General features: G+C 62.3%; 40 protein-coding genes and 1 pseudogene. 26 read left to right on the top strand and 15 right to left on the bottom strand.

The genetic code is table 11. The features are described from left to right. Positions 1–136: 136 nt before the first annotated feature. Positions 137–1,810, bottom strand: a complete 1,674-nt coding sequence (locus tag C6382_RS22435) for an AMP-binding protein (RefSeq protein WP_107026506.1) — start codon at positions 1,808–1,810, stop codon at positions 137–139. A gap of 225 nt (positions 1,811–2,035) precedes the next feature. Between C6382_RS22435 and C6382_RS22430 the strand changes: the two genes are divergently transcribed. From C6382_RS22430 to C6382_RS22415, 4 genes are read left to right on the top strand one after another with little or no spacing between them, the layout of a single operon-like run. Beyond that, positions 2,036–3,199 (top strand): isovaleryl-CoA dehydrogenase, encoded by a 1,164-nt coding sequence (locus tag C6382_RS22430; RefSeq protein WP_107026505.1) that lies wholly within the window; start codon positions 2,036–2,038, stop codon positions 3,197–3,199. 19 nt (positions 3,200–3,218) lie between these two features. Next, the gene (locus C6382_RS22425) at positions 3,219–4,826 is read left to right on the top strand and encodes a carboxyl transferase domain-containing protein (RefSeq protein WP_107026504.1); all 1,608 of its coding nucleotides are present in this window, start codon (positions 3,219–3,221) and stop codon (positions 4,824–4,826) included. 2 nt (positions 4,827–4,828) lie between these two features. After that, positions 4,829–5,644, top strand: coding sequence for a gamma-carboxygeranoyl-CoA hydratase (locus tag C6382_RS22420; protein ID WP_107026503.1), 816 nt, complete (start codon positions 4,829–4,831; stop codon positions 5,642–5,644). After that, the gene (locus C6382_RS22415; protein ID WP_107026502.1) at positions 5,641–7,596 is read left to right on the top strand and encodes an acetyl/propionyl/methylcrotonyl-CoA carboxylase subunit alpha; all 1,956 of its coding nucleotides are present in this window, start codon (positions 5,641–5,643) and stop codon (positions 7,594–7,596) included. Before C6382_RS22420 ends, C6382_RS22415 begins: the two co-directional genes overlap by 4 nt. A gap of 111 nt (positions 7,597–7,707) precedes the next feature. On the opposite strand, the gene C6382_RS22410 is transcribed toward C6382_RS22415, so the two are convergent. Then, positions 7,708–8,367, bottom strand: a complete 660-nt coding sequence (locus tag C6382_RS22410; protein WP_107026501.1) for a LexA family transcriptional regulator — start codon at positions 8,365–8,367, stop codon at positions 7,708–7,710. Between the two features lie 131 nt (positions 8,368–8,498). Between C6382_RS22410 and C6382_RS22405 the strand changes: the two genes are divergently transcribed. From C6382_RS22405 to C6382_RS22395, 3 genes are all read left to right on the top strand, one after another. Continuing rightward, positions 8,499–8,828: a DUF6124 family protein gene (locus tag C6382_RS22405; RefSeq protein ID WP_107026500.1), complete on the top strand. Its 330-nt coding sequence runs from the start codon at positions 8,499–8,501 to the stop codon at positions 8,826–8,828. 450 nt (positions 8,829–9,278) lie between these two features. Then, complete coding sequence (locus C6382_RS22400) at positions 9,279–9,791, top strand: DUF4880 domain-containing protein (RefSeq protein ID WP_107026499.1); 513 nt, start codon at positions 9,279–9,281, stop codon at positions 9,789–9,791. 49 nt (positions 9,792–9,840) lie between these two features. Beyond that, entirely contained in the window at positions 9,841–10,989 is a 1,149-nt protein-coding gene (locus C6382_RS22395) for a M14-type cytosolic carboxypeptidase (protein WP_107026498.1), read from the top strand. Between the two features lie 18 nt (positions 10,990–11,007). Here C6382_RS22395 and C6382_RS22390 read toward each other — a convergent pair. After that, positions 11,008–11,489 (bottom strand): annotated as a pseudogene (locus C6382_RS22390) (PaaI family thioesterase). Positions 11,490–11,690: 201 nt separating this feature from the next. Between C6382_RS22390 and C6382_RS22385 the strand changes: the two are divergent. Beyond that, the gene (locus C6382_RS22385; RefSeq protein ID WP_107026497.1) at positions 11,691–12,941 is read left to right on the top strand and encodes an aspartate aminotransferase family protein; all 1,251 of its coding nucleotides are present in this window, start codon (positions 11,691–11,693) and stop codon (positions 12,939–12,941) included. Positions 12,942–13,001: 60 nt separating this feature from the next. On the opposite strand, the gene C6382_RS22380 is transcribed toward C6382_RS22385, so the two are convergent. Then, positions 13,002–13,289, bottom strand: a complete 288-nt coding sequence (locus tag C6382_RS22380) for a hypothetical protein (protein WP_038609908.1) — start codon at positions 13,287–13,289, stop codon at positions 13,002–13,004. A gap of 155 nt (positions 13,290–13,444) precedes the next feature. Between C6382_RS22380 and C6382_RS22375 the strand changes: the two genes are divergently transcribed. Beyond that, entirely contained in the window at positions 13,445–13,876 is a 432-nt protein-coding gene (locus C6382_RS22375; RefSeq protein WP_107026496.1) for a hypothetical protein, read from the top strand. 55 nt (positions 13,877–13,931) lie between these two features. Here C6382_RS22375 and C6382_RS22370 read toward each other — a convergent pair whose 3' ends face one another. Further along, positions 13,932–14,843 (bottom strand): c-type cytochrome, encoded by a 912-nt coding sequence (locus C6382_RS22370; protein ID WP_107026495.1) that lies wholly within the window; start codon positions 14,841–14,843, stop codon positions 13,932–13,934. Then, on the bottom strand, positions 14,840–15,490 hold the full coding sequence (locus C6382_RS22365; RefSeq protein ID WP_107026494.1) for a cytochrome c: 651 nt from the start codon (positions 15,488–15,490) through the stop codon (positions 14,840–14,842). Before C6382_RS22365 ends, C6382_RS22370 begins: the two co-directional genes overlap by 4 nt. A gap of 240 nt (positions 15,491–15,730) precedes the next feature. Here C6382_RS22365 and C6382_RS22360 point away from each other — a divergent pair, with 240 nt between their 5' ends. Continuing rightward, positions 15,731–16,459 (top strand): thioredoxin family protein, encoded by a 729-nt coding sequence (locus C6382_RS22360; protein ID WP_107026493.1) that lies wholly within the window; start codon positions 15,731–15,733, stop codon positions 16,457–16,459. A gap of 7 nt (positions 16,460–16,466) precedes the next feature. On the opposite strand, the gene C6382_RS22355 is transcribed toward C6382_RS22360, so the two are convergent. Beyond that, positions 16,467–17,609: a DUF1624 domain-containing protein gene (locus C6382_RS22355; RefSeq protein WP_256589178.1), complete on the bottom strand. Its 1,143-nt coding sequence runs from the start codon at positions 17,607–17,609 to the stop codon at positions 16,467–16,469. Positions 17,610–17,910: 301 nt separating this feature from the next. Here C6382_RS22355 and C6382_RS22345 point away from each other — a divergent pair, with 301 nt between their 5' ends. From C6382_RS22345 to C6382_RS22335, 3 genes are all read left to right on the top strand, one after another. Then, positions 17,911–18,330, top strand: coding sequence for a hypothetical protein (locus C6382_RS22345; RefSeq protein WP_107026490.1), 420 nt, complete (start codon positions 17,911–17,913; stop codon positions 18,328–18,330). Positions 18,331–18,603: 273 nt separating this feature from the next. Then, positions 18,604–19,002, top strand: a complete 399-nt coding sequence (locus C6382_RS22340; protein WP_107026489.1) for a hypothetical protein — start codon at positions 18,604–18,606, stop codon at positions 19,000–19,002. 3 nt (positions 19,003–19,005) lie between these two features. Further along, entirely contained in the window at positions 19,006–21,618 is a 2,613-nt protein-coding gene (locus tag C6382_RS22335; RefSeq protein ID WP_107026488.1) for a DUF4132 domain-containing protein, read from the top strand. Positions 21,619–21,643: 25 nt separating this feature from the next. Here C6382_RS22335 and C6382_RS22330 read toward each other — a convergent pair whose 3' ends face one another. Continuing rightward, a complete protein-coding gene (locus C6382_RS22330; protein WP_107026487.1) occupies positions 21,644–22,567 on the bottom strand; it encodes a LysR family transcriptional regulator in 924 nt (307 codons plus the stop codon). Between the two features lie 130 nt (positions 22,568–22,697). Here C6382_RS22330 and ampC point away from each other — a divergent pair, with 130 nt between their 5' ends. Continuing rightward, positions 22,698–23,867 (top strand): class C beta-lactamase, encoded by a 1,170-nt coding sequence (gene ampC, locus C6382_RS22325; protein ID WP_107026486.1) that lies wholly within the window; start codon positions 22,698–22,700, stop codon positions 23,865–23,867. 5 nt (positions 23,868–23,872) lie between these two features. Here ampC and C6382_RS22320 read toward each other — a convergent pair whose 3' ends face one another. Then, positions 23,873–24,496 carry a glutathione S-transferase family protein gene (locus C6382_RS22320; RefSeq protein ID WP_107026507.1) on the bottom strand — a complete coding sequence of 208 codons (624 nt, stop codon included), beginning with the start codon at positions 24,494–24,496 and terminating at the stop codon, positions 23,873–23,875. 3 nt (positions 24,497–24,499) lie between these two features. Further along, complete coding sequence (locus C6382_RS22315) at positions 24,500–25,294, bottom strand: helix-turn-helix transcriptional regulator (protein WP_256589177.1); 795 nt, start codon at positions 25,292–25,294, stop codon at positions 24,500–24,502. A 178-nt stretch (positions 25,295–25,472) separates the two neighbouring features. Here C6382_RS22315 and C6382_RS22310 point away from each other — a divergent pair, with 178 nt between their 5' ends. The 3 genes from C6382_RS22310 (at position 25,473) to C6382_RS22300 (ending at position 28,919) form a co-directional block, all read left to right on the top strand. After that, positions 25,473–26,594, top strand: a complete 1,122-nt coding sequence (locus C6382_RS22310) for a P1 family peptidase (RefSeq protein ID WP_107026484.1) — start codon at positions 25,473–25,475, stop codon at positions 26,592–26,594. A gap of 85 nt (positions 26,595–26,679) precedes the next feature. Then, the gene (gene ppnN / locus C6382_RS22305) at positions 26,680–28,053 is read left to right on the top strand and encodes a nucleotide 5'-monophosphate nucleosidase PpnN (RefSeq protein ID WP_107026483.1); all 1,374 of its coding nucleotides are present in this window, start codon (positions 26,680–26,682) and stop codon (positions 28,051–28,053) included. A gap of 179 nt (positions 28,054–28,232) precedes the next feature. After that, entirely contained in the window at positions 28,233–28,919 is a 687-nt protein-coding gene (locus tag C6382_RS22300; protein ID WP_107026482.1) for a TIGR04211 family SH3 domain-containing protein, read from the top strand. Positions 28,920–28,971: 52 nt separating this feature from the next. Here C6382_RS22300 and dsdC read toward each other — a convergent pair whose 3' ends face one another. Next, positions 28,972–29,931 carry a DNA-binding transcriptional regulator DsdC gene (dsdC, locus tag C6382_RS22295; protein WP_107026481.1) on the bottom strand — a complete coding sequence of 320 codons (960 nt, stop codon included), beginning with the start codon at positions 29,929–29,931 and terminating at the stop codon, positions 28,972–28,974. A gap of 2 nt (positions 29,932–29,933) precedes the next feature. Then, entirely contained in the window at positions 29,934–31,286 is a 1,353-nt protein-coding gene (gene dsdA / locus C6382_RS22290; protein WP_107026480.1) for a D-serine ammonia-lyase, read from the bottom strand. A gap of 185 nt (positions 31,287–31,471) precedes the next feature. On the opposite strand from dsdA, the gene fusA reads away from it, so the two are divergent. Continuing rightward, positions 31,472–33,577 (top strand): elongation factor G, encoded by a 2,106-nt coding sequence (gene fusA / locus C6382_RS22285; RefSeq protein WP_107026479.1) that lies wholly within the window; start codon positions 31,472–31,474, stop codon positions 33,575–33,577. A gap of 127 nt (positions 33,578–33,704) precedes the next feature. Beyond that, entirely contained in the window at positions 33,705–34,427 is a 723-nt protein-coding gene (locus tag C6382_RS22280) for an N-acetyltransferase (protein ID WP_107026478.1), read from the top strand. Here C6382_RS22280 and C6382_RS22275 read toward each other — a convergent pair. Continuing rightward, positions 34,424–35,317: a LysR family transcriptional regulator gene (locus C6382_RS22275; RefSeq protein ID WP_107026477.1), complete on the bottom strand. Its 894-nt coding sequence runs from the start codon at positions 35,315–35,317 to the stop codon at positions 34,424–34,426. The genes C6382_RS22280 and C6382_RS22275 overlap by 4 nt on opposite strands. A 111-nt stretch (positions 35,318–35,428) precedes the next feature. On the opposite strand from C6382_RS22275, the gene argC reads away from it, so the two are divergent. Next, positions 35,429–36,361, top strand: coding sequence for an N-acetyl-gamma-glutamyl-phosphate reductase (gene argC / locus C6382_RS22270; protein WP_107026476.1), 933 nt, complete (start codon positions 35,429–35,431; stop codon positions 36,359–36,361). 188 nt (positions 36,362–36,549) lie between these two features. Beyond that, the gene (locus C6382_RS22265; protein WP_107026475.1) at positions 36,550–37,995 is read left to right on the top strand and encodes a SulP family inorganic anion transporter; all 1,446 of its coding nucleotides are present in this window, start codon (positions 36,550–36,552) and stop codon (positions 37,993–37,995) included. 9 nt (positions 37,996–38,004) lie between these two features. Here the strand turns inward: C6382_RS22265 and C6382_RS22260 are convergent, their stop codons facing one another. Next, positions 38,005–38,856, bottom strand: a complete 852-nt coding sequence (locus C6382_RS22260) for a CAP domain-containing protein (RefSeq protein ID WP_107026474.1) — start codon at positions 38,854–38,856, stop codon at positions 38,005–38,007. Between the two features lie 134 nt (positions 38,857–38,990). On the opposite strand from C6382_RS22260, the gene C6382_RS22255 reads away from it, so the two are divergent. Continuing rightward, complete coding sequence (locus C6382_RS22255) at positions 38,991–39,605, top strand: cell wall hydrolase (protein ID WP_107026473.1); 615 nt, start codon at positions 38,991–38,993, stop codon at positions 39,603–39,605. 159 nt (positions 39,606–39,764) lie between these two features. On the opposite strand, the gene C6382_RS22250 is transcribed toward C6382_RS22255, so the two are convergent. Next, positions 39,765–40,310, bottom strand: coding sequence for an Rrf2 family transcriptional regulator (locus C6382_RS22250; protein WP_107026472.1), 546 nt, complete (start codon positions 40,308–40,310; stop codon positions 39,765–39,767). 299 nt (positions 40,311–40,609) lie between these two features. On the opposite strand from C6382_RS22250, the gene C6382_RS22245 reads away from it, so the two are divergent. The 4 genes from C6382_RS22245 to C6382_RS22230 all read left to right on the top strand — a co-directional run bounded on the left by C6382_RS22245 (position 40,610) and on the right by C6382_RS22230 (position 45,935). After that, the gene (locus tag C6382_RS22245; protein ID WP_107026471.1) at positions 40,610–41,812 is read left to right on the top strand and encodes an NAD(P)/FAD-dependent oxidoreductase; all 1,203 of its coding nucleotides are present in this window, start codon (positions 40,610–40,612) and stop codon (positions 41,810–41,812) included. 122 nt (positions 41,813–41,934) lie between these two features. Beyond that, positions 41,935–42,441, top strand: coding sequence for a sigma-70 family RNA polymerase sigma factor (locus C6382_RS22240; protein WP_107026470.1), 507 nt, complete (start codon positions 41,935–41,937; stop codon positions 42,439–42,441). Further along, entirely contained in the window at positions 42,438–43,415 is a 978-nt protein-coding gene (locus C6382_RS22235; protein ID WP_107026469.1) for a FecR domain-containing protein, read from the top strand. Before C6382_RS22240 ends, C6382_RS22235 begins: the two co-directional genes overlap by 4 nt. Positions 43,416–43,508: 93 nt before the next feature. Beyond that, on the top strand, positions 43,509–45,935 hold the full coding sequence (locus C6382_RS22230) for a TonB-dependent receptor (protein WP_107026468.1): 2,427 nt from the start codon (positions 43,509–43,511) through the stop codon (positions 45,933–45,935). Positions 45,936–46,090 lie beyond the last annotated feature (155 nt).

The raw sequence follows: 46,090 nt of genomic DNA, 5'->3' as shown, positions 1-46,090 counted from the left end.
GGCCAGAGTGGAAAGGTGGATGGCAGCTTTGCTCCCACTCGTGCTTTAAGCACCGCGGACTCACAGCTTGCCATCCACCTCTCTCACCCTAGAGTTTACTTCCGGCCATAGACACAAGCGGGCTTGCTCCGCGATTTCAGCGGCTGCAGAGTTCTTCGATACTGATTTCGCGCATGCGGAACTTCTGCACCTTGCCGGTCACCGTCATCGGGAACTCATCGACAAAGCGGAAGTGTCGCGGGGTCTTGAAGTGAGCAATGCGGCTCTTGCACCACTGCTGCAGTTCGATCTCAGTGGCGCTGTGGCCGGGGTGAAACTTGATCCAGGCCACAATCTCCTCGCCATAGCGCTCATCGGGGATGCCGATCACCTGCACATCCGCCACTGCCGGGTGGGTGAAGAAAAATTCCTCCAGCTCACGCGGATAGATGTTCTCGCCGCCGCGAATGATCATGTCCTTGTTGCGCCCGGCGATGCAGACATAACCCGCCTCATCCATGGTCGCCAGATCACCGGTGTGCATCCAGCCGGCCGGATCGATGGACTCATGGGTGGCCTGCGGGTTGCCCCAATAGCCAAGCATCACGCTGTAACCGCGCGTGCACAGTTCACCTATCTGCCCACGCGGGACGATGCTGCCCTGCTCGTCGACAATCTTGCTCTCCAGCTGCGGCTGGGTGCGCCCTACCGTGGTTACCCGCAGTTCCAGTTCGTCATCGGCCCCGGTTTGCAGGGACACCGGGCTGGTTTCAGTCATGCCGTAGGCAATCTGCACCTCACTCATGTGCATCTGCTCGATGACCCGGCGCATCACCTCGATCGGGCAGGTGGCACCGGCCATGATTCCGGTGCGCAAGCTCGACAGGTCGAAATCGCCACGTTGAGGGTGATCGAGCATGGCGATGAACATGGTCGGCACGCCATACAAGGCGGTGGCCCGTTCTTCAGCAACCGTGCCGAGGGTCAGCAAGGGGTCGAAGGCATCATTGGGATAGATCATGGTGCTGCCATGGGTGACGCAGCCCAGGTTACCCATGACCATGCCGAAGCAGTGGTACAACGGCACCGGGATCACCATGCGGTCCTGCTCGCTCAGGCCCAGGCTTTCACCGACCATGTAGCCATTGTTGAGGATGTTGTAATGGCTGAGGGTCGCCCCCTTGGGGAAGCCGGTGGTACCGGAGGTGTACTGGATGTTCACCGGTTGATCGAACTGCAGGCTGTGCTGACGGGCCTGGTAGTCGGCCGCAGTGGTCTGCCCGGCCAGTGTCGCCAACCCGTCCCAGGGCAGGAAGCCCACAGGCGGCGTGGCATCCAGGCTGATCAACCCGCGCAGCTCCGGCAGGCGTTCGCAGCTCAGTTGCCCGGGTTGTTGCCCGGCAAGGTCGGGCAGCAGTTCAGCGAGCATGGCGTGGTAATCGGAGGTTTTGAATGCCCCGGCGCAGATCAGCCACTGGCAACCTGACTGTTTGAGCACATACTCAAGTTCGCTGGTGCGATAGGCCGGGTTGATGTTGACCAGGATCACGCCGATCTTCGCTGTGGCGAACTGGGCAATGCACCACTGCGCGCAGTTCGGCGCCCAGATGCCCAAGCGATCGCCACTCTTCAGGCCCAGGGCCATCAACGCCCGGGCGTGACAGTCAACGCTGTCAGCCAATTGTTGCCAGCTGTAGCGCAGTTGCTGGTGGCGCACCACCAGGGCTTCGCGATCCGCGAAACGTGACACGGTATTGTCAAACGCCTGGCCGATAGTCATGGCCAGCAAGGGCTTGTCCTGACGCCCCTGGGTATAGCTTGGTTGATTCATGGCGATCCCTTGTTGTGGTTGTTCTGGGAGCTGATTCAAGCGGTTCTTACTCTGGCGCATATTTACGTTAACGTAAAGGTCATGACGAGATTGACAGTCGTACAGCTCAGGTTTACGTTAACGTAAAGGTGGTTGCTGATCGCGGGGCAAGCCCGCTCCCACGGACCTGTGGGAGCGGGCTTGCCCCGCGATAAATTCCAAGAACAAACAATAGAAGGTGCCCGCATGCATTATCCGACCCTGAACTTCGCCCTGGGCGAAACCATCGACATGCTGCGCGACCAGGTGCAGTCCTTCGTTGCTGCCGAGCTGGCGCCACGCGCCGCGCAGATCGACCAGGACAACCTGTTCCCCGCCGATATGTGGCGCAAGTTCGGCGACATGGGCCTGCTCGGCATCACCGTCAGCGAAGAATACGGCGGCGCCGGCCTGGGCTATCTGGCCCACGTGGTGGCGATGGAAGAAATCAGCCGTGGCTCGGCCTCGGTCGCCCTCTCCTACGGCGCCCACTCCAACCTCTGCGTCAACCAGATCAACCGCAATGGCAACGCTGAACAGAAGGCCAAGTACCTGCCCAAACTGATCAGCGGCGAGCACATCGGTGCCCTGGCCATGAGCGAGCCCAACGCCGGTTCCGACGTGGTATCGATGAAGCTGCGCGCCGAAGCACGCGGCGACCATTTCGTCCTCAACGGCAGCAAAACCTGGATCACCAACGGCCCCGACGCCAACACCTATGTGATCTACGCCAAAACCGACCTGGACAAAGGCCCTCACGGCATCACCGCGTTTATCGTCGAGCGTGACTGGAAAGGCTTCAGCCGCAGCAACAAGTTCGACAAGCTGGGCATGCGCGGTTCCAATACTTGCGAGCTGTTCTTCGACAACGTCGAAGTGCCAAAGGAGAACATCCTTGGCGTGCTCAACGGCGGCGTGAAAGTGCTGATGAGCGGCCTGGACTACGAGCGCGTGGTGCTCTCCGGTGGCCCGACCGGGATCATGCAGGCCTGTATGGACCTGGTGGTGCCTTACATCCACGACCGCAAGCAGTTCGGGCAAAGCATCGGTGAGTTCCAGCTGATCCAGGGCAAGATCGCCGACATGTACACCCAGCTCAATGCCAGCCGCGCCTACCTGTATGCGGTGGCCCAGGCCTGCGATCGCGCCGAAACCACGCGCAAGGACGCTGCCGGGGTGATTCTCTACACCGCCGAACGCGCCACCCAGATGGCCCTCGAAGCGATCCAGATCCTCGGTGGCAATGGCTATATCAATGAGTTCCCGGCCGGTCGCCTGCTGCGCGACGCCAAGCTCTACGAGATCGGCGCCGGCACCAGCGAAATCCGCCGGATGCTGATCGGGCGCGAACTGTTCAACGAAACCCGCTGAGCACAAGGACAACGCGCCCATGGCTACCCTGCACACTCAGATCAACCCGCGCTCGGCCGAATTCGCCGACAACAGCGCGGCCATGCTCGAACAGGTCCAGGCTCTACGTACCTTGCTGGCCAAGGTCCATCAGGGCGGCGGCCACAAGGCTCAGGAGCGCCACACCTCGCGAGGCAAACTGTTGCCGCGCGAACGCATCGACCGCCTGCTCGACCCCGGTTCGCCGTTCCTCGAGATCGGCCAGCTGGCGGCGCATGAGGTCTATGGCGAAGACGTTCCGGCTGCGGGCGTGATCGCCGGGATCGGCCGGGTCGAAGGTGTCGAATGCATGATCGTGGCCAACGACGCCACGGTCAAAGGCGGCTCCTATTACCCGCTGACCGTGAAAAAACACCTGCGCGCCCAGGCCATCGCCCTGCAGAATCGCCTGCCCTGCCTGTACCTGGTGGACTCCGGCGGCGCCAACCTGCCGCGCCAGGATGAAGTGTTCCCGGACCGCGAACACTTCGGGCGGATCTTCTTCAACCAGGCCAACATGAGTGCCCTGGGGATTCCGCAGATTGCCGTGGTCATGGGCTCGTGCACCGCGGGCGGCGCCTATGTGCCGGCCATGGCCGACGAGGCGATCATGGTCCGCCAGCAGGCGACGATCTTTCTCGCCGGCCCCCCATTGGTCAAAGCGGCGACCGGTGAAGTGGTCAGTGCCGAAGACCTCGGTGGCGCCGACGTGCACTGCAAGACCAGTGGCGTTGCCGACCACTATGCCGACAACGACGAGCATGCCCTGGCCATCGCCCGCCGCTGCGTGGCCAACCTCAACTGGCACAAGCTGGGCAAACTGACCCAGCAAGCGCCGATTGCCCCGTTGTACGACGCACAAGAGCTGTACGGTGTGGTACCGGCCGACGCCAAGCAACCGTTCGATGTGCGTGAAGTGATTGCGCGCCTGGTGGACGGCTCGGTGTTCGATGAGTTCAAGGCGCTGTTCGGCACCACCCTGGTGTGTGGCTTTGCTCACCTGCACGGCTATCCGGTAGCGATCCTGGCCAACAACGGCATTCTGTTCGCCGAGGCCGCGCAAAAAGGCGCGCACTTCATTGAACTGGCCTGCCAGCGCGGCATTCCGCTGCTGTTCCTGCAGAACATCACCGGCTTCATGGTCGGTCAGAAATACGAGGCCGGTGGTATCGCCAAGCACGGCGCCAAGCTGGTAACCGCCGTAGCCTGCGCCCAGGTGCCGAAGTTCACCGTGATCATTGGCGGCAGCTTCGGTGCGGGCAACTATGGCATGTGTGGCCGCGCCTACGACCCACGTTTCCTATGGATGTGGCCGAACGCGCGCATCGGCGTGATGGGCGCTGAGCAGGCCGCCGGCGTGCTGGCCCAGGTCAAGCGTGAGCAGAGCGAGCGCAGCGGCCATCTGTTCAGCGCCGAGGACGAAGCGCGGCTCAAGCAGCCGATCCTCGACCAGTACGAGCATCAGGGCCACCCCTACTACTCCAGCGCCCGCTTGTGGGACGACGGTGTCATTGACCCGGCGCAAACCCGCGAGATTCTTGGCCTGGCGTTGTCCGCCGCCCTCAACGCACCGATCGAACAAAGCCGTTTCGGCATTTTCCGGATGTGACCATGAGCGACTTCACTACCCTTGAACTGATCAAGGACCCCCGTGGTTTCGCCACCCTGTGGCTAAGCCGGGAAGACAAGAACAACGCCTTCAACGCACAGATGATCCGCGAGCTGATCCTGGCCATCGACCAGCTCGGTGCCGACACCAGCCTGCGCTTTGTCCTCCTGCGCGGCCGTGGCCGGCACTTTAGTGCCGGTGCCGATCTGGCCTGGATGCAGCAGTCGGCGGCGCTGGACTACAACACCAACCTCGACGATGCCCGCGAGCTGGCCGAGCTGATGTACAACCTGGCCAAGCTCAAGGTGCCGACCCTGGCCGTGGTCCAGGGTGCCGCCTTCGGCGGCGCGCTGGGCCTGATCAGTTGCTGTGACATGGCCATCGGCACCGTTGACGCGCAACTGTGCCTGTCGGAAGTGCGCATCGGCCTGGCGCCTGCGGTGATCAGCCCGTTCGTGGTGCAGGCCATGGGCGAACGCGCCGCGCGCCGTTATGCCCTGACCGCCGAACGCTTCAGCGGTGAGCGCGCCCGCGAGCTGGGGCTGCTGGCCGAAGCTTATCCGGCCGCGGAGCTGGAGCAGTACGTCGACCAGTGGATCGACAACCTGCTGCTCAACAGCCCGCAAGCCATGCGCGCCAGCAAAGAGCTGCTGCGTGAAGTCGGCCATGGGCAACTGACCCCGGCACTGCGCCGCTACTGCGAAAACGCCATCGCCCGTATCCGGGTCAGCCCCGAGGGGCAGGAAGGCCTGCGCGCCTTTCTGGAAAAACGCAGCCCGGCCTGGCAGGCCGAATCGTCGAACAAGGAGCGCACATGACCCGCACGCCATTGACCACCCTGCTGGTTGCCAACCGTGGCGAAATCGCCTGCCGGGTGATGCGCACCGCCAAGGCCCTGGGCCTGACCACCGTCGCCGTGCACAGCGCCATCGACCGCGATGCCCGGCACAGCCGCGAAGCCGATATCCGTGTTGACCTGGGCGGCGCCAAAGCCGCTGAAAGTTACCTGGACATCGACAAACTGTTGGCTGCTGCCAAGGCTAGCGGCGCCCAGGCGATCCACCCGGGCTACGGCTTTCTGTCCGAGAACGCAGGCTTTGCCCGCGCCATCGAACAGGCCGGGCTGATCTTCCTTGGCCCACCGGCCAGCGCCATCGACGCCATGGGCAGCAAGTCGGCGGCCAAGGCCCTGATGGAGCAAGCCGGTGTGCCTCTGGTGCCGGGTTATCACGGCGAAGCCCAGGACCTGGAAACCTTCCGCGCCGCTGCCGAGAAAATCGGCTATCCAGTGCTGCTCAAGGCCACCGCCGGCGGTGGCGGCAAGGGCATGAAAGTCGTCGACAGCGAAAGCCAGCTCGGCGAGGCCCTGGCCTCAGCCCAGCGTGAAGCGCAGTCCTCGTTCGGCGACGCGCGCATGCTGGTGGAAAAATACGTACTCAAGCCACGTCATGTCGAGATCCAGGTGTTTGCCGACCAACACGGCAACTGCCTGTACCTTAACGAGCGCGACTGCTCGATCCAGCGCCGCCACCAGAAAGTCGTCGAAGAAGCCCCGGCCCCGGGCTTGAGCAGCGCCCAGCGCCAGGCCATGGGCGAGGCTGCGGTCAAGGCCGCCCAGGCCATCGGTTATGTCGGTGCGGGCACCGTGGAGTTCCTGCTCGATGCGCGTGGCGAGTTCTTCTTCATGGAGATGAACACCCGCCTGCAGGTCGAGCACCCGGTCACCGAGGCCATCACCGGTCTCGACCTGGTGGCCTGGCAGATCCGTGTGGCGTGTGGCGAGCCGTTGCCGATCACCCAGGATCAGGTCCCGCTCAACGGCCATGCCATCGAAGTGCGGCTGTACGCCGAAGACCCGGCCAACGATTTTCTGCCCGCCACCGGACACCTGGCACTGTATCGCGAGTCGGCGCCCGGCGAAGGACGCCGGGTCGACAGTGGCGTCAGTGAGGGCGACAGCATTTCGCCATTCTACGACCCGATGCTGGGCAAGCTGATTGCCTGGGGTCAGACCCGCGAACAGGCGCGCCTGCGCTTGCTGGCGATGCTCGACGAGTTTGCCATTGGTGGCCTGAAGACCAACATCGCCTTTCTGCGCCGCATTCTGGCTCACCCGGCGTTTGCCGGCGCTGAGCTCGATACCGGCTTCATCCCGCGCTATCAGGAACAACTGCTACCGGCACCGCAGCCCTTACCGGCGCTGTTCTGGCAGGCGGCGGGCGAAGCGTACATCCAGAGCCAGCCACTGGCACCGCGCCTCGATGACCGCCATTCGCCCTGGGCGGCCAACAGCGGTTTTCGTGCCGGGGTAGCGGCGCAGATCAGCCTGCACCTGAACAGCAATGGCCAGAACCAGGCGCTGAGTCTGGCCCACACCACGGCGCCGGCCTTAAAGCTTGCAGGCGAGCAGTTGCTCATCGAGAACAACGGTGTGCGCCGCCAGCACCTGGCGATCCGCCGTGGCGCCACCCTGTACCTGCAATGGGACGGCGAGCTGCACGCGGTAACGCCCTACGATCCGATTGCCGAGGCCGATGCCAGCCACAGCCACCAGGGCGGCCTCAGCGCGCCCATGAACGGCAGCATCGTGCGGGTGCTGGTGGAAGTCGGTCAGGAGGTAGAGGCCGGTACTCAGCTAGTGGTACTGGAAGCGATGAAAATGGAACACAGCATCCGTGCGCCCCAGGCGGGGACGATCAAAGCGCTGTTTTGCCAGGAAGGCGAGATGGTCAGTGAAGGGGCTGTACTGGTGGAACTGTCGGAGGCCTGAGGGCCTTACCGGGAGCAACTACGGTGGGAGCGGGCTTGCCCCGCGATGCGATCTGGCTGACAGACCGTAATCGCGGGGCAAGCCCGCTCCCACAGACAGTTGCTCCCACCTTCAGAACTTCACCAATGCCTGCACCACCACACCTAGTACTTCAGTCTGCTCGGTAAACAGCGCTTTGGGGTAGGTCGGGTTAAGCGGCTTCAGATAGCGCTGACCACCCTCTTCGATCAACTGACGAAACACCGTCGCCGTGTTGTCCGGCGAGCGCGCGATCAGCAGCTTGCCGGGCGCGGCGGTGATACCGCTGTCGACCAGAATCAACATGCCTTGCGGCACACTCAAGCCCATCGGCGCGGTCATCGCATCACCTTCGACACGTAACCAGAACCCTCGCCCCTGCGCCGCATAATCACTTGCCTGGCGCTCGGCGGCCTCTGGCACCTCAGCCGGGCCGACACTGTCCCAGCCCAGAATCGGGTAGCGAAAATACAATTCGTGCCGTTGGCCGTCAGCACCGGTCACGGCAACAGGAAAAGCGTTTGCTTCATAAACACCGCTGTTTTCCCGCAGCTGGTGGGGATACACCATCTGCAGCGGCGGGAACCCCACTTCCACCAGAATCTGGTTGAGCACCCGCAGTTTCGGCTGTCGTTTCTCGCGCAGCCAATGGCCCACGGCGCCTTGCGTGTAGCCGATGCGCTCGGCGAGTTTTTCCTGCGTGAGGTTTATTTCACGCATCCTGGCTTTAACCAGATCAGTCCAATTATCCATCGCTGGCACGATACGGACTGCCCCATGGCGCTCAATACACAAATTGTAGTATTTAAAGATTAGTAGCAACTACAAAACGTATTAACATTTGCCGTGACCGATCATTGCTCATTCACAAGGCAGGCCGCCGCATGAAACAGACACCTTCTGAAAAGGATATCCCGCTGGACAACGAGTCCCTGAGCAACAGTGACGCCGCCCGGCGTGCACTGGATTTCTACCTCAACCCAAGCCCACCCGCCGAGCCGGCACAGACCAGCTGGCTGGTGCCACGCGAGGGCCTCAATGAAGCCCAGACCACCGAGCATGCGACCCAGCTACTGCGCTGGGCCGCAGCCACGGCACACGAGTCGGCCAATGGCTTGCAGGGCACGCAGCGGGACCTGGCGCTGGCGGTGGTGCACATGATCAATACAGCCAGAACGGTACTCGAACACATGCCGACGCATCAGCGGCCCTGAAAGGTATGGAGAGGTAAACGTGGGGAGTCGCTGCGATAACGGCGCTAGCGCCGTTCATTGAACGAGGGAGCGCATTCGGTAAAAGTTTTTTACGGAATGACAGAAAATTCATTTGACTTGCAAATGATAACGATTATTATTGCTTGCAACTGGTCGCGAGACTGGTTGGATAACCTGAAAGCCCTTAGGTCGGACTCTCAGATTATCTCCTCATCAGGCTAATCACGGTTTTTGACCCGGCTTTTTGCCGGGTCTTTTTTTTTGGCTCTTCAGGCTAATGAAGGCGGGTGTTGCTTGAATGGCCGCGATGATAGCAAATGAATGTCGCGTGGTGAAGCGAGTAACAACGCTTTGCAGAATCAGCACTTGAGAAACAATCTCATTACTATTAAGCTGACATCGCGTCACGGAGGACGCCCCCATTCCCTCTATTGAGCAAGGAGCTTGTACATGACCCGTCTGTTGCTGCCCCTTGAACATCACCCCCACTCCCAGGACCTGACTGACGAAACCCTGCTGCTACAACTGAAGAAGTTGCCGCGTCGTGTCCAGCAGGTCTTTCTGCTCAGCCGCCTCGACCAATTGAGCTTTGCCGCCATCGCCGAGCGCCTGGACCTGCCTGCGCTGACGGTGGAACGCCACATGAACCAGGCCCTGCAGAGCGTGCGCCCGGAGCGTGACATGCTGGCGAGCCTGGCCGGCCAGTGGTACGTACGTCTGCAAAGTCCACAGGTCACCGCCAGTGAGCGCATTGATTTTCGCCGCTGGCTGGACGCCGCTCCCGAACACCGTGAAGCCTTCCACGCCACCGAACTGCGCTGGCGCACCCTGCTGACCCCGGCGCGGCAATTGGGCCATGACGCCTGGTATCGTCAACCTCGCGCGGCGCTGTCCATCGGCGGCTGCTCGGTGGCCATCGGCCTTGCCTTGGCAGCATTGGCAGCGATTGGTTTCTGGTCCTGATCCAGGCGTGTAGAGTGGGCATCACAACAACTCTATCTGGAGCCTGGTGATGACTGTGACGCTGCCCCCTCTGCACATCGACTGCAATTTCGATTCCGGCAATATCCTGATCAACGATGCCAGCGACCCGCGCCATGTGCGCCTGGCGATTCGTCCTGACACCCGCAGCGATCATTTTCAGTGGTTTCACTTCAAGGCCAGTGGCCTGACACCAGGCCAGGCGCACAGCTTTGTCCTGGAGAACGCCGGCCAGTCTTCCTACAACGAAGCCTGGACGGGTTATCAGGCGGTAGCGTCTTACGATCAGCAGAGCTGGTTCCGGGTGCCTACCCAGTTTGACGGCAAAGCCCTGAGCTTCGAGCTAAACGCCGAGCAGCCACAGGCCTGGTTCGCCTATTTCGAACCCTACCCCCGCGCCCGCCATAATCAGTTGATCGAACGCGCTATCAGCCTGCCTGGCATCGAACTGCTGGCCACCGGTCGGAGCGTCGAAGGGCGTGACATTCAACTGCTGCACGCAGGCGATGGTGGCAGCGGCAAGCGCAAGATCTGGATCATTGCCCAGCAGCACCCGGGCGAACACATGGCCGAGTGGTTCATGGAGGGTGTAATCGATCGCCTGCAGGACAATGACCCGAGCGTGCAGGCCCTGCTGCAGGAAGCCGACTTGTACCTGATCCCCAACATGAACCCGGATGGAGCGCTGCACGGCCATCTGCGCACCAATGCCGCCGGCCAGGACCTCAACCGCGCCTGGCAGAGCGCAAGCATCGACAAGAGCCCGGAAGTGCTGTTCGCCCAGGTACAGATGAAGCAGCATGGCGTCGATATGTTCCTCGACGTGCATGGCGATGAGGAGATCCCTCATGTCTTCACCGCCGGCTGCGAAGGCAACCCCGGTTTCACTGCGCGTATCGAAGCACTGGAAAAAACCTTCCGCGACGGCTTGTGCAAGCGCACGGCCGATTTCCAGCAGGTCCATGGTTACCCACGCTCGGCCCCGGGCCAGGCCAACCTGACCCTGGGCGCCAACAGCGTCGGCCAGGCTTATGATTGCCTGTCGCTGACCCTGGAGATGCCGTTCAAGGACCACGACGATGCGCCCAATCCGCATACCGGCTGGAACGGCCAACGTTCAAAGACGCTGGCCAACGCCGTGCTGGACGTACTGGGGCAAATGGTCGGCACCCTGCGCTGAGGCGCGCCAAGCGCGGCCTCAGGCCTGACCGTGGGCTTTGTGCTTGAGCTTCTCGGTGTCGACCCGGACGAACACCGAGTCGGCGCTCACGGTCAGCACATCGTCGGCCCAGACTTCGCAGATCACCCGGCTCTTGCGCCCTACCTCGCCTTCGACCCGGGCTTTGAGCAGCAGCTCGACGCCCATGGGCGTGGGCTGAGTTGCCCGGTGACGCAGTCGATACGCGGCAGGCTACCCGGCTCGCGGCCTTCGGCGCGGTAGTGGTAAGCCATGGCGGTCCAGTTGGAGTGGCAATCGACCAGCATGGCCAGCAAGCCGCCATACACCAGGCCGGGCCAGCCGAGAAACGTGCTGTCGGGCGAGTGCCGACTGATCAGATGGACACCGTCATCGTGCCAATGGCTTTTCAGGTGCAAACCACTTGGATGGGAGCAGCCGCAGCCATAGCAGACGCCCTCGGGCGCGGCCAGTTCCTGAACGGATAACAGAGAGTTGCTCATAAGCTTCCTGATTGTCTGTTTTGGAGGGAAAGCGTTGCCGATAGTACCGCCGTGAAACGCAAAAGCCCATGAACAGGTCATGGGCGCGCCTGCGGCAAAACTTCCAGAATTACAGGAATCATTGCAATCATTTAATTCGTTTGCGCTCAAGCCTGCGGTCTCGTTTAGATACCAGCCTAACTTGCCAGAGGCCGCGTGCACATGAGCCACGAATACATCAGCCAGTCCCTTTCAGTCGTTCACCCGATAACCCTGTCCCACGGCAAAAATGCTGAGGTCTGGGATACCGAAGGCAAACGCTATATTGATTTTGTCGGCGGTATTGGTGTGTTGAACCTGGGCCATTGCCACCCAGGTATAGTCGCGGCTATCCAGCAACAAGCGACACGCCTGACGCACTACGCCTTCAATGCTGCCGGGCACCAGCCATACCTCGACCTGATGCAGCGCCTGGCCGACTTCGTACCGGTTTCCTACCCGCTGAGCGGAATGCTCACCAACAGTGGTGCGGAAGCAGCGGAAAACGCCTTGAAAGTTGCCCGCGCCGCCACTGGCAGGACAGCGATCATCGCCTTTGACGGTGGTTTTCACGGCCGCACCCTGGCGACCCTGAACCTCAACGGTAAGGTCGCGCCCTACAAGCAACGGCTCGGGGTACTGCCGGGGCCGGTGTACCACCTGCCCTTCCCCAGCGTCGACAGCGGAGTCACCAGCGAGCAGGGATTGCAAGCCCTGGAGCGCCTGTTCAGCGTCGAGATCGATGTCAATGAAGTGGCTGCCGTGATCGTCGAACCGGTGCAGGGCGAAGCGGGGTTCCTGGCCATGGAACCGGCCTTTGCCCAAGCGCTACGCAGCTTCTGCGATCGCCATGGGATTCTGATCATTGCTGACGAGATTCAGTCCGGCTTCGGCCGTACCGGGCAGCGCTTTGCCTTCCCGCGCCTGGGGATCGAGCCGGACCTGTTGCTGCTGGCCAAGAGCATCGCAGGCGGCATGCCGTTGGGCGCGGTGGTGGGCCGCAAGGAGCTGCTCGACAGCCTGCCCAAAGGTGGCCTGGGCGGCACCTACTCAGGCAACCCCATGGCCTGCGCAGCCGCCCTGGCGACTTTGGAGGCAATGACTGACACCAACCTCGCCACCTGGGGCGAGTTGCAGGAAAGCGCAATTGTCAGCCGCTACCAACGCTGGCAGACCCAACAACTGTCGCCCTACCTGGGGCGTCTGACCGGTACCGGGGCGATGCGCGGGATTGAACTGGTCGATGCCAACGGCGCACCGGCCCCGGCACAGCTGGCGCAACTGCTTGAATCGGCCAGGAGCGCCGGCCTGTTGCTGATGCCTAGCGGCAAGGCGCGACACATCATCCGCCTGCTCGCGCCGCTGACCATCGAGCCTGAACTGCTCAATGAAGGCCTGGATATTCTCGAGCGTTGTCTGGCCGAGCTGCGTTGACCTTGGGAATGGGGGACTGTGGTCTGCGCTGCCGGCCTGAGGGCGATTAGCGCAGGGGCGTTACAGGCCCAGTTCCTGTGGGGTAAGCATGTCGCATTCGAAGGCGATCCAGCCACCTTCCAGTTCAGCGTGGCCATTGACGATCGGGCCGTAGTAGCTCAGGCCGTTGTCCAGGGTCACGCAGATGTGCGTGGCTTTGTCGGGTGCTGCCAGGGTGCCGACAAAATGCACTTTTTTCAGGGTTTCAGTCACCGCCTCAAGTCCGACCCGGATCGCGACGTTTTCCACCGCTTCGACGTCATCGTGCAGGTCATCGCTGACGGTCACGGTGGCTGTGTAGTTGTACATGCTTGAACTCCAACGACGGATAGATCGGCGTCTGCTGACGCACGCGGGCGCCTAGGGTAATGGAGTGTCACGGAAAAATCCCGTCCGCTTCGACATCCGGCAGCGCCAAACACTGGTATTGTGCGCCCCCGCCAAGACTATTCAGGGAAAATACATTGACCGCTGAACAACACCTGACCTCGGACCTGTTCGAAGTCGACAAGCGCCTGGGCCTCAAGCCCGTGGTGGATTTCAACACTTACCTGGAAAAGGCCTTCGGCGACGGTCCCTGCCGTTGCAGCCGCTGCCTGGCAACGGCCGGCGACGAATCGGGTTATGAGCACGCACACAGTTTCGAGCTGGCCGGGCAAAAACTGCATCGGCGCTTTGCTACCACCTCGGGTAGCGACGTGCTGATGGTGCTGAAAAAAGCCTGGCTGTCGTACAGCAAGGCTGAGCTGCCGGCGCTGGGCAATCTTGACCTCGATACCTTGCGCGCCTTCGTCGAGCCTCAGTTGCACAAGCGCCTGGTGCCGTTGCTGCTGGCCAGTGGTCTGGTCAGAGAGGTTGACGGGCAACTGCTGTTGCAGGCGCAAGCGGGCGATTGATCGCCACGGCGGTGGAGGTCTGCGGCGCTGCAGACGGCTCCACCGCGCAGCATCTCTACAAGACGCCTTTACCGATCAGCACTCCCTCAACCTTCTGCCCATACAGGTTGACGCCATCATTGGCGTGGTATTTGACCCGTGTCTTCTCGATCGAGCCCTCTACCAGCCGCGGGTCCTGCGGCCGTTCATGACGGTTGATGAAGGCGGCGACATCCCAGGCCTGCTGATCGCTCAGGCTGCCAGGCTTGCCCAGTGGCATGTTGTATTTGATAAAAGACGCCGCTGTGTTGATCCGGTGCATGCCCGCGCCCCAGTTGTACGAGTCCTTGCCCCAGAGTGGCGGCATCACGTAGTCCTGCGCGACTTTCTGTCCCTGCCCTTCGGCACCGTGACAGATCGCACACTGCTGCTGATACACCTGCTCTCCACGTTTGAAGTCATACCCCTGAGCCGGCTGTGGCACCTCGGGATAGCCACGCCCTGGGGTTTCCACACCTATCGGCGCTTTGCTCGCCAGCCAGTAGGCATACACCGATAACGCCGTCATTTGCGCGCTGTCCGCGGCCGGCGGCGTGCCGTTCATGCTGAACTGGAAGCAGCCCTGGATACGCTCGGCAAAGGTGTTGACCTTGTCGTTTTTCTTGCGATACGCCGGGTACATCGGATACGCGCCCCAAAGCGGCGCCGAATTGCCCAAACGCCCCTGATCCAGGTGACAGTTGCTGCAATTGAGGCCATTACCGACCTTGTCCGGCATCAACCGCTTGGTATCGACGAACAGCGCATGGCCCTCACGAACCATCTTGCCGAAGGCGTTGTCCGGCAATTCGCTTTCCGCCGGCGGAACAAAACCCGGAGCGCTGCCAGGCGCTGGCACCTTGAGTTGCGACTGGTCGTCCATGGCAATGGGGGCGGCGTGAGCGCTACTCAGGGCCAAAGCCAGGGCGGCGAACATAAACGGCTTCATGGCTTGACCTCCTGGCTGGCGGGGTGGGCAAAGTAGTCGGCCACCGCCTTGATTTCCTCATCGTTCATGGCCTTGGCGACGCCCACCATCAGCTGGTTAGGGTCGTTGCTGCGACTGCCGTCGCGCCAGGCATTGAGTTGCGCCACCAGGTAGGCGGCAGGCTGATGCGCCAACGGCGGAAAATGCTCGCCTACCCCGGCACCGCCTGGCCCATGACATTGCACACAACCAGGGATCTGGCGGTTCCAGTCACCGTACAAGGCCAGTTTCTGCGTGCTGTTAGCGGCCATCTGTTGCCTGCGGGTGTCTGCCACCGGCTCGCTGGGCATGGCCGCCAGGGTGCTCGTCACGGCCAGGATTTCTTCATCACTGAGGGCTTTGGCCAGGGGCTCCATGATCGGGTTCTTGCGACTGCCATTGCGAAAATCGTGTAGTTGTTTGCTCAGGTAAGCCGCCGGCAACCCGGCAAGACGCGGAAAACCCGCCGCGGCCATGCCCTTGCCGTCGACACCATGACAGCCCAGACAGGCCATTGCAGCAGGGTTCTGGCCACCCTGGCTGAAGATTTTCTGACCGTCTGCGGCGTTGACGGCGGTAACGGAAAACAGCAGCAGGCTGCTCATCAGGATTCGATCCAGCGGGATCATCACGGGCTCCTTTTTCTTGTTATAAGCTTAGGCTTATTTTTCATAAGCCTAAGGATAGTAGGCCTATCCACCGTCAGCGACAACGTTGAACCGGCCGAGAAAATGGCAAATCGCCAACTGAATCGATTCGCTCGCGCCGTACCATTACCGCTCATCAGTCGGGCATTGGTGTTGAACCCACCTTGTCGAATTCGCCCTCGCCCGGACGACCATGAGTACATTCCCCGCAGGAGCGTGACCATGGACAACTACCGCAACCCGCAAGTGGTTTCCCGCAGCGAATGGCTCAGTGCCCGCCGACAGTTGCTGCTGCATGAAAAGGCCCTGACCCATCAGCGCGACGAGCTCAGCCGCGCCCGCCGCGCCCTGCCCTGGGTACGGATTGAGCAACATTACAGCTTCGAAGGCCCGCAGGGACACCTGAGCCTGGCCGACCTGTTCGCCGGCCGCAGCCAGTTGCTGGTTTACCACTTCATGTTCGACGAGGGCTGGAGCGAAGGCTGCGGCGGCTGCTCGTTCCTGGCCGACCACTTCGACGGCGCCAACTTGCACCTGGCCCACCACGACGTCTCGCTGGTGGCTGTATCGCGGGCGCCGTTTGCCCAGTTCCAGGCATTCAAGCAACGCATGGGCTGGAAGTTTCCGTGGGTTTCGTCCCACGCCAGCCCCTTCAACCGGGAGTTTGGTGTCAGCGTCAGCGACGATGGCAACAGCCAGTACAATTACGAACCCTACGCGGGCAATGAAACCGAACTGCCCGGCCTGAGCGTGTTCTATCGCGATGCCGACGGCACGATCTTCCACACCTACTCAAGCTATGCCCGAGGCCTGGACATCCTCGTCGGCGCGTACAACTTCCTCGACCTGATGCCCAAAGGCCGTAATGAACAAGGCACCATGGACTGGGTGCGCCATCACGACCGCTACGAAGGGGCCGAAGCCGACACACCCCACTGCTGCCACGAGTGAGCAGGGCTTAGAAGTATTTGAGCCAGGCCACATCCCGACGCCGCTGTTTCAGCGTTGCGAACCAGCGCGTCGGGTAATACAGGAGCATCGCCAGCAGCAGGCTGCACAACCAGACACTGGCGAGCTGATCGAAACCGAAGTAATCGCCCTGGTTCAACCCCCACAGCGCCGCAGCTATCAGGTACAGGACCTTGAGCACGTACAGGTGCAACAAGTAGAAGAACATTGGCGCAGCGCCGAACAGTGCCAGTAGCGGCACCCAGGGTCGGGCTTGATAGCGCTCCAGCAGCGCCAGCAGCACCAGGCACATGCCCAGGGTGGGCAGCAGGAACATCAGCGACGGCGGATACTTGCGCGCACTGAGAAAGCTCATGGTGGTGCGCAGGGCATCACCTGTGGCGAGCCATGGCCGCTCGCCGTAGACATTCAGGTAACGGATGGCGACGAACGCCAGCAGCAGCGCGCCGCCCCAGCTCATCAAAAGCTTCAGCCGCCGTGCCGGGCCCATGCGTTGGGCAAACCAGGGGCCTGCGCCCCAGCCCAGCAGGATTACGCCGATCCATGGCAGCACCGGGTACGTGGTGCGGGCACGGGTGACGCCGCCCAGGTCGATAAATTCCCGCTGATGCAGGATCGCCCAAGGTATAAACCAGGGTGATTCATGACTCAGCACCAATGAATCCAGTAGGTTGTGCCCGGCCACGATCAAGGCGCCAACGCCCAGCAACACCCCGCGCGGCAAATACAGCGCGCCAGCCAGAACAATCATGCACAGGCCGATGCACCAGATCACCTGCAACCACAGCGTTTGCGGCAACAAGGTAGCGTTCCAGGCCAGGTTGACCAGGGTCAGCTCCAGCAGCACCAGGAACAGTCCGCGCTTGAGCAGGAACAACGAGGTGTCCCGGCGGCTGTGCTTCTGGCTGTAGAGCCAGGCAGACAGCCCGGTGAGAAAGATGAACACCGGCGCGCACAGGGCACTGAGCAGGCGGGTGAGAAACAGCTCGGGGGCAACGCTCAGGGCATCCACCGGATCACTGACCTGGCGGTGCAGGAAGAAGGTTTCGCGCACATGGTCAAGGAGCATGAAGAGCATCACCAAGCCACGCAGGGCGTCGATCGATTGCAAGCGGGAGTGACGGGAGGACATGGGTGACTCGCGGCATGAATAACGGTATAACATAACATATTTGTTGCTGGGCAAGTCCGCTTCAACAGGTTTTTGACCTCTCTGCGGGCTTGACTTGCGAATTACCGACTCAGGCGCGGGCAGCGTAACGCTGCGCCAGCACCGCACACACCATCAGTTGATTCTGATGGAAGATCATCAGCAGCGTTCTTTCGTGCCCGGGAAAATTCCTAGCTGTAGGTACAGACGCTTCGGAATCCCGGGGTAGACCTGCTACCCTTGCACCCGCCCCAGCTGGCAGCCCACTGAACAAGGATTGTCCATGACCGCTCAACTGCTGATCTGCACCAGCGCCGCCATCGTTCTGTTACTGGGTACCCTGCACCTCGTCTACACTTTCGCCACCCACAAGTTCCAGCCCCGCGACCCGGGCTTGGCCGAGCGGATGAAGCAGGTTGCACCGAAGATCTCCGGCCAGACCACCGTCTGGCGCGCCTGGCTCGGTTTCAATGCCAGCCATAGCCTCGGCGCCATGCTGTTTGGCCTGATCTATGGCTACCTGGCCCTGGCGGCGCCGCTGGCGTTACTGCAAGACGGTTTTCTGCTCGCTCTGGGCGTGTTGTACCTGGCCAGCATGACGCTGCTTGCACGACGCTATTGGTTCAATATCCCGCTGATTGGCATCAGCTTGGCGCTGGCGCTGTTTCTTGCGGCCATCATCCTGCAAGCGATGCCGCTCTAAGCGGGCTCCAGTTCGGCTGCCGAGGCGCTACATAACCAAGACTTGAACGCCAGCATCGCAGTGGTCTCGCCCGCGATTGCAAGCGGGAGTGACTGGGGGACATGAACGACTCACGACAAACAATAACGTTATAACGCAACACATTGCCATCAGTGAGCTGTACCCCTGCGGGGGCTTTGCCCTGGTTGTAAGCACAGAACTTTCGAATCCGCTTGCCCGACCTGCTACCCTTTTGCCCGCCTTCCACGCTTCATGCCAGAAAAGGGAGTTTCCATGGCAACGCTCACCGTGCGCGACGAATCCGTCTCGGGGGAAGTCTTCGAGGCTTTTGCCCTGCATTTCCCCAGCGCCAGCATTACTGTGCGCCAGTTGATCCGCGAGCGTGTGCACCAGGAAGTCCTGCTGCATACCCAGAGCGCAGACAGCCACCAGCGCCAATGCCTGGTCGTTGCCAGCGCACTGGAGGCAACCCTCAACAGTGCGCGCCAGATGACCGAACAGCGGCCCGTGGACTGGCGCAAACAGGCCGACATTGCCTGCCAGGCCTTCGAACGCAACGGTTTCGTCATCCTCCTGGATGAACAACAGGCCGAACACCTCGACGATATCCTGACCATCCGCCATGACAGCGTGGCCAGCTTCATCAAACTCACTCCCTTGGTAGGCGGCTGAGCCATGGCACTCGAGCAACTTCAGGCTGTTGTCCACGACATCCCGCAAACCGACCTCGGTGGTGTCGAGCACCTCGCTCCGGATGGCTATCCGTTGCTGGCCAGTAGCGAGCTGCGCCACGAACACCAGTTGGTCAGCACACTGCTGCCGCTGTTGCAGACCATTGACGGCCGTCCCGAGGCGATCTACCAGGCGCTGGGCGAACTGCCCGCCGTGCAGACCCTGGCGCAGCCGCAACAACGCGTGCGTCTGGTTCTGGCGCTGATAGAACGGATTGTGGCCTACGATGGCGGCCTGAGTAGCGCTGCAATCAACTATGAATTCACCCACAGTTTCGACAAAGGGATCATGCCGGCGCTGATCAGCCTGTTGATGCAAACCGACGAGGTGCTTGAACAGGTGGCCGTGCCGGTATTGCAGTGGATTACCAGCTACCGCTTCGCCTATGACCACGTCGTGCCGATGCTCACGGTGGTCAACTGGGCCGTTGCCAGGCAGCACCTGCCAATGCCTGACCCGCTACGCCAGCTGCTCAGGCTGTTGCGCAGCCAATGCACCGATGGCGACCATTACGGCAACGCGGTCTGCCACGGCAATATCGCCGAACACCTGGAGGCAAAGCTCGACCCACTGCTGGGCAACGGCGTCTGGCAGCTGCTGGTGCCCTGCGAACACTGGACGCAACTGGCGGTCAACGAACTCCAGGCATTGCCCGTCGATCAGCATGAACCCTGGCTGGCCTTGCTGCGCCAAGCCAGTACCGCCACTGCGGCGCGGCCTTCGGCAAAGTGGCTCAAACACGCCCGCGCGCTACTGGCGGACGTCGGTGAAGCGCCGTTGCGCGCTGCCCTGTTGCGCTGGTTCGCACGCATCGATGGCGGTCGTACCGCAGCGCTGCTCTTCGACCGCTGGAACGAGATTGATGATCGCGCACGCATGAGCGAAGGCAACGCCACGATACTGCGTGGCCTGCTGTGGATGACACCGATGCTGGCCGACCGCGAGCTGACCCGGGCACTCGCGCGGGTGGCCTTGAGCGCCTACCGCAAAGTCCGCGGCATCGGTGCCCGGGCACCGAAGGTCGGCAACACTGCGGTGTATGCCTTGGCGTCGATTGCGACGACCGAGGCCGTTGGCCAGCTGGCCTTGCTCAAGGCCCGGGTCAGACTCAACAGCGCCCAGAAAGAGCTGGAAAAAGCCTTCACCAGCGCCGCCGAAACGCTCGCCCTGCCCCGTGACCAGATCGAAGAGCTCAGCGTACCCAGCTACGGTCTGGAGCAGGTTGGCCTGCGCCGCGAACAGCTGGCCGACGGTGCCTACCTGGCCGAGCTGCGCGTCGACGGCAAGACGGTGAGCCTGAACTGGTTTCACGCCGACGGTACGCCACAGAAATCGGTGCCGGCCAAGGTCAAAGCCGAATGCCCTGAAGCACTCAAGGAACTGCAAGCCGCGGCCAAAGACATCGCGCTCATGCTCACCGCCCAGGCGGTGCGCCTGGACACCCTGTTCCTGCTGGAAAAGCACTGGCCGCTCGAACAATGGCAGCAGCGCTACCTCGATCACCCGCTGGTCGGCACCCTGGCCCGGCGACTGATCTGGGAGATCCGCGAAGACGGCCAGTGCCTTGCGGTGTTGTTCGCCGACGGTGGCCTGCAGACCCTGGACGGCCGCAACGTCAGTTTTTCCAGCGCGGCTGAAGTGCGTCTCTGGCACCCCATCGAGCGAACGCTGGAAGAGGTCCTCGCCTGGCGCGAGCGCATCGAAGCCCTGCAGATCACCCAACCGTTCAAGCAGGCGCACCGCGAGGTCTACCTGCTGACCGAGGCCGAGCGCCGCACTGCGACCTACTCCAACCGCTTCGCCGCCCACATTCTGCGTCAGCACCAGTTCCATGCCCTGGCCACTGGCCGCGGCTGGCGCAACACGCTGCGCCTGCTGGTCGACGACAGCTACCCGCCGGCCATTCGCGAGCTGCCGGCCTATGGCCTGCGCGCCGAGTTCCAGGTCGATGGCATGGGCGACAACTTCGGCGTCGACACCAATGAATCCGGCACCTTCCTGCACCTGGGCACAGACCAGGTGCGCTTCTACGCCCTCGAAGGCGAAGATACCGCGCTGGCGCTGGACCAGGTGCCGCCACTAGTGTTGAGTGAGGTCATGCGCGACATCGACCTGTTTGTCGGTGTCGCTTCGCTGGCCAACGATCCGCAATGGGTCGACAGCGGGCCTGATGTCCGCTTGCATGATTACTGGCAGCAGCATTCGTTCGGTGAACTGGGTGCCACCGCCCAGACCCGCAAGCAGCTTCTGGAAAAACTGCTGCCGCGCATGACCCGTCTCAAGGGCAAATGGGCCCTGCACGGGCGCTTCCTCGAAGTCACCGGAAAACTGCGCAGCTACAAGATTCACCTGGGCTCAAGCAACATTCTGATGCTGCCAAACGATCAGTACCTGTGCATCGTCCCCGATGCCAAAGCGCGCACTCAGTCCACTCCACAGTACTTGCCCTTCGAGGGCGATGCCATGCTGTCGATTATCCTGTCCAAGGCCCTGCTGCTGATCGATGATGACACGATCAGTGACCCGGCCATCACCCGCCAGCTGGCGCTTGACTGATCCGGGAGTGCCCTTCAGCGCTCAGCTACTGACCTGCACCAGCGCTGCCAGGGCCCTGTTGCCGAGCACTCTGCCCGGCCATCACGGTGCTGGCTAACCAGGCTTTGAACGCCAGCATCGCCACGCTCTCGGCGCGCGACTGCAAGCGCGTCAACCAGTAGCTGCCGGTGTTGATGCTCACGGCGAACGGCTGGTGGATTACGCCACTGGCCAACAGCCGTTCAAACATCGAAGGTGGTGCCAGGGCCACGCCAACACCTTGTTGTGCCGCCTCCATCATGCCCAGTGAAGAGTCGAAGACCACCGTGCGCGTGGGTCGGCTGGTAGCGGGCATTCCTGCGGCCAGGAACCACTCATTCCACTCCTCAGCCCGGTAGGAGCGCAGCAACGTCTGCTGCAGCAGGTCTGCCGGCGAGCGCAACTGCGCCGCGATCTGCGGCGTACACAGCACCGACAACGGTGCATCGAACAGGGGCATGGCCTCGATACCGTGCCAGGCCCCACTGCCGAAACGGATGGCATAGTCGAGCCCTTCGGCGGCGACATCCACGCGATTATTGTTGGTGGACAGGCGCAGGTCGATGTAGGGGTAGCGCGCCTGAAAGTCGGCCAGGCGTGGCAACAGCCAGCCAACGGCGAAGGTACCCACCGCCCCCACCGTCAGCACCTCACGGTAGTGTCCACCTTCGAAACGGTCCAGGACCTGGGCGATGCGGTCAAAACTTTCGCATAACACCGGCAACAGGGTTTCCCCCTCGCTGGTGAGCATCAGGCCACGGGGCAGGCGCTTGAACAGCGTGACCTTGAGCTGGGCTTCGAGGCTTTTGACCTGATGGCTGACGGCCGCCTGGGTCACGCACAGCTCGATCGCCGCGCGGGTAAAGCTCAAGTGCCGCGCCGAGGCCTCAAAGGCACGTAACGCATTGAGAGGTAAATGCGGCCGAATCACTTGCTTTCCTTAGTTTTTCTAATACCTGCTGCGAAATATCATTGTTTGTCGCGCAACCACAAAGCGCCTAGATTGGCGGTCCCTGCTGCAGCCGGGCCACCCTCTATCAATCCACATGGAACCGTGTCTGATGACGCATTACAAAACCAAGGTTAAGCCAGGGATTCTGTTAGCTGTAACACTTTGTATCGCTGCCGGCCAGAGTATCGCAAGCCCCCTTTCCGAAGCACAACTGGAGTCGACGGTAAGCGCTGCAATCCACCCGCTGATGCAGCAACAGGCCATCCCGGGCATGGCCGTCGCCATCAGCGTCAACGGCAAGCAGCATTACCTTAACTACGGGGAAGCGTCAAAACACAGCGGCCAACCCGTCAGTGCCGAGACGCTGTTCGAGATCGGCTCGGTGAGCAAAACCTTCACCGCCACCCTCGCAGCCTACGCCCAAGCCAACGGCAAGCTGTCGCTCAGCGATCCAGCCAGCAAACACTGGCCTGAACTGAAGGGCAGCGCCTTCGATGGCATCACCCTGCTCAACCTAGGGACCTACAGCGCTGGCGGCTTGCCATTGCAGTTCCCCGAACGGGTCAAGGACCAGGCCTCGCTGCTCGGCTACTACCGCCACTGGAAAGCCGACTATGCCCCCGGTACGCACCGGCTGTACTCCAACCCGAGCCTGGGCCTGTTCGGTTACCTGGCAGCAAAAAGCCTGGACACCCCGTTCGTGGAGTTGATGCAAAAGCAGCTGCTCCCGCAACTGGGCCTGCAGCACACGTTTGTTCAGGTGCCTGCGACACAAATGGGCCACTACGCCCAGGGCTATGACAAGGACGATCAAGCCGTGCGGGTCGGTCCGGGACCGCTGGATGCCGAAGCCTACGGGCTGAAAACCACGTCCGCCGATTTGCTGCGTTTTGTCGAGGCGAACCTGCAGCCGCAAAGCCTCAGCGCGCCGTTGCAACGGGCCATCGCCACAACCCAGACCGGCTATTACCGCGTAGGCGAAATGACCCAGGGCCTGGGCTGGGAGCAGTATCGCTACCCGGTCAGCCTGGATCAGTTGCTGGCGGGGAACTCCACTGCGATGACACTCGAACCGCACCGGGTGACCTGGCTGAAACCGGCCCAGCCACTGCAGAACAACACGCTGCTGAACAAGACCGGCTCAACCAACGGCTTTGGCGCCTACGTGCTGTTCGTACCATCGAAACACATTGGTATCGTACTGCTGGCAAACAAGAACTACCCGAATGCCGAGCGGATCAAAGTGGCCCATGCGATTCTCACCGCACTGGACCACTGACAACCTCAAGGCGTGCCGTTACGCCCATACAGGCGATAGCCCTCGCGCTCGTTCAAGCGATCGTAATAGGCCTGCACCGCTGGCAGCGAAGGACGCTCCAGCGGGGTCTGGAACCAGCGGTTGACCGACAGGCCAATGGGAATGTCCGCCAAGGAAAACGCCTCGCCACTGACATAGGCGCCCGTACGCTGCAACTGCTGCTCAAGGATTGTCGTGTTGCGCGCCCAGTTGCGACACGCCGCTGCCAATGCCTCGGGATCCTGGTGCGCAGGTGACTTACGCACCAGCGACATAAAGGCATAGCTCCAGGCCCCGTTGAGGTCGGTCGCCTGCCAGTCCATCCACTGGTCGACTCGCGCACGCGATCGCGCCGCCGCCGGATACAGCTGCTCGCCGCCATACTGGTTGACCAGGTAGCGCAGGATACTGTTGGACTCCCACAAGACGAAATCGCCGTCTTCGATCACCGGCACCATGGCGTTGGGATTGAGCGCCAGAAAGGCCTCGCTGTGGGTCGACTGAAAGCCCGAACCCCAGTCTTCGCGTTCGAATGCCAGCCCCAGTTCGGCACAGGTCCACAACACTTTGCGCACGTTGATCGATGAAGCCTTACCGAGTATTTGCAGCATCATTCACTCCTGTGGTTGCGGTTGCGTCAGCCGTTGCAGAAACAGGCTGAACAGTTCCGATTGGGATGAAACACCCAGCTTGGCGTACAGATTGCGGCGGTGCACTTTCACCGTTTCCTGGGAAATGACCAGACGCTTGGCAATCGCTTTGCTGGAGTTGCCACGCAGCACCAGACGGGCGATTTCCAGCTCGCGGGCCGACAGGGTATCGCTGCCGAAATGCTCCAGCGCGCGCTCCACCGGAGTCACCTGAGCGTCATGCTCCTGGGTCGGGTTCTGCAGTTGCCAGTGCTGGCGCAACAGCGCCAGCAGCCAGGGCGCATACAGGGTCATCTGGCCCAGGTGGGCGGTTTCAAAACGCTGGCTCGCGCCCAGGGAAATAGCCAGCCGCTGCCCTGGCGCCAGGTTAAGGATCAACTGTAGCTCGTCCTCGCCGATGGCCGAGCGAAAATAGTTCTGGAAATAGTCGCTCTGGCGAAATTCGTCCGGCGCCACCTCTTCCATGCGGTAGACGCCGTCGGCCAGGCCGTCCTGCATAGCCTGGTTGAACGGGTCGAGCAGGTACAGACCACTGAGGTACAGGGGCATGGGCGACGGTGTATCACTGAAACCGCGGTCGAACTCGGCCAGCACCACCGGCGCGCAGTCGTTCTCGGCGAAGATCACCAGGCCGTTGTCGAACGGCAGCATCTGGTTCAGCAGCATCAGGGTCTGTTGCCAGAACCCCGGCCGTCCCAACTGCTCGATCACCTTGGCCAGCCCATGATGATGGGCCGCTGCTTCGAATAGTGTCTGCACCGATAACTCCTGGGGGGTAACGATTGGGGGTAATCGCCAACGGCGGGCCGAGTTCCTAGACTCTGCACACCGGCACGCAGTATTGCGGTTGCCCGCCCCGTTTGTCATGCACGCCATGCTCCCGGGGCAAACACCGCAGCGAGCGGCCTTCGAACCTTCCCGATGGAGTAGTGAAACAATGCGTATTCGTGACCTGGGCATTCGTATCGGCATGGGCAAACCCGGCGTCTTCAACGCCATCACCGATGTCCCTGGCGTGCGCGTCGGCCATCACACGATCCACCGCGAAAACGGCGAACAATCGGTACACACCGGCGTCACCGTGATCGAGCCACGGCCGCAACCGGCGCACCTGCAACCGTGCTTCGCCGGCGTGCATGTGCTCAACGGCAACGGCGATGCCACCGGCCTTGAGTGGATTCGCGAGGCCGGTCTGCTGACCACCCCGATCGCCTACACCAACACCCACAGTGTCGGCGTGGTCCGCGATGCGCTGGTGGCGGCCGAGCGTGAACTGGGCAAGCAACGCACCTACTGGTGCATGCCGACGGTGCTGGAAACCTACGACGGCGTGCTCAATGACATCTGGGGCCAGCATGTCACTGCCGAGCACGTCCATGCCGCGCTGGCCGATGCCCGCAGCGGAGCGGTAGCCGAAGGCTGCGTGGGCGGCGGCACCGGAATGATCTGCCACGAGTTCAAGGGCGGCATCGGGACCTCCTCGCGGGTACTGAACGCTGAAGCCGGTGGCTGGACCGTCGGCGCCCTGGTGCAGGCCAACTATGGTGTACGTGAAGCCCTGCGGGTCGGCGGTTATCCGGTGGGCCAGGTGCTGGGTGAGCTGCCCTCGCCGTTTCGTGGCAGCGAAAACATCGGTGAAGCCGGTATGGGTTCGATTGTCGTGACCCTGGCCACCGATGCCCCGCTGCTGCCCCACCAGTGCACCCGCTTGGCTCAGCGTGCCAGTGTCGGCCTGGCGCGGGTCGGTGGTGGTACCGAGGACAGCAGCGGCGACATCTTCGTGGCGTTCTCTGTGGGCAACAGCGATCTGCCGGTGACCAATGTCGGCCGCCCGGGCGTACCAACCACCACGGTGCAAATGGTCAACAACGACCACATCTCGGCCCTGTTCAGCGCTGCTGCCGACGCCGTCGAGGAGGCTATTCTCAACGCGATGCTGGCCGCTACCGACCTGCAAGCCAATGGCCAGCAAGTGCTGGCGCTCAAACCCGAGCAATTACTCGAAGCGCTGCACGCCGTCGGCTGGAAAGCTGATCCGCGCGCCGCAGAGCGGTCCTGACTGACAAGACACTCGTTGCTGCGACAATTTGTCGGTATGGTGCTATTCAGAAGAAGGACGTTTATCTGCTCACAGGAAACCCAGAATGCCCCAACGTGAAGTTATCAATGCATCTGTCAGCCCAAAAGGCAGCCTGGAAACACTGTCTCAACGTGAAGTACAGCAACTGAGTGAAGCCGGTTCCGGCAGCCTGTACACCTTGTTCCGCCAGTGCGCACTGGCAATTCTCAACACCGGCGCGCACGTCGATAACGCCAAGACCATCCTCGAAGCCTACAAAGACTTCGAGGTGCGCATTCACCAACAGGATCGCGGTGTGCGCCTGGAGCTGCTCAATGCGCCGGCCGATGCCTTTGTCGATGGCGAGATGATCGCCAGCACCCGCGAAATGCTCTTCAGCGCCCTGCGTGACATTGTCTACACCGAAAGCGAGCTGGCCAGCCAGCGCATCGACCTGGAAAGCTCCCAGGGCATCACCGACTACGTCTTCCACCTGCTGCGCAACGCCCGCACCCTGCGTCCGGGCGTGGAGCCGAAGATGGTGGTGTGCTGGGGCGGCCACTCGATCAGCACTGAGGAGTACCAATACACCAAGAAGGTCGGCCACGAGCTCGGCCTGCGCAAGCTGGATGTCTGCACCGGCTGCGGTCCGGGTGTAATGAAAGGCCCGATGAAGGGCGCGACCATTGCCCATGCCAAGCAGCGCATGAGCGGCAGCCGTTACCTGGGCCTGACCGAACCCGGCATCATCGCTGCCGAAGCGCCCAACCCGATCGTCAACGAACTGGTGATCCTGCCGGACATCGAAAAGCGTCTTGAGGCGTTTGTGCGTGTCGGCCACGGCATCATCATCTTTCCCGGTGGCGCCGGGACTGCCGAAGAGTTCCTCTACCTGCTCGGCATTCTCATGCACCCGGACAACCGCGACCTGCCGTTCCCGGTCATCCTCACCGGGCCGCAAAGCGCCGAGCCGTACCTGCAGCAGTTGCATGCCTTCGTTCAGGCCACCCTCGGCGACGAGGCCAGCAACTACTACCAGATCATCATCGACAACCCGGCCGAGGTGTCCCGACAGATGGTCGAGGGGCTCAAAGAGGTCAAGCAGTTCCGCCGCGAGCGCAACGACGCGTTCCATTTCAACTGGCTGCTGAAGATCGAAGAAAGCTTCCAGCGCCCCTTCGACCCGACCCACGAGAACATGGCCGGGCTGCAACTGCACCGCAACCTGCCCGCCCACGAACTGGCCGCCAACCTGCGCCGGGCGTTTTCCGGGATTGTCGCCGGCAACGTCAAGGACAAGGGTATCCGCCTGATCGAAGAAAAAGGTCCCTACGAAATCAAGGGTGATGCTGCAGTGCTGCAACCGTTGGGTCACCTGCTGCAGGCCTTCGTCGACCAGCACCGCATGAAGCTGCCAGGCGGTGCCGAATACGTGCCCTGCTACCGTGTCGTGAGCTGATTCCAGCCCTCCCCCGCTTGCGGGCACAGCCTGTGCCCGCAACATTTGCTGCCATTTTCCTACCTACTTCAGTGAACCTGCCTGCAGAAACGTGGTCTTTCAGCTGGCGGCTTGCGTGCACGCCCGTGTTCAGCGGCCCAGTCATCGGGCTTTTATTTTTATTTCACGCGAAGACCATCATGCCTATCTCTCGTCCTGTTCCTGCGGCGCTTTCCCCTGTTTTCTCTTCTTCCCTGCGCCCGCGCAACAGACTTGCCATCGGCCTGATCGGCGCCCTGATTGCCCTGAGCGCTACTGCGCAGGCCGAAGAAGCGCCCACCAGCAACGAACGCTGGGTCAGCGACAGCCTGACCACCTACGTGCGCAGCGGGCCAACCAACGGCCACCGGATCGTCGGCAACCTCAAGTCCGGGCAGAAGGTCACCCTGCTCGACACCCAGGGCAACTACAGCCAGGTGCGTGGCGAGTCCGGCGATATCGTCTGGATCTCCAGCAGCGACCTGCAGGCGGTTCCCGGCCAGGCTGAACGCCTGCCGCAACTGACCGAACAGGTCGGCCAGTTGAGCGCGCAGCTCAAGACCATCGACGACAGCTGGAAGACCCGCGTGCAGGGCATGCAGGAAACCCTCGACTCGCGCAAAGCCCTGATCGATGAACTGGAAGCCCGTAACAAGGCGCTCAGTACCGAATTGAGCGACACCCAGTCGGAACTACGCAGCACCCAGGCGCGCCTGGGCGATGAGAACAAACAAGTGTTGATGCGTTATATGGTCTACGGCGCTGGCATCGCCGGTGCTGGCCTGCTCGCCGGCCTGATCCTTCCGGCCCTGAGCCGTGGGCGCAAGCGTAACGACCGCTGGTTCTGAGGTGTGGGCGGGTGGCTGGTGGCGCGCTTGCCCCGCGATTACAATCTGTCAGTCACATCGCATCGCGGGGCAAGCCCGCCACCGAGGCACACTCACGCAACCACTCGATCATCACCCGTACCCGCACCGGCACCGCCTCGCGCGGCGGATGCACGAGGTAATAGCCCTGCCCGGCAGCCGCCTCGAAATCGCCAAACGGCAAGATCAACTGCCCCTGATCGATCAAGGGTTGCACCAGGTGCCGACGGCCCATGGCGACTCCCACATGGTTGCTCGCAGCCAGCGCGCACAGATCAGCGCGATCGAAGGTCAGCCCGCCACTCGGCAGATACGTCTGGGCATCATGCCGACGCGCCCAGCGCTGCCATTCAGCATCGAAAGCAGCGTGATCCCAGGCCAATGCATCATGCAAGAGTGTGCACTGCTGCAAGCGCTGCGGCGCATCGATCAGGCTAAGACGCTCGGCATACTGGCGACTGCACACCGGCGCTACCTGTTCGCTCATCAACAGCTCGCTGGCAAGGCCGGGAAAATCGCCATCACCGTAGAGCAACGCCAGGTCGATATGCCGGGCGCGGAAATCCACCGCCTCGTTGCCGGTGCGGATATCCAGGCTGATCTGCGGATAGCGCCGCTGGAAGTCCGCCAGCCGCGGCACCAGCCAGCACTGGGTAATGGACGGCCGGGCGTAGAGGGTCAACGCACCGCTGACGGTGGCCGTCGCGTCAGGTTGCAGGGCTTCCTCCAGGTCCTCCAGCAATCCCTGCACCAGCTGGTACAAGCGCTCACCTTCGGCGGTCAGGCGTATCCGCCGGGTCAGGCGCTCGAACAAACGCTGCTCCAGCGCCTGTTCGAGCCGGGCCATGCGGTGACTGACGGCGCTCGGTGTCAGGCACAATTCCTCGGCCGCCAGGGTAAAGCTCAAGTGCCGAGCGGCCACGGCAAAGGTGTGCAGGTTGGCAAACTGCGCGCCCGTCAGACGGGCACCAAGGCGTGGCGGCAGGTTGAGCATGATTACTGTCCAGCCAGTTCGACACGGCCCTTGGCCAGGTAGGCGTCCATTTCCTCGCGCGGCACCATGCTGCCGCCTGTACCCCAGACCAGATGGGTCGCCCGGGCCATGCGCGCCTCAGTCAGGCCCAGGCGCTGGCGATAGCCCTGTTGCTCCTGCAGCACCCGCACCATACCCGACACGCCAGCCAGCGCCGAGGGCTCCAGCTCATAGCCTTCACAGGCCTGCATCTGCGCCAGCTGGCGGTACAAAGTGGCGTCGTCAACGGTGTAGTAACCGTCAATCAAACGCTGCATCGCCCGCCCGACAAAGCCTGAAGGCCGGCCCACCGCCAGGCCGTCGGCTGCGGTCTGGTTGTCGATGCCGAAGTCATACACCGAAACCTCATCGTGCAGCCCGGTATAGACACCGAGGAACATGCACGGCGAATGGGTCGGCTCGGCGAACAGGCAATGCACCGCATCGCCAAACACCAGTTTCAGACCGAACGCCACACCACCAGGACCACCACCCACCCCGCAGGGCAGGTAGACAAACAACGGATGCTCGGCATCCACCGCAATGCCCTGTTCAACCAACTGGCGCTGCAGGCGCTCGGCGGCCACGGCATAACCGAGGAACAGGTTGCGCGAGTTCTCATCGTCGACGAAATGGCAAAGCGGGTCGGCCTCGGCCTCGCGCCGCCCCTGCTCCACCGCGACGCTGTAGTCGGCGCTGTATTCACGGACTTCGACGCCATGGGCGCGCAAGCGGTCTTTCTTCCATTGGCGGGCGTCCGCCGACATGTGCACCGTGGCCTTGAACCCCAGGCGCGCACTGATGATGCCAATCGACAGACCAAGGTTGCCGGTAGAACCCACGGCAATGCTGTACTGGCCAAAAAAGGCCCGCGCCTCGGCACTGTCGAGCCTGGCGTAGTCATCACCCGGCTGCAGCAACCCGGCCGCCAGGGCCAGGTCTTCGGCGTGCTTGAGCACCTCATAGATGCCGCCGCGGGCCTTGATCGAGCCGGAAATCGGCAGCAGGTTGTCGGCCTTGAGCCACAGCGCACCGCCTTCGGGCAACTGATGCTCGGCGCGCAGCACACCCTGTAACGCCGGCAGCTGCAACAAGGGCGACTCGATAATGCCGGCGCTGGCGGCAGTTTCAGCAAACGCCGACTGAATGAACGGCGCGAAACGCTGCAAACGCTCACTGGCCTCACGCACATCCTGCCTGCTCAGCGGCACATCCCCCAGGGCCTGCGCGCTCGGGGCAAGCTGCGGGTTGAACCAGCTGGTCGGGCGCAACGCCACCAATTCGGCGATCAGCGGGTGGGTCTGGCACCAGGCGTTCACAGGTTGTTGCAGCGACATTGTCATGCTCCATCGGCAAGCGGATAGAACGATTAAGCGTCAGACCCCGGGTGCATTACAACCGATGGTTACTCAGGCCACGGATGACGCCCGTTCAACCGTTCACCGCCGTGCAAGCCAGCTCACTTCTGCTACCTTGGGAGAACCCTCTTCATCGTCTTACGCATCAGTACAGGTGACCCATCATGGCGCGCACCACCCCCATCGAGCTGTACCGCAACATCGGCATCGTCGCCCATGTTGACGCTGGCAAGACCACCACCACCGAACGCATCCTGTTCTACACCGGGGTCAACCACAAGATGGGCGAGGTGCACGACGGTGCCGCGACCATGGACTGGATGGCCCAGGAACAGGAGCGCGGGATCACCATTACCTCCGCCGCCACCACGGCGTTCTGGCAAGGTTCGACCAAGCAGTTCCCCGACAAGTACCGCTTCAACATCATCGACACTCCAGGCCACGTTGACTTCACCATCGAGGTGGAGCGCTCGTTGCGCGTGCTCGACGGCGCCGTGGTGGTGTTCAGTGGGGCCGATGGCGTCGAGCCGCAGTCGGAGACGGTCTGGCGCCAGGCCAACAAGTACCATGTACCGCGCATGGCCTACGTCAACAAGATGGACCGCCAGGGCGCCGACTTTCTGCGCGTGGTCAAGCAGATCGACAAACGCCTGGGTCACCATCCGGTGCCGATCCAGCTGGCCATTGGTGCCGAGGAAAACTTCAAAGGTCAGATCGACCTTGTGAGGATGAAAGCCATCTACTGGAACGAAGACGACCAGGGCACCAGCTATCGCGAAGAAGAAATTCCGGCCGACATGCAAGAGCTTGCCAATGAATGGCGCGCGCACATGATTGAAGCCGCCGCCGAGGCCAATGACGAGTTCATGGAGCTCTATCTCAACGGTCAGGAACTGAGCAACGAGCAGATCAAGGCCGGCCTGCGCCAGCGCACCCTGGCCAATGAGATTGTCCCGGCCATCTGCGGCTCGTCGTTCAAGAACAAGGGCGTGCCGCTGATGCTCGATGCGGTGATCGACTATTTGCCGGCACCCTCGGAAATCCCGGCGATCAACGGCACCGACCCGGATCATGAAGATAAACCCCTGGAACGCCATGCCGACGACAACGAACCGTTCTCGGCGCTGGCGTTCAAGATCGCCACCGACCCCTTCGTCGGCACCCTGACCTTCGCCCGGGTCTACTCCGGCGTGCTCAGCTCCGGCAACGCCGTGCTCAACTCGGTCAAGGGCAAGAAGGAACGCATCGGCCGCATGGTGCAGATGCACGCCAACCAACGCGCCGAGATCAAGGACGTGTGCGCCGGCGACATCGCCGCGCTGATCGGCATGAAGGACGTCACTACCGGCGACACCCTGTGTGACATCAACCAGCCAATCGTCCTCGAACGCATGGACTTCCCTGACCCGGTGATCTCGGTGGCGGTAGAACCCAAGACCAAGGCCGATCAGGAGAAAATGGGCGTCGCCCTGAGCAAGCTGGCCCAGGAAGACCCGTCATTTCGCGTGCGCACCGATGAAGAAACCGCGCAAACCATCATCTCCGGCATGGGTGAGCTGCACCTGGACATCATCGTCGACCGCATGAGGCGCGAATTCGGGGTCGAGGCCAATATCGGCAAGCCGCAGGTGGCCTACCGCGAGAAAATCCGCAACACCTGCGAGATCGAAGGCAAGTTCGTCCGCCAGTCCGGTGGCCGCGGTCAGTACGGCCACTGCTGGATACGCTTCGCACCGGGCGAAGAAGGCAAGGAAGGCCTGGAGTTCATCAACGAAGTGGTGGGTGGCGTGGTGCCCCGCGAGTACATCCCGGCGATCCAGAAAGGCATCGAAGAACAGATGAAGAACGGGGTACTGGCCGGCTATCCGCTGATCGGCCTGAAGGCCACTGTGTTCGATGGTTCGTACCACGATGTCGACTCCAACGAAATGGCCTTCAAGGTCGCCGCCTCGATGGCCACCAAGCAGCTGGCGCAAAAAGGCGGCGCAGTGCTGCTCGAACCGGTGATGAAAGTCGAGGTGGTGACACCCGAGGAGTTTCAGGGCGACATCCTCGGCGATCTGAGCCGCCGCCGCGGATTGATCCAGGAAGGTGAAGACAGCCCGGCCGGCAAGGTGGTACGTGCCGAGGTGCCGCTCGCCGAGATGTTCGGTTATTCCACGCAGATGCGTTCAATGACCCAGGGTCGGGCCAGCTACACCATGGAGTTCACCAAGTACGCCGAAGCGCCGGCGAGCATCGCCGATGTGATCATCAAAAAACAGGGGTAAGCACGATTCGCGGGGCAAGCCCGCTCCCACAGCCTTCGGTGGGAGCGGGCTTGCCCCGCGATAACCTGCAGCCACGACGCCAGACCTGTAGACTTGCCCCAAGCTTTTTCGTTTGGAGTTTGCCTTCATGTTCGCCCTCACCCACTTTGTCGCCCCGCCTGAGGAGTCGATCAAGAGCCAGATCCTGCAGATGGTGGTCGATAACCTGACCGACATCAGCGCTGTGGCCATCACCCCGAGCAACCCGCTGTACAACCTTTACCAGTACGCCATCGGCTTTGAGGTGCACCTGTATCTGGAAGCCATGGCCGGCTCACCCGACCTTTCCGTCGAACTGATCGTCGCGACCGACCCGCGAGATCCACACACCGTCACCGGGTTTCTCTTGTACCTCCCCGTGCAGGACGATCCCGACGCCTGCAGCGTGGCCTACCTGGCCGTGCGCAGCCAGTACCGCCGCCAGGGTATTGCCCGGGCCATGCTCGCGCAGATGAGCGAACGCTACCCGCATGCGGAGCTGGCGTGCGCGGTGAACAAGGTGGCGTACTTCGAGGCCATGGGTTTTGCAGTGATTGCCGCACGCGGGCCACAGGTGCTGATGAACACTCGCGAGCATGCCAGCGATGGCCTGCTGGCAATGCTCGATGTGGCGCCGATCTACCGCACGGTTGAAGTGCAGCAGATCCATAGCTACTTGCTCAAGCAGCATGGCAAACGGGCCATGGTCGATGCCGAGAAGCAACGCGACCGCCACCTCGATCAGTTGGAGCGCAAGGCCCAGGCCCTTGTTCAGGAACGTTTGGGTGAGCGCGCCGGGCAGCAACGCGGCACCCGGATTCGCCTGGTCTAACGGCTGCCCTGCGCCGCCAGTTCGAGCAACACCTGCAGTACAAAAGCGCTGCTCTGCTCGACCTGCCCTTGGCGGCTGGCAATCCCCAGGTGGCGCCACAGCCCCGGGCGCAGCGGGCGCATGCACAAGCGTGAGTCGGGCTCCGGCGAGCGGGCTTCATGGGGCAGCAAGGTGGCACCGTATCCGGCCGCCACCAGGCTCTTGATCGCGTCATTGTAGTTGAGTTGAATCCGTGCATCCGGTTGCAGGCCTGCCGTGGCGAACCACTCGCTGGTCACCCGTGACAATTGGGTGGTGTTGTCATTGAGGATCAATGCGCGACTGGCCAGCCAGGCGGGTGTGATGCGCGACGGCGGCGCCCAGCCGACAGGAATGAAGGCCATGATCGGGTCGCGCCGCCAGGGCTGGATCTGCACGCCTTTGACCGCGGCTTGCGGCAGTGCCACCAGGGCCAGGTCCAGGGTGCCATCCTGTAGGCGGCCCACCGATTCACGCGAAGTCAGCACCTGCACCTGCACATCGATCCCGGGATGGCGTACGCCGATAATATCCAGTGCTTGCGGCAACAGGTGGGCGATCGCAGCGGTAGAGGCCCCCAGACGCACGCGGCCACTCAGGCCCTGAACCTGGCGTTGCACCTCATCGAGCGCCTGTTCGGCATCAGCCAACAGCCGCCGCGCACGTTCAAGCAGCGTCTCACCAATGGTCGTCGGATGGACCTGCCCACGCTTGCGTGTCAGCAAGGTTGCGCCGATGCGCGCCTCCAGGTCGGCAATGTGCAGGCTCACAGTGGGCGGCGCCAGGTTGAGGGCGCGGGCCGCCTGGGCAAAGGAGCCGAGGTCGGCAATCACCACCAGGGTGCGCAAGCGGTCGAGGCTGATTTCACGCATAGGCTTTTTTCATTCAGTATTTATGAATGTCGGCATCATGATATTCAAATTTTCTTTCGTCCAGATCGGCGCGAGCATAGGCGCTCCCTGTATTGATTGATTGAGAGCACCATGCACCAGCCTCTTGTCTTTATCGATGGCGACCAAGGCACCACTGGCCTGCTCATCCACGCCCGCCTGCACGGTCGTGATGACCTGCGTTTGCTGACCCTGCCCGACAGCGAGCGTAAAGACCCACAGCGCCGTGCCGAGGCGATCAACAGTGCCGACGTGGCGATTCTGTGCCTGCCCGACGACGCGGCACGCCAGGCGGTGGCGGCGATCGCCAACCCGCAGGTACGGGTCATCGATGCCAGTTCCGCGCACCGCACCACGGCGGGCTGGGTCTATGGCTTGCCTGAACTGCACGAGCAACAGGCAGAGCGCATTGCCCAGGCCAAGCGGGTCAGCAATCCTGGTTGCTACCCCACCGGCGCCATTGCCTTGTTACGGCCATTGGTGGCTGCAGGGTTGGTGCCAGCCGACTACCCGCTGACCGTCAATGCGGTGTCGGGTTATTCCGGTGGCGGCCGTGCTGCGGTCGAACGTCACGAAACGCCAGGGGCACAAGCGCCACAAGGGGTGCTGGTGTATGGCTTGAACCTGGATCACAAGCATGTACCGGAGATCCAGCAGCATGCCGGCCTGTCGCACCGCCCGGTGTTCGTGCCCAGCTATGGCAGTTACCGTCAGGGCATCGCCTTGACCATAGCCTTGCAGACGCGTCTGTTGCCACCTGGGGTGAGTGCTGCTCGCCTGCATGACTGCCTGCGTCAGCACTATCATGGCTCGCGCTATGTACAGGTGGCGGCGCTGGAATATGGCGAGGCAGCGCCAATGCTCGATCCACAGGCCGTGAATGACAGCAACGATCTGCGCCTGGCAGTGTTTGCCAACGAGGCCCATGGCCAGGTGTTGCTGACGGCGGTGTTCGACAACCTTGGCAAGGGTGCTTCGGGAGCAGCGGTGCAGAACCTGGAGTTGATGCTGGCGGCGATGGCCTGAACCCAAGGCGTTTCGCGGGTGTAAGGGCAGGCGTTGCCGGCGATGGGGCGCGTAGCGTCCCTGGCCCGGCTTCACCGGGCATCGCCAGCAACGCTGGCTCCTACAGAGGTGATGGGCTTTTGATCACTGGCTCGCAGCCACGAACTTCCGTACCATCCTAGCCTTTTTCGCTGGCAGCTATTCCCACCATGAAAGCAACCTCCATCCGCGCCGACATTCTGGCCGGACTCACCACGTCCTTTGCCCTGGTGCCCGAGTGCATCGCCTTCGCGTTGGTGGCGCATCTGAATCCTTTGATGGGACTCTACGGTGCCGTCATCATCTGCACCCTAACCGCCCTGCTCGGTGGCCGCCCCGGGATGATTTCCGGCGCCGCCGGTTCAATGGCCGTGGTCATCGTTGCCCTGGTGGTGCAACACGGTGTGCAGTACCTGTTGGCCACCGTGCTGCTCGGTGGGCTGATCATGATTGCCTTTGGCGTGCTGCGCCTGGGCAAGCTGGTGCGCATGGTGCCGTATTCGGTGATGCTTGGCTTCGTCAACGGCCTGGCGATCATTATCGCCCTGGCCCAGCTTGAGCATTTCAAGCATGACGGCGCCTGGCTCAGCGGCAACCCCCTGTACCTGATGGCCGGGCTGGTGGCATTGACCATGGCGATTGTGTACTTGTTGCCGCGCCTGACCCGCAGCGTGCCACCGGCACTGATCGCGATCCTCGCCGCCGGTGCCGGGGTCTACCTGCTCGACCTGCCGACCCGCACACTCGGCGATCTGGCCCACATCGCCGGTGGCCTGCCGGTGCTGAGTTGGCCCGACATTGCGTGGAACCTGGAGACGCTGAAGATCATCGCCCCCTACGCGATCCTGATGGCGCTGGTGGGTTTGCTGGAAACCCTGTTGACCCTCAACCTCACCGACGAAATCACCGAAAGCCGCGGCTACCCCAACCGCGAATGCGTGGCCCTGGGCGTGGCCAACATGACTTCCGGGGTGTTCGGCGGCATGGGCGGTTGCGCGATGATCGGCCAGACGGCGATCAACCTCAGCTCCGGCGGCCGCGGGCGGTTGTCCGGGGTGGTCGCCGGGATGATGATCCTGATGTTCGTGCTGTTCCTCTCGCCGCTGATCGAACGCATTCCGCTGGCGGCGCTGGTCGGAGTAATGTTCGTGGTGGCGCAGCAGACCTTCTCCTGGGCATCGCTGCGGGTGCTGCACAAAGTGCCGGCAAACGACATGCTGGCGATCATTGCAGTGACCGTGGTCACGGTGTTCACCGACCTGGCCACCGCGGTGCTGCTCGGCATCGTTATCGCCGCGCTCAACTTCGCCTGGCAGCAAGCGCGCGAGCTGTACGCCGACAGCCACCTGGAAAGTGACGGCAGCAAACTCTATCGGGTGCACGGCACCTTGTTTTTCGCCTCGACCACGCCCTTTCTCAACCAGTTCGACCCAGCCAACGACCCGGCCCAGGTGACCCTCGACTGCCAGCACCTGAACTTCGTTGACTACTCGGCGATTGCTGCGCTCAAGACCCTGCGTGAGCGCTACAGCAACAACGGCAAGCACTTGCGTGTGGTGCATCTGTCCGAGCGCTGCAAGCAACTGCTCAAGCGCACGGACCTGCACTACGGCTGAAGACCGCCCTTATGGCGCGCCGAACATCGCCGTCCAGTAGATCCCGGCATCGCTCTTGGGATCGACCGCATAGGCGGCGCCCAGCTCGCTGAACTGCGGGTTCATCAAGTTGGCGCAATGGCCGGGGCTGGCCAACCAGCCATCGACCACCTTGCGCACAGTGTCCTGGCCGGCGGCGATGATCTCGCCGTTCACCTGACCGGCATAGCCCGCCAGTTCCGCCCGGTCACCCGGGGTGCGGCCTTCGCGATCGACGTGATCGAGAAAGTTCTGATTGGCCATGGCCCGTGTATGACTTTCGGCGGCACCGGCCAGGACCGCGTTCCAGGCCAGCGGCGGGGTGGCCGCGAAGGCCTGGCTGCCACACTGGCGCTGCTGGCTACGAGCGCTGTTAATCATTGCCAGCAGTTTCTGGCCTTCGGCCTGCCAGTCGCCCAGCTTCCCGGCCAGCAGCGGCCGCGCCAGGACGATACGCCAATCGCGGCCCTGCTGGCTGACGCCGATATCGATGAACTGCGGGGCTAGCACCACCTGGCAGAAGCTTTCCTGTACCGCTTTCATCGCGGCCTGGGCATCCTGTGGACCATTGAGGGTAATGGCCTGGACACTGACCATCGGGTAGTTTGCCTGTGCCAGCGCCGAGCGCAAATCCACGCTGCCCGTAGCTGGCAGCACCAGACGGGGATCGCTGGCCAGTGGCGGCAGCTCAAGGGACACCTGCTTATCGCATTTCTGCGGCTGACTACGGTAGCTGTTGATCGAATCGATCAGTTGCGCCGGCTCGTTGGCCTGGGCGACGCTAGCGAGCGCCAGGGCCAACGGCAGGCTGGCCAGACGCAGAACGGATGACAGGTCGCGCATGAAATTCTCCCTTGAACGGACTGCGCCCATGATGCGCGAAGTCGCCCGTCGTCGAACAGCTGGAATGTTTTGAGCGCCGTGCGGTCGACCCTTTAACGGGAAGTCTTACTCCCCTCACCTGCCAAAGGTCCCGTATGCGCCTGCCGATGATTGTAACCTGCCTGCTGCTGGCCTTCTCACCCCCGCTGACGCTGGCCGCAGAATCCAAAGCCCAGGTGGCCGAAGAAAAAGCCCAGGCACTGGAGCACAAAGCGGCCGTGCAACCCGACGCACCGCCAGCACCCAAGAGCAAAGCCATCACCCAGAGCGAAGTCCAGGCGGTCGATCCGGCTGGCGTAGCGGCTCTGGACGACGCCATCACCTGCATGGCACGCAGCATCTATTGGGAGTCGAAGGGCGGCAAGCCGGCGGACATGGAAGCAGTGGCCAGCGTGGTGATGAACCGCCTCGCTCATGACGGCTTTCCCGACACGGTCTGTGGGGTGGTCAAACAAGGCTCAGAGACCGGTAACTGCCAGTTTTCCTGGTGGTGTGACGGGCGCTCGGATTCGGTCCAGGAAGAAAACCGCTACGCCATCGCCAAGGAAATCGCGCGCAAGGCGCTGAACCGGCAACTGGATGACCGTACCCGCGGTGCGCTGTACTTTCATGACCGGCATGTGTCGCCAGACTGGGCGCGGACCTATGTGAAGACCACCGAGACCGGGGATTTTCTCTTCTACAAACCGCGCAACGGCACGGCGCGGTAGAGACAATTGCCCGTCCCCCCCCCTTAGGCGGTTGAAATCTGTGTAGGAGCCAGCGTTGCTGGCGATGCCCGGCGCAGCCGGGCCAGGGCCGCTACGCGCCCCATCGCCGGCAACGCCGGCTCCTACAACCAAGCAAGTGACAGACAGTCCCATAGGGGGTTATTCGGAAACATCCACCAGCGGGATATCCCCGGCCGCCTTGCCTGCACGGCGATCATTCATCCAGTCGACCACCTGGGATGAAAACTCCGGCGGTGCCTTGCGCCCCACGCGCCTGGCGATGTCGAGGATGGTCTGCTGCGCCAGCGCTTCCTCCATGCGCTTTTGCGCGGTGAGCATCACTGCATGAATGGAACAGGTACCCTCCTGCGCCCAGCTTGGCGGCGAACCTGCAAACAGCGCACAGCGATCGCGCACATCCCGGCACTCGAAAATCATCTTGCGTCCGTCGATGGCAGTAACGATGTCCAGCACACTGATCTCGTCTGCCGGCCGGGCCAGCTTGAAGCCGCCGCGTACACCTTCGGTGGCGACCACCAATTTGGCTTTGGCCAGCTTGGTAAAGACCTTGGCCAGGTACTCCTGGGGCACACCTTGCAGGTCGGCCAGATCCCGCACGCTGGCTTCACGGCTATCACCCAGCTCATCGACCAGGAAGGCCAGGCAATGGATGCCGTACTCCACCCCGGCGCTATACAGTGACATGACAATCTCCGACTAACTTTGTCGTAATATTAACAGTCTTCACATGGTTTCCACGGTCCAGCCGTCCCCACCCCCTACCGCACGTCGGTTTTCGGCCGCCCGCCACAAGCCCATATTCTATGAAGAAAGGCTGAATTAGAGCAGTGAAAGCTCAAGGTTACCCGGATCGCCACACGGATCGACAGGAAAAAATCCTTGTGCCGAACAACTACGACCAATAAAGTCGTAGTTGTTCGGCGCAGCCAAGGCTGCCTCCAACGCCCCCGTTCACACAACAATCTCTTTCTGTGGAGCAACAAATGAAACAGCACATTCTGATTGTCGGCGCAGGTTTTGGTGGTGTCTGGAGCGCGCTCAGCGCAGCCCGCCTGCTGGACCAGTACGGCCGTAGCGATGTCGCCATCAGCGTCCTCGCGCCACAAGCCGAACTGCGCATTCGTCCACGCTTCTACGAGCCGGATGTGCATCAGATGAAAGCGCCCCTGGGCGACCTGTTCAATGCCGTGGGGGTGAACTTCATCCAGGGCGCTGCCGAGCAGATCGACGTGGCCGGCAAGCGTGTCAGCTACACCGACGCCCAGGGCCAGCGCAGCGATATCAGCTACGACCGCCTGGTAATGGCTGCCGGCAGCGGCGTATGGCGCCCCAACATCGACGGGCTCAACGAGCACGCCTTCGATGTCGACCAGATCGAATCGGCAGCGCGCCTTGAGCAGCACCTCAAGTCGCTGGCCCAGTTGCCGGAATCGACTGTCCGCAACACCGTGGTGGTTGCCGGTGGCGGCTTCACCGGAATCGAAACCGCAACCGAAATGCCAGGACGCCTGCGCGCCATCCTCGGTACCGACGCCAATGTGCGGGTGATCATCGTCGACCGTGGCGCCAGGATCGGCGCCGCGTTGGGCGAAGGTATCAGCCCGGCGATCATCGAAGCGTCCAAGGCCCTGGGTGTGGAGTGGCGGGTCAATACCTCGGTAGCCGGCGTGGATGCCGATGGTGTGACCCTGGCTGACGGCGAACGGATCGAAGCGAAAACCGTGATCTGGACTGTCGGCGTGCGCGCCAGCGCCCTGACCACGCAAGTGCCGGCCGAGCGCGACCCTCAGGGCCGCCTGCATGTCGACCGCAACCTCAAGGTCAAAGGTCAGGAGCACGTCTATGCCACTGGTGACGTGGCCTACGCCGCAACCGACGATCTGGGCAATTTCGCCGTGATGTCCTGCCAGCACGCTATTGCCCTGGGACGCTACAGCGGCAACAACGTGGCGGCGGATCTGCTCGGTGTCGAGCCGATGCCCTACAGCCAGCCCAAGTATGTCACCTGCCTGGACCTGGGCGCCTGGGGCGCGGTGTACACCGAAGGCTGGGATCGTCAGGTCAAACTGCTGCGCAAAGAGGCCAAAGACCTCAAGACCCAGATCAACACCACCTGGATCTACCCGCCTGCTGCCGACCGCGCAACCGCGCTGGCCGCAGCCGACCCGCTGATTCCGGTGGCCTGAGGCACGACCTGAGGGGCCGCCAATGCGGCCTCTTTGCCGTTGTGTGAATCGAACAATTGCACTGTCAGATAAGAGACAGGTAGCATTGAGAACGATTTACACTAACATCTGGATAGCCACCGGTGCAAAACCCGTCGACGCGCAAACTGGGCTTCTTTTTCAGCGACCATCACCGCTGGCTGCTGCAGCATATCCACAAGCGCCTGCGCAACCGTGCCGACGCCGAAGACACCGCCGCCGAAACCTTCTGCCAGATGCTCGCGGCCCGGGTCGATCCAGAAAGCATCCAGCAGCCGCGAGCCTATCTCTCGACCATCGCCCGTCGCCTGATCTTCGACCGCCATCGTCGCCGGCAACTGGAGCTGGCGTACCTTGAGCGCCTGTCGGCGCTGCCCGATCCGCTGGTGCCCTCTCCGGAAGAACAACTGCTGCTGATCGAAGCCCTGGTGACCATTGACCAGATGCTCGACGGTTTGCCGCTGATCGTCAAAGCCACATTCCTCTACAGCCAGCTGGACGGGCTGAGCTATGTGGACATCGCGCGCAAGCTCGAGCTGTCTGAGCGCACGGTGAGCCGCTACATGAAACAGGCCTTGCAGCAGTGCTACCTGAGCGAGCTGGCACCATGAGCCAGCCGCGCCTGGACCCTGCCGCCGAAGGTGCCATCGACTGGATGGTGCGCCTGAGCGCCGGCAATACCGACGCCGCGCTGCAGGCGCAGTTCGACCTGTGGCTTGCCAGTGACCCCGCTCACGCGCAGGCCTGGAAACGCTTGCAAGACCGCCTCGGCGGCGCCTGCCAGACGGTGCGCAGCCTCGACCGCCGGGCGTCTGGCCAAGCCGGGGAAGCGCGCCGGGTGTTGTTGCAACCCACCACGTCGCGCCGTGACCTGTTGCGCAGCGTTGCCGCCCTCGGTGTGCTCGGCGGCGGTCTGTGGCTGGGTGCGCGCAGCCAGATGGGCGAAGCGCTGCTGGCCGATATGCGCACCGGTCGCGGCGAACGGCGCAGCTTCACCCTGGCCGACGGCAGCCGCCTGAGTCTCAATGCCGGCAGCGCGGTCGACCAGCAATTCGACGCTGAGCAACGCTTGCTGATCCTGCGCCAGGGCTCCCTGCTGATTCAGGTCGCCGCCGATCCCACCCGCCCGTTACGCGTACGTAGCGCCCAAGGCGAGGTACGGGCATTGGGCACGCGCTTTCTGGTCAGCCAGGAAGCGCACGCCACCCGCGTGGTGGTGCTTGAGCATTCAGTCCGTGCATGGCTGCCCAATTACGCCGAGCTGGATATCCAGGAAGGCTGCGCCGCCCTGCTCCACCCGCAGCGCATCGAAGCCCTGCACGATGACCAGCACCACCGCGCCGACTGGCTCAATGGACGTCTGAATGTCCTGGATGATTCCCTGCAAACCGTGGTCGAAGCACTGCGCCCTTATTACCGCGGCTTTGTCCGGGTCGAACCTGAGGTCCGCGGGCTGCGGGTGCAGGGGGTTTTTCCCCTCGACGAACCGCAACGCGCCTTCGCCGCCCTGGCCGAAACCCTGCCGGTACGGGTCGAACACTACAGCCCGTGGCTGACCCTGATCCGGGCGAAAAATCCGTCTTGATGATTTATTTATGAAAATCACTCGTATTTGTGTCCGGTTTTCATTTCTCGCCCCACCTATCTCCTGACACCCTTATTTCATCAGGAGTATTCCGTGCTCAACCCTTGGTTCCACGCCCTTCCTGCGGCCGTTGCCATGGCCTGCCTTGCCACTGGTGCGGCGGCCCAGGAACAGATGCTGTCGTTCAACCTGCCCACCGCCAGCCTGGCCAGCAGCCTCAATGCCATCGCCAGCCAAAGCGGACGCATCGTCTCCCTGGACCCTGCGCTGGTGCAGGGTAAGCGAGCACCGGCAGTCGTCGGTCGCATGAGCGCTGTGCAGGCGATGCAAAAGGCGTTGGCCGGCAGTGGCCTGCAGTTGCTGGTGACCGACCAGGGTAACTTCAGTGTATTGCCGAGCATCGATGCCAGCGATGCCCTGGAACTGGGCGCAACCAGCATCAACGACAGCGGCCTGGACGCCACCACCGAGGGTTCGGGCTCCTACGCCGCACGGGCAACCACCATTGGCAAGGGCAGCCATACGCTCAAGGAAATCCCTCAGTCGGTCTCGGTCATGACCCGCAAGCAGATGGACGATCAGGACATCGTCGATCTCAAGGACGCTGTCAACAAGACCACCGGCCTGGTCGGCCTGCAGGGCGTGGGCCCAGGTTTGATCATCTCTTCGCGTGGTTTTCAGATCGATGACTGGCAGTACGACGGCGTGCCGATCCCCCGCAACACCTACTCGTTGGGCAACTGGGCAACCCAGGACCTGATTTTCTTCGACCGCATGGAAGTCCTGCGTGGCGCCTCGGGCCTGCTGCAAGGCACCGGCAGCCCGGGTGGCGCGGTCAACCTGGTGCGCAAGCGCGGCCAGAGCGCGCCGACCGTGACCGTCACCGGCAAAGCCGGCAGCTGGGATCACTACGGCCTGCAGCTGGATGCCGGCGGCCCGCTGAACGACGCCGGGACCGTGCGCGGGCGCTTTGTCGCCGATGAAGACCAGAGCGATTCGTTCATCGACTACGAATGGAGCAAGACCCACTCGCTGTACGGCGCCCTCGACTTCGACCTGCGCGAAGACACCACCCTGGGCCTGGCGGTCAGCCGCTCCGATGCCGAATCGAGACCCATGCTACGCGGCCTGCCGCGCTATGCCGATGGCAGCCCGGTGGACGTGCCCCGTTCGACCTTCACCGGTTCGCGCTGGAACCACTCGGAAATCGACGTCACCACCCTGTACGCCGACCTCGAGCACCGCTTCAACGAAGACTGGAAGTTTCGCGTCGCCGCCGTGCGCATGAGCGAAACCAATACCTCCGCCCACCAGCGCGTGATGGCGACCGGCGACGGTCTGGCACCGGACGGCAGCGGCGTGATGTACGGCGACTGGGTGACCGACTTCGACTCCACCAAAGTGGGTGTCGACATGAATGTGGTCGGCAGCTTCGAAGGCCTGGGCCTGGAGCAGGAAATCACCCTCGGTGGCAACTACGCCAAGCTGACCACTGACGACCTCTTCGCCCGTACCTTCAATCCCAGCGACGACAACATATTCGATATCGACCACCACCGCCCTGACATCGACTACGACAGCCTGCTGGCTAAACCCAACGGTCGTGGTACCTGGAGCGCCTATGACGTACGCCAGAAAGGCCTGTATGGCAGCTGGCGGGTCAAGCTTGCCGAACCGCTGACGGTGGTCCTTGGCTCGCGGGTCAGCTGGTTCGACCAGACCTATGACTCGACCAGCTATACCCCGACCAACCTTGTCGGCACGGTCAATGCGCCAAGCACGTTGAAAGAGACCGGCGAAGTTACCCCCTACGCTGGCATCGTCTACGACCTGAGCCGTGAGTGGGCGGTCTACGCCAGCTACACCGACGTTTTCGTGCCGCAGTCCGAACGCGACGCCAGTAACTCGGCGCTCAAGCCGATCATCGGCAGCAACTACGAAGTGGGCCTGAAGGGCGAGCTGTTCGACGGCCGGGTCAACACCTCCCTGGCAGTGTTCCGCTTTGACCAGGAGAACCGCGCGATTCAGGACCTGAGCTGCGACGACTTCTGTTCCATCGCCTCGGGCAAGGTGCGCAGCCAGGGCATCGAAGCCGAGATCAGCGGCGAGGTGCTCAGCGGCCTGCAACTGTTTGCCGGTTACACCTACAACACCACCAAGTACCTGGACGACCCGGAGAACGAAGGCAAGACCTTCAGCACCTGGACGCCCAAGCACATGCTACGGGTGTGGAGCGACTACCAGTTGCCGGGTGACTGGAGCAAGGTCAGCGCAGGCCTGGGCTTTACTGCGCAAAGCCACACCCTGGGTTACGAGCACACCTACGACGTAGCAGGTTATGCCGTGTGGGATGCGCGCCTGGCCTATCAGCTGACGCCCGAAGTGAGCCTTGCGGTGAACGGCAAGAACCTGTTCGACAAACGCTACTACGTGGCGGCTTACAACCAGCTCGATGGCAACAACAACTTTGGCGAGCCGCGCAACTTCATGTTCAGCGTGAAGTACACGCCGCAGTTCTAAACCTCATCGCGGGGCAAGCCCGCTCCTACCCGGTGGGAGCAACTGTCTTCACCATGCTATTCGTCACCGCCATTCGGTACCGTCGCGTAGCATGGCGTTCAGCCTGATCAGCAGTATCCGCATGCAGGCAATGAGCGCGACTTTCGCGCTCTTGC

The sequence above is a fragment of the Pseudomonas sp. BBP2017 genome (assembly GCF_003024385.1).
Lineage (GTDB): Bacteria > Pseudomonadota > Gammaproteobacteria > Pseudomonadales > Pseudomonadaceae > Aquipseudomonas.
Note: the sequence above shows the minus strand (reverse complement) of the source record. Positions and strands in the feature narration are given on the sequence as shown.

Bases quoted from the DNA above. Each gene is read 5' to 3' on its own strand.
- C6382_RS22425 (WP_107026504.1), top strand. From the start codon at position 3,219: ATGGCTACCCTGCACACTCAGATCAACCCGCGCTCGGCCGAATTCGCC.
- C6382_RS22410 (WP_107026501.1), bottom strand. From the start codon at position 8,367: ATGGATAATTGGACTGATCTGGTTAAAGCCAGGATGCGTGAAATAAAC.
- C6382_RS22370 (WP_107026495.1), bottom strand. From the start codon at position 14,843: ATGAAGCCGTTTATGTTCGCCGCCCTGGCTTTGGCCCTGAGTAGCGCT.
- C6382_RS22320 (WP_107026507.1), bottom strand. From the start codon at position 24,496: ATGCTGCAAATACTCGGTAAGGCTTCATCGATCAACGTGCGCAAAGTG.
- C6382_RS22260 (WP_107026474.1), bottom strand. From the start codon at position 38,856: ATGCGCGACCTGTCATCCGTTCTGCGTCTGGCCAGCCTGCCGTTGGCC.
- C6382_RS22300 (WP_107026482.1), top strand. From the start codon at position 28,233: ATGCCTATCTCTCGTCCTGTTCCTGCGGCGCTTTCCCCTGTTTTCTCT.
- C6382_RS22245 (WP_107026471.1), top strand. From the start codon at position 40,610: ATGAAACAGCACATTCTGATTGTCGGCGCAGGTTTTGGTGGTGTCTGG.
- C6382_RS22340 (WP_107026489.1), top strand. From the start codon at position 18,604: ATGGCAACGCTCACCGTGCGCGACGAATCCGTCTCGGGGGAAGTCTTC.
- fusA (WP_107026479.1), top strand. From the start codon at position 31,472: ATGGCGCGCACCACCCCCATCGAGCTGTACCGCAACATCGGCATCGTC.
- C6382_RS22255 (WP_107026473.1), top strand. From the start codon at position 38,991: ATGCGCCTGCCGATGATTGTAACCTGCCTGCTGCTGGCCTTCTCACCC.
- C6382_RS22310 (WP_107026484.1), top strand. From the start codon at position 25,473: ATGCGTATTCGTGACCTGGGCATTCGTATCGGCATGGGCAAACCCGGC.
- C6382_RS22335 (WP_107026488.1), top strand. From the start codon at position 19,006: ATGGCACTCGAGCAACTTCAGGCTGTTGTCCACGACATCCCGCAAACC.
- C6382_RS22435 (WP_107026506.1), bottom strand. From the start codon at position 1,810: ATGAATCAACCAAGCTATACCCAGGGGCGTCAGGACAAGCCCTTGCTG.
- C6382_RS22280 (WP_107026478.1), top strand. From the start codon at position 33,705: ATGTTCGCCCTCACCCACTTTGTCGCCCCGCCTGAGGAGTCGATCAAG.
- ppnN (WP_107026483.1), top strand. From the start codon at position 26,680: ATGCCCCAACGTGAAGTTATCAATGCATCTGTCAGCCCAAAAGGCAGC.
- C6382_RS22235 (WP_107026469.1), top strand. From the start codon at position 42,438: ATGAGCCAGCCGCGCCTGGACCCTGCCGCCGAAGGTGCCATCGACTGG.
- C6382_RS22345 (WP_107026490.1), top strand. From the start codon at position 17,911: ATGACCGCTCAACTGCTGATCTGCACCAGCGCCGCCATCGTTCTGTTA.
- C6382_RS22430 (WP_107026505.1), top strand. From the start codon at position 2,036: ATGCATTATCCGACCCTGAACTTCGCCCTGGGCGAAACCATCGACATG.
- C6382_RS22420 (WP_107026503.1), top strand. From the start codon at position 4,829: ATGAGCGACTTCACTACCCTTGAACTGATCAAGGACCCCCGTGGTTTC.
- dsdC (WP_107026481.1), bottom strand. From the start codon at position 29,931: ATGCTCAACCTGCCGCCACGCCTTGGTGCCCGTCTGACGGGCGCGCAG.
- C6382_RS22385 (WP_107026497.1), top strand. From the start codon at position 11,691: ATGAGCCACGAATACATCAGCCAGTCCCTTTCAGTCGTTCACCCGATA.
- C6382_RS22355 (WP_256589178.1), bottom strand. From the start codon at position 17,609: ATGTCCTCCCGTCACTCCCGCTTGCAATCGATCGACGCCCTGCGTGGC.
- C6382_RS22365 (WP_107026494.1), bottom strand. From the start codon at position 15,490: ATGATCCCGCTGGATCGAATCCTGATGAGCAGCCTGCTGCTGTTTTCC.
- C6382_RS22360 (WP_107026493.1), top strand. From the start codon at position 15,731: ATGGACAACTACCGCAACCCGCAAGTGGTTTCCCGCAGCGAATGGCTC.
- C6382_RS22380 (WP_038609908.1), bottom strand. From the start codon at position 13,289: ATGTACAACTACACAGCCACCGTGACCGTCAGCGATGACCTGCACGAT.
- argC (WP_107026476.1), top strand. From the start codon at position 35,429: ATGCACCAGCCTCTTGTCTTTATCGATGGCGACCAAGGCACCACTGGC.
- C6382_RS22250 (WP_107026472.1), bottom strand. From the start codon at position 40,310: ATGTCACTGTATAGCGCCGGGGTGGAGTACGGCATCCATTGCCTGGCC.
- C6382_RS22405 (WP_107026500.1), top strand. From the start codon at position 8,499: ATGAAACAGACACCTTCTGAAAAGGATATCCCGCTGGACAACGAGTCC.
- ampC (WP_107026486.1), top strand. From the start codon at position 22,698: ATGACGCATTACAAAACCAAGGTTAAGCCAGGGATTCTGTTAGCTGTA.
- C6382_RS22395 (WP_107026498.1), top strand. From the start codon at position 9,841: ATGACTGTGACGCTGCCCCCTCTGCACATCGACTGCAATTTCGATTCC.
- C6382_RS22415 (WP_107026502.1), top strand. From the start codon at position 5,641: ATGACCCGCACGCCATTGACCACCCTGCTGGTTGCCAACCGTGGCGAA.
- C6382_RS22265 (WP_107026475.1), top strand. From the start codon at position 36,550: ATGAAAGCAACCTCCATCCGCGCCGACATTCTGGCCGGACTCACCACG.
- C6382_RS22400 (WP_107026499.1), top strand. From the start codon at position 9,279: ATGACCCGTCTGTTGCTGCCCCTTGAACATCACCCCCACTCCCAGGAC.
- dsdA (WP_107026480.1), bottom strand. From the start codon at position 31,286: ATGTCGCTGCAACAACCTGTGAACGCCTGGTGCCAGACCCACCCGCTG.
- C6382_RS22275 (WP_107026477.1), bottom strand. From the start codon at position 35,317: ATGCGTGAAATCAGCCTCGACCGCTTGCGCACCCTGGTGGTGATTGCC.